Source organism: Streptomyces erythrochromogenes (genome assembly GCF_040684695.1).
Classification (GTDB): domain Bacteria; phylum Actinomycetota; class Actinomycetes; order Streptomycetales; family Streptomycetaceae; genus Streptomyces; species Streptomyces erythrochromogenes_C.
The window spans coordinates 1-56,348 of sequence record NZ_JBFBGM010000020.1 but is presented as its reverse complement, the minus strand read 5'-3'; the positions used below and the strand labels follow the sequence as shown (position 1 = coordinate 56,348).

The window sequence follows — 56,348 nt, the reverse complement described above, 5'->3', positions numbered from 1 at the left end:
CGACCCGGGGGAAACGTACCGGACGCGGCTGGAGGCCGGGCTGGCCGAGCTGCGGAAGATGGGCTGGGAGGATCCGCGGACGGCGGGCTCCGTGCCGGAGGGCGCGGAGATCACCGGAGCGATGCACCGGCTGCGCGGCAGGGACTACCACGCGCGGCGGGAGACGTACGTGCGGGACCGGCTGATCGAGCAGCGCAACTGGTACCGGCGTCGGGCGGAGGTGTCGCGGCGGGCGACGCACCTGTGGTCGTGGACGATCGTCCTGCTGACCTGTCTGGCCCTGCTGTTCGCCCTGCTGAGGGCGTTCGGTTCGGGCCCGGGAGCGGGCCTGACGGGGCTGCTGAGCACGGCGGCGGCGGCCGGTATCGCCTGGAACGAGGTGCGCCGCCACCATCCGCTGATCGAGGCGCACACCCTGATCGAGCAGGACCTGGCGGCGATGATGGTCGTGATGCAGACGACGATCACCGAGTCCCAGTGGCCCTCGTCGGTGTACGAGACCGAGCGGTACGTCTCGCCGCAGCACACGGACTGGCTGGCCCGGCACAGCAGTTGACGCGCCGGTGGTGGGAGGGCGTAGGCGGGTGCGCGCGGCTCAGTCCCGGGTCACGCCCTCGCACCACAGGACGGTGACGGGCTTGCCCAGGGCCCGGGCGTAGGCCACGATCTCGGCGGTGCCGCCGTGCCCGCGGGCCGGCCGGCCGTCCCAGACGGCGACGAGCCGGTCGCAGGAGTCCGCGATGTAGGTGCCCGCGGCGTAGTAGGCCTCGTCCGTGGAGCGGGCGAAGTCCATCCGGACCTCCTGGGCGGCCCGGAGCCTGAGGCGCCGGTAGCGGTCCAGCGCCTCGGCGCCGTCGAAGGCCTCTTCGTAGTCGTCGCTGGGGATCACCACGGTGAGGTCGGCGCCGCATTCGAGCGCGATGGAGGCGAACAGCTGGTCCGCTCCGTCGGCGAGGCTGGAGAGGGCTTCCAGCGGCCCTTCGTGGCCGCCCAGTACGGCCCGCAGGCCGCTCTCCACAGGGCCGAGCACCGCGTCCGGGAGGGCCCGGTGCCCGGTCACGCCGATGCGTTTCATGCAGGAACCTTCCCCCGTGGACACGGCCGCCCTGGACATCCTCCCAGAAGGCGGGAGGACGTCCAGGGTGCCGACAGGGGCGCGCGGGGCATGGGTCAGTAGACGCTGACCCCGTAGGCGTTGAGCGCTTCGACCACGGGCTGGAAGAAGGTCGTGCCGCCGGAGGAGCAGTTGCCGCTGCCGCCGGAGGTGAGGCCGACGGCGCGGGTGCCCGAGTAGAGCGGGCCGCCGCTGTCGCCGGGTTCGGCGCACACGTTGGTGCGGATCATGCCGTAGACGACGTCGCCGCCGCCGTAGTTGACGGTGGCGTTGAGGCCGGTGACCCGGCCGCTGTGGGTGCCGGTGGTGGAGCCGCGCCGGGTCACGGACATGTTGACGGTGGCGTTGACGGCGCTGGTGATGTCCTGGCTGCCGACGGTCCCGGGCGGCACGGGCGTATTGCTGGCGTACTTGATGAGCCCGTAGTCGTTGTTGGGGAAGCTCGACCCGGTGGTGGAGCCGAGGACGGTCGTGCGGGCGGAGTTGGTCCACCAGGTGCCCGCGCCGTCGGTGCAGTGTCCGGCGGTCAGGGCGTAGTAGTTGCTTCCGCTGCGGACGTTGAAGCCGAGCGAACAGCGCCAGCTGTTGGCGTAGATGGCGTCGCCGCCGGAGGCCAGCTTGGTGAGCTTGCCGGGGATGCGTTCGATGCGCAGCGCTCCCGCCTCGGTTCCGGCCTCGCGCTTGATTCTCGCGAGGGCGGCGGCGGAGACGGTGGAGTCGGCGGAGACCACGAGGGTTCCGGTGGCGGGGTCGGCGTGCCAGGCGGTGCCCGCTACGTCGGCCCGCAGGACGGAGGCGCCGGCGGAGGCGAGCCGGTCGGCGCTGAAACCGCCGTCCTGGGGGTCCGCGCTCGCCGCGGTGGGCGCGGCGAGCGCTGCGGCGGCGGCCAGGCCGGTGGCCACCGCGAGCAGCCTGTTACGGGTGGTGCGCTTGATCCTCACTTCTCGTCCTCCTGGAGAGGGTCGGGGGCCCGGCGGTCGTGGGGGTGCCGGAGCCCGTGAGGCGCAGCCGGGGGCATGGCCGGCGCATGAACTTTGGCCGTGCCCCTGACAAGCGCTGTCGGGAGTGTCCTGTCGTCGGATACCGGTCGCAAGAGCGGCTTTCGGCCTCCGCACGCCGCCTTTCACCGTGCGGTGCGGTCTGTTCCGAGGGGGTGCGGAAGGCCGGGAGCGGAGGTCGGCGAAGGCGCGTTCGGGTGGCGCTCAGGAGCCCGGTCGGGGCCCGCGGCGATCACGCCCCGCGCCTCGGATATGCCGGCCTGCGGGCGGCGGAGGGGGCGTCGGCCGCGCCGGGCGGGCGCGGCCGCGACGGGCGGCTTCCGGCCGGGGCCGGGGCGGCCTGCGTCCCCGCCGGACTCCGCCGCCTGACCGGCCCGCTCGTGCGCGTACGCGGGGGATCGCCCCGGCGCTGTGGGCAGCGGGGCGGCCGGGTCGGGTGCGGCGCCCTCGGCGCCGGGGCCGAAGGCGCGTGCCGCCCCGGGCCCTTCGGGCCGGATCGCGACGGCCCGGGCGGTCGCGGCCGGGAGCCGGGAGCGTGCGGACGGACGGGCGGCGGCCGGGAGGAGCAGGCCCGTCACGGGCCCGGGGCTCCGGCGCACGCGGCACTCGGCGGTGCCGGTCCGCGGCGCGGCGCCTGCGCCGGCGTACCCCGGAACGGCCGGAATTCGACCTTCCGGGTAGCCGGCCGGGCAGGGGCCGCCGCCCGGTGCGAGGGCACCGCAGGGGGCGGGCCCGGCGAACACGGCGGCCCCTGCCCCGCGCCCGCGCCGGGTCCGCCGGGCCGTGCGCGGATCGTCTGCGTCATCGCTCATCCCGCTCAGCCCTTCCACGCGCGTCCGGACGGGAATCCCCGCATACGCCGTCCGGGCGCGTGGAACTGACGCGGACTCAGTCGCAGCAGCAGCCGCAGTTGCAGTCGCAGCAGCCGCCGTCGCCACCGCCGCCGGACCCGCCCTCGGAACCGCCGGTCGACGAGGAGTGCGGGCAGCAGTTGCAGCACTCGCAGGCGTCGCACCACGGGTCCCGCTTCTTGCGCGACCAGGGGCCCTCGTGATCGGCGCAGCAGATCTGGCAGGTGCAGAAGAGCCCGATGGCCACCGCGCAGCCGGCCAGCAGGCCGCGGCGCGGACGCTGCGGGTGCCGGCCGCCGCCGCCTCCGCCGCCGAAGCCACCGCCGCCGAACCCGCCGCCTCCGCCGAAGCCGTCGCCGCCGCTGCCGTACCCGCCGGACCCTGCGGGCGGCGGGCCGCCCGGTACCTGGGGGCGGTTCGGGTCGTAGGGGTTCGCGCCGTACGGGGCGCCGGCGTAGGGGTTGCCCCCGCCGCCACCGTTCCCGCCGTACGGGTTCGAGCCGTACGGGTCCGCGCCCTGCCCGGCCGAGGCGGTGGCCGTGTGGCCGCAGCTCATGGTCCCGAAGGCCCGGTCCACCGAGGTGCGCAGCTCGTGCACGAGAAGCCGGTGGGCGAGCCCCGCGTCGGCGAACTCGACCTCGCCCAGCGCCAGCCTGATGCCGTGCAGGGCGTCGTCGCAGAGCCTGCGGGCCTCGGTGAGGGATGTCCCGGTGGCGGTGAGCGGGTTCCAGGCACCCGCCTCGGCGTCGGCGACCCGGTCCTCCACGGCGTCCAGCAGGTGCGCGAGCCGCCCGAAGTACCGGCCGGCCTCGGCCAGCGCGGGGGCGTTGCCCGGCCGTCCGGCCAGCTGTGCGGTATGCGCGAAGGCAGCGGCCGTCGCGGTCTCCGTGGGCTCGGTCACCACGAGCACGGGAGTGCCGGGGCCGGCCAGCGTCTCGATGCCCGCCTGCCGGTCCACCGCGTCCACGAGCACCGCGGTGTCGAAGCCGAGCGAGGCTCCGGTGCGCGCACCGGCCCGGTCCCAGCCGCGGGCCACCCTGCGGGCGGCGGCGGCGATCGGGGCGCGGGCCAACAGCCCGTCCCGGTCGGCCACGTGGTCGCGCACCTTGGCGGAGGCCAGGACCAGTGACACGGCGGCCGCGAGCCGGGCGCCCTCGCCCTTGGCGACGGCGGCCGTGCGCATCCCGCGCAGCGGGCAGGGGCCCGCGGTGCGCCGGGAGCCGGGTGCGGGACCGGACTGAGCCTCCGTCAGAACGGAGACGAGCAGCCCGTCATAGTTCGTGACGATCCGGGCGAACTGCCCGTGGTCCCCCCGAAGTGCCAGGCACAGCCCGCACAGATGGGCCATCCACTCCGCCTTGAACCGCTCCCCGAGCCGGTGCGTGCAAGGCCTGACTATGCCGAACAAGCTGCTTCCCCCGTGTGTCGTACGCGTGCTTGCCGGGCATCGTATCGACCCGCCTCTTTCACCCGTACGTCCCCGCCGCCCACCCGTACGGCGGTGCCGGTCGTATTTTCACTCAGTCAGCAGCGGTAGCGACCAGGATCCTTGACCGTGCAACGGATGTTCTGCACCAGTACCGTCACGAAACCCCTGCGCGGCGACTATCCACTTGGCGCGTTGTCAGCATCATGGACGAGCATAGGGGCAGCGGAGAGAAGACAGAATGACCGCGGTGAAAGGAGGCAGTCCATGGGTTCGGTGCGCAAGGCGAGTGCCTGGCTGGGTCTCGTGGAGGACAGCGACGACGAGCGCTACTACGACGACGACTACGCGGAGGCCGCCCACGGTTCCGTCGCGGGCCCCGGTGACCAGTGGGTGACCGACCCCCGCGTCAAGGTGGCCTCCGAGTCGGCCGTGGAGCACGGCCGCCGGATCGCGACCGTCACCCCGGACGGGTTCCGGGACGCGCGCGGCATCGGTGAGCTGTTCCGCGACGGGGTCCCGGTGATCGTGAACCTGTCGTCGATGGACCCGACCGACGCGAAGCGCGTCGTCGACTTCGCGGCCGGACTGACCTTCGGTCTGCGCGGTTCGATCGAGCGGGTGGCGACCAGGGTCTTCCTGCTGACCCCGGCCGACACCCAGATCGTGAGCGGCGAGCCCGGCGGCCGCTCGCGCGACTTCTTCAACCAGAGCTGAGCAGGGCTCTCACCGGAAGGCGTCCAGCCCGGTGAGCGCCTTGCCCAGCACCAACTGGTGCATCTCGACGGTGCCCTCGTAGGTGAGCACCGATTCGAGGTTGGTGGCGTGCCGCATGACGGGGTATTCGAGCGAGATCCCGTTGGCGCCGAGGACGGTCCGCGCGGTGCGGCAGATCTCGATGGCCTCGCGGACGTTGTTGAGCTTGCCGAAGCTGATCTGCTCCGGCCGCAGGGTGCCCGCGTCCATCCGCCGGCCCAGGTGGTGGGCGAGCAGGATGCCCTTGTGGAGTTCGAGGGCCATGTCCGCGAGCTTGGCCTGGGTGAGCTGGAAGCCGCCGATCGGCTTGCCGAACTGCTCGCGCGTCCTCGCGTAGTCGAGCGCGGCCTCGAAACTGGCCCGCGCCGCGCCCATGGACCCCCAGATGATCCCGTACCGCGCGTGGCTGAGACAGCCGAGCGGTCCCTTGAGCCCGTTGACGAGCGGCAGCACCGCGTCGGCGGGCAGCCGTACGTCGTCCATGACCAGCTCGCTGGTGACGCTGGCCCGCAGCGACCACTTGTGCTTGATCTCCGGCGCGGAGAAGCCGGGCGTGTCGGTGGGCACGGCGAAGCCGCGGATCCCGTCGTCGGTCTGCGCCCACACCACCGCCACCGCGGCGACGGAGCCGTTGGTGATCCACATCTTGCGGCCGTTCAGCACCCAGTCGGTGCCGTCGCGCTTGGCGTGGGTCCGCATCGCCGCCGGGTCGGAGCCCACGTCGGGCTCGGTCAGCCCGAAGCAACCGATCAGCTCGCCCGCGGCCATGCCGGGCAGCCAGCGCTGCTTCTGCTCCTCGGATCCGTACTTCCAGATCGCGTACATGGCCAGCGACCCCTGTACGGAGACCAGCGAGCGGATGCCGGAATCGGCGGCCTCCAGCTCCAGGCAGGCGAGGCCGTACTGCACGGCGCTGGCGCCGGCGCACCCGTAGCCCTCCAGGGACATCCCGAGCGCCCCGATCGCACCGAGCTCCCGGGCCAGCTCACGGATCTCGGGGAGCTCGCCGCTCTCGTACCACTGGGCGATGTGCGGCAGCACCCGGTCGGCGGCCCAGGTGCGGACGGTGTCCCGGACGGCGAGGTCCTCGGGCCCGAGGAGCTCGTCGAGCCCGAGCGGATCGGTGGGAACGAAGGACACGGGGCCTCCCGGCGGCCTGAGCGGAACCTGGCGGCGCAAGTTTTCGCGCCCACCCGAAGCTATTGGCCTGCGGCGGGCAAATCCAGCCCCACTTTCCGGCGCGGGGCCGGCGGGGCGGGACGCGCGCGGCCGGACGGCCCGCGCGGTCAGCCGGCTTGTTCGACCGGGGTCGGCCGCGGCTCGCCCTTCGCCTGCGCGGGCAGTCGCACCGGCTCGGCCTCCCCGGCCGCTCCGCAGTCCATCACCCGCGGCAGCTTCAGCGCCATCACGGCCCCCGCGAACAGCAGCCCCGCACTCACCAGCAGCGTCACGTGCAGCCCGTGCACGAAGGAGTGCCGGGCCGCCGCGTACAGGGCGGCTCCCGCCGGGCCGCCGAGGCCCGAGGCGATCTGGTACGCCTCGCCGAGGGAGTTCGCGGCGCCCGCCGACTCCGCCGCCGAGACCCCCGGCACCGAGGCGAGCCCCGGCCGGTAGGCCGCGTTCATCACGCTGCCCAGCAGCGCGATGCCGATGCCCGCGCCCAGCTGGTAGGAGGTCTCGCCGATCGAGGCCGCCCCGCCCGCGGTCTCGGCCGGGGCCTCGCTCAGCATCGACTCGTACGCGGCGAACAGCGTGGTCTGCAGCCCGAAGCCGAGCAGGATGAAGCCGACGGTCAGCAGCACCGGCCGGTCCTGCTGGCCCATCAGCGTCAGCAGGAGCACGGCGAAGGCCGTCAGCAGGAAGCCCAGCGACACCATGGTGCGCGGCCCGACCCGGGCCAGGGTGTACGAGCCGGTGGCGCCCGCGGCCATGGCGGCGAAGGTCAGCGGCAGCAGGCGCAGGCCGGTCTCCAGCGGGCTGAGGTGCAGCACCAGCTGGAGGTACTGGACGGCGATCAGCTCCAGCCCGACCAGCGCGAGCATGGCCAGCACGATGCAGGCGACCGAGGTGGAGAAGGCGGGCCGCGCGAACATCCGCATGTCGATGAGCGGGTGCTCGCGCCGCTTCTGGCGGCGTACGAAGAGCACGAGCAGCGTCGCGCCGATCAGCAGCGGGACCAGCGCCTCGGCGTCGAGGAGGTGCCGTTCGGCGCCGATCCGCTTGATCCCGAGCACCGATCCGAGCACGCCGGCGGCGGCCATGAGCGCACCGAGCACGTCCCAGGGCCCGTCCGCGGAGCCGCGCGACTCCGGCAGCAGCCAGCGGCCGAGCGGGAGGATCAGCGCCATCAGCGGGATGTTGATGAGGAAGACGGAGCCCCACCAGAAGTGCTCGATGAGAAAGCCGCCGAGGACGGGGCCGCTGGCCGCGCCGATCGCGGCGACGGCGGTCCAGATGCCGATGGCGAGGGCCCGCTCGCGCCGGTCGGGGAAGACCTGGCGCAGGATCGACAGGGTGGCCGGCATGATCATCGCGCCGCCGATGCCGAGCAGGGCGCGCGCGGCGATGAGGACCTGGGCGTTGTCGGCGAAGGCCGCTATCGCGGAGGCCACGCCGAAGAGCCCGTATCCGAGGAGGAGGATGCGGCGGCGGCCCACCCGGTCCCCGAGGGTGCCGAAGAGGATCAGCAGCGAGGCGCAGACCAGCGGGTAGGCGTCGACGACCCAGAGGAGCTCCATCGGGCCCGGCCGCAGGTCTTCGGTGACGGACGGGACCGCGACGTGCAGGATCGTCGCGTCGAGAGCGACGAGGACCAGGCTGACGCAGAGAACGGCCAGGACGACCCAGCGGTTGGCGCCGCCGGAGGCCGCTCCCAGCCGCTGCCAGGGCGAAGGGGTCCCGGCCGTGGCCGTGTGCGTCCCCGCCATGCATGTACCTCCCAGGTGATCCCTCGCGCTCGGTGGACCAGCGTCTGGCGGAGCCACGGGGGGGTGGTGCGCTGTGCGGCATCCAACGGGGTCCGGCATCGACACGCGAGTGAACGGTCAGCGTACGCGAGTTCGTGTGCCCGACACGTGGTCAAGCTCTCATACCGGCGGCGCCCCCCGTGTGGCGTGCGCCACTCCCCCGCCCCGGAGTGCTCCCCCGCGTACACGGCCGCTCACGTTCCGTGCTCCTCGGCGCCGGCCCCTGTCGGACGCCACCGATAATCATGCCTGTGGAAGATCTTGGATTTCGCCGGGCCGCGCCCGCACTGGCCGCCTTCGCCGCGGTCCGGCTGCTCGGGCTGACCGTGCTCGCGGTGTGGGGCGCGGTGGCGGGCAGCAGCCCGCACACGCTGCTGTCCGCCCGATGGGACTCGCTCTGGTACGCCCGCATCGCCGCCGAGGGGTACGGCTACGAGATCGCCCTGCCGAACGGGGACGTCCACTCGAACCTGGCGTTCTTCCCGCTGCTGCCGTGGCTGGAGCGGGGGGTGTCGGCGGTGACCGGGCTCTCGTACGGTTCGGCGGGCCTGGTGGTGTCGGTGCTCGCCGGGCTCGCCGCAGCCTGGGGGATCTTCGCGGTGGGAGACCTGCTCCACGGCCGCCGCACCGGGGTGTTCGCGGTCGCCGTCTGGGCGGCGCTGCCCGTGGGGATCGTGCAGTCCATGGCGTACAGCGAGTCGCTGTTCACCGCGCTGGCCGCGTGGGCGCTGTACGGGGCCCTGCGCGGCCGGTGGCTGACGGCGGGGCTGCTCGCCGCCGGGGCCGGGCTGACCCGCCCGGTCGGCGCGGCGGTCGTCGCCGCGGTGTGGGTGGCCGTCGTACTGGCGTGGCGCCGCGGGGAGCGGTCGTGGCGGATGGCGGCGGGGGCGCTGCTGGCTCCGGCGGGCGCGGCCGCGTACGTCCTGTGGGTGGGCGCGCGCACCGGGGGCGGCCTGCTCGGGTACCTGGACGTCCAGGCCGGCTGGGGCAACGGCTTCGACGGCGGCTGGGCCTTCGCCCGCTTCGTCGGGGCGAAGCTGGCCTCGTCCGCCTGGCCGGCCGGGCTGGGGCTGATCGTCGGTGTCGCCCTGGTGCTGTGGCTGTACGCGGCGTGCGTGCGGCAGCGGCAGCCGGCGCCGCTGCTCGTGTACTGCGGGATCGTGGTGGCGCTGGCGCTGTGCGCGTCGGGGTACTTCGGTTCGAAGCCGCGGCTGTTGCTGCCGGCCTTTCCGCTGATGCTGGTGCCGGCGGTGGCGCTGGCCCGGTGGCGGACCCGGCGGGCGGCCCTGGTGGTGGGCGCGGTCGCCCTGGCGTCGGCGGTGTACGGGGCGTTCTGGCTGAACGGCTCGGGCCCGCCCTGAGGGGTAATCGACCTGCGGCAATAAAGCCCGAATAAGCGGCCGAAACAATTTCCGGACACCGGATCGAGAAGGATCCAACCCCTGCCGGAATACGGGGAATTAAGGCCCGTGTGAGACCAACTCCACATCACATGGTCATCACAAAGCCCGCGATTCGCCCGGGCCGACCAGCGCCGGGCGGTAACGTCGATTGAGTGCGTACCGATCAAATCCTGACCCGTCTGGAGCGGGTCTTCGCCCGGCTGGACCGGGAACCAGAGCGACCGGCTCATCTGCAGACTCCGCAGATGAGCCGGCACCGCGTCGTGCTCCTGGGATCGACCCTCGCGTTCTACCTCGCCATCGTGGTGGCCGTGCTGACCACCTCCTGGCTGGTCCGCCTGGACTGGCAGATCATGTTCTTCCGGCCCTACGAGCAGTGGCCGCAGCTGCACGCCTTCCTCGACTACCTGGTCGTACTCGGCCAGCGCGGGCCCACCGCGGTCATGGTCGCCGCGTGGCTCGGCTGGCGCTCCTGGCGGCAGCACACCCTCCGCCCGCTGATCACCCTCGGCGTCGCGCTGCTGCTGCTCAACGTGACCGTCGGGTCCGTGAAGCTGGGCCTGGGCCGGCTCGGCCCGCACTACGCCACGGAGATCGGCTCGGCCGAACTCTTCGCGGGCGGCGATATATTCCCTTCCGGCCACACCGCCAACGCCGTCGTGACCTGGGGAATCCTGGCCTACCTGGCTTCCACCGTGGTCACCCGGCGGGTGCTGTCCGTGGTGTCCGCGGTCGTCTCGCTGAGCGTCGGGGCCACCACCGTGTACCTCGGCACGCACTGGGTCAGCGACGTCCTGCTGGGCTGGTCCGCGGGTCTGCTGATCCTGCTCGCGCTGCCCTGGTTCGAGCCGCTCATCGCGCGGACCGAGGCCTACGTCTTCGATCTGCGCGAGCTGCTGCGCCGCCGGGCCGAGACCGGACGGATGCCCGCACCGGTGGTCTCCGCGCTCACCCCGCTGCTCTCCGCGGGCGGCAAGTGGCGGCTGAAGCCCGTCGCCGAGACCGCCGGCGAGCCGGCCCCGGCGCCCGCCGCGGCGACGCCGGCCGGCAGCGCGGCGGGGCACTCCCCGGCGCACCGTTCGGCCGTGCACCCGGCCAACCGGCCGCACCTGATCCGCTCCGAGCGGACCCCGGTGACCCCGGTCGGCAGCCGCCGCCCGGCCCACCCCGCGCACCCCGAGCGGGCCGGAACCCGGGGCACCGCGGCCCGTCCGGTCGCCGGCGGCTGACGGCCGCGACGGGGGCGGTACGCACCCTCCACCCCCGTGACACGAAGGCGGGCCGGGTCATCGACCCGGCCCGCCTTCGGCGTTCGTCAGCGCCACGCCCGGACGTTCGTCCGTCCCGGGTCACGCTTGTGTCACAGAATATCTACAGTCGCCAATTGCTTTCCGGACCGCGACACGCCCGGGCTGCGGACGTATTCGAATTTCCGTCGAGAACCACGAAATTGCGGCTGTCCATTTCCATCGATCCCTTGGACCGGACCAGCTGAATCCCCCTCAGGTCCACTACATTTCCTTCACTTCCCCGGCCCGACGGCCCGCCCCAGGAGATCTCTGAGGTCCCTCATCCGATCCGTGAGACCGGACGGCTCGACCACTTCGAACTCACAACCGAGCAGCAGGATGTGAATCACCAGAACGTCCAGGTTCACGGCCCCGGTGCGCAGCAGGCAGGTGTGCGCGTCGACCGGTTCCAGGACCCCGTCGCTCGGCCCGATGATCTGCGCCGCCTCCTCTTCCGGCACCTTCAGCCGCACCACCGCGCGGGCGGCGTAGACCCGCTGCGAGACGCCTTCGGAGACGAAGGCGGCGAGGTCCTCGGCCGGTGGCGGGCGCGGGGTGAAGCGCGGCCCGTGGGGCGGTCTGGGCTCGATCCGGTCCGCACGGAAGGTGCGCCACGCCTCGCGGTCCAGGTCCCAGGCGACCAGGTACCAGCGGCGCTCCGTGCAGACGAGCCGGTGCGGTTCGACGGTGCGGCGGGTGAGACTGCCCCCGTGGTCCCGGTACTCAAAGCGAAGGCGCTCGGCGTCCCTGCAGACCGAGGCCAGTTCGGTCAGCACCGAGGCGTCCACGGTGGAGCGCTGGGCCCCGCGCAGCATCGGCACCGTGAACGCGTTGAGGGCGGACACCCTCCGGCGCAGCCGCGACGGCAGGACCTGCTCCAGCTTCGCGAGGGCCCGCACGGAGGCCTCCCCGATCCCCTCGACCCCGTGGCCCGCGGCGGTCCGCAGCCCGACGGCGACGGCCACGGCCTCGTCGTCGTCCAGGAGCAGCGGCGGCAGCTCGGCGCCCGCCCCCAGCTGGTAACCGCCGCCGGTCCCGGGAGTGGCGTTCACCGGATACCCGAGCTCCCGCAGCCGGTCCACGTCGCGCCGCACCGTCCGGGCGGTGACGCCCAGCCGGTCCGCGAGGTCGGCGCCGGTCCACTCGCGGTGGGCCTGGAGCAGGGAGAGCAGGCGCAGCAGCCGCGCGGAGGTCTCGAGCATCCCCCGAGTCTGCCAGTGGCGCCGCCGCGCGCGGCCCGTGATCGCCCTGCCGCCCCCGCCCGGGAAACGGGGCCCGCCCCGGCCGGACGCACCACGTTCGGCTCCGCCGCAGGCGCGGGCTAAGGCCGGGGGCCCGCCTGGCCTACGGGGTTCGGCTTCGCCGCAGGCGCAGGGACCGGTACGCCCGCAGGCGCCGGACTCGGCTTCGCCCCCGGCACGGGAACGGGCGCAGGGGTCGGCTTCGCCGCGGGCGGCGGGGGCGGGTCCGGGAGGAGCAGGAGGGTGCCCACCTCGATCGCCGCCGGCTTCGGCCCGATCGTCTGCCGGTTGGCCTCGTACAGCGCCTGCCATCCGCCCTTCACCCGCCGCTCACGGGCGATCGTGACCAGTGTGTCCCCGCCCCGGACCGTGTGCATCCGCCCGGCGAGTCCGTAGCGCTTGGAGCAGACCGGCCACGCGTTCCACCCCTGCGCCGCCAGGACCTCCTGTGCCACCCGGATCTGCTGCGCGCGCTGCGCCAGGTCGGCCCGGGGCGCGTACGCCAGGCCGCCGTACTCCTCCCACGTCGGCTGCCAGAACTGCAGCCCGCCGTAGAAGCCGTTGCCGGTGTTGACCGCCCACCGCCCGCCGCTCTCGCAGTCGGCCACGCAGTCCCAGGGCCACTCCCCGCCGGGCCCGCAGTCCCCCGGTCCGCTCCCGATCACGCCCGGCGAGCCCGGGTGCGCGGCCCCGGCCGGACCCGGCGCGGGCGGCGGCGGTGCCGCGTCCGCCGCCCCCTGGAGCGGTACGAGCACCAGCACGGCGGCGGCCGCGGCGGCGCGGACGGCCCGGGGGATGCGGAGGTTGGGCATCGGATCACGCTACGCAGCGCCCCGCGGCGCCCCACGGCCCGCCACGCGGCGGGTCACGCCACCCCACCCGGTCGGCCGACCGCACCCGTCCGCCGAAACGGCCACACCCGGCCACCAACTGCGCACGAGTAGAAACCAGTTGGCACAAAAACGAAGCCCTGGGCGCACGGTTCACCCTTCCGGGCGCCCGGTTCGAATCCGTTCCCTCAAATGGCGTGACCCCGGCCACCGCTCCTGCGTTGTGCCCGGCGAGCCGGGAGCCTCCCGGACCCGCACCTATGCCGAGGAGCCACCCCGTGCCGCGCATGCTCGACGTCAGTGATGAGGTACGTGCCGAGATCGGTGACGAAGAAGCCGACAGGCTGCTCGTCGGCGACGACGCGCCGCGCAGTTACGACTGCACCTCCTGCCGCACTCCGGGCGACCCCGAGAACGACCGCACCAGCACGGTGCTGTTCGTCGGCGAGGAGACCGCCGTCCTCGCGTTCGCCCACGCCACCTGCATCCCCTCGCAGGTCGTCTCCGTCTCCGAGGAGCAGCTCCAGGGCGCGGTCCGCAGCATCACCGGCGACAGCCCGGCCTCCGCGTCGGACACGGGCGCGCCCGCTCCGCAGAACGTGCCCGGCGGACAGGCCGTCCTCGGCATCACCAGCGGCCTCGTGCTCATCGGCGGCGAGCTGCACCCGGCCCTGGTCGTCGAGCCGACCGCGCCGATCGCCCGCCCGGGCAGCGACGGCCCCGGCGACGACTTCCTGCCGCTCCTGATCGAGCAGGGCTTCATCCCGGTGACCGACACGTCCGAGCTCCCCACCCTCCTCGGCGGATGGTCGGTCCTGCTCGCGGCCGGGCAGCTGCACGCCGTGCTCCAGCCGGGCGCCGAGGGCGGCGGCCAGGTCGCCTGGTGGCAGGCGCACCAGGCGCTGTCGGTCACCGACGGCTGGCGGACCGCCGTCCAGAAGACCCAGCGCGTGCTCATCTACGCCGCCCCGGTCGGCTCCATCGGCCAGCAGCCCCGTGAGGACCTGCTGCGCGACGCGCTGGACAAGGCCGCCGCCGCGGGCAAGCTCGTGGCCGCCGCGATGCCGCTGGCGGGCACGCCCGGCGCCTGATCCGGCGGGTACCCGAAGACGGCCGCCCGGTCCCCGTGGAGGGGGCCGGGCGGCGTGCGCCGGGGGTGTGCGGTCCGTCCCGCACACCCCCGGCGATCTGTGTTTCCCGCCCCTTCACCCCGCATCCGCAGCGCGCCGGTTTCGTTGGCTGATACGTGCATCCATACGACTCCTCCCGCGCCCCGTCCTATCCGAGCGCCGTCCCCGCCATGCGTCCCGTACGCGACCGGGACAGCTCTCCGGCCGTCTCGCACACCCCGATCTACGACGCGCTGTACTCGGAGTACCTGCGCGCCTTCCGGGCCCTGCCGGGCGACCGCACGGGCGAGGAGGACCTCGGGTTCACGGCCTTCTCCTACGGGGGCGGCTACACCGGCACGTACGGCGGCGGCTGGAGCGGTTCGGGCTGGCAGCGGGCCGAGTGGCAGCCCTCCTACGGCTCGCAGGCCCCGTCCCAGACGCCCTCCCCCGCACAGCAGCAGCCCCAGCCGCAGACCCAGCCCGCCTACTCGTACGCGGGCAGCCCCGGATACGCCGACGGGCGGCAGCACCAGACCGGGATGACGCACATCCCGGCGGCCCTGCCGCCCGCTCCGCGCCGGGGCTACTGACCCCGGACCGCCGCTACTTCTTCTTCTTGTACTGGGCGCCGCGCTTCTCGCGCACCCGCACCGAGATGTGGATCGGGGTGCCCTCGAAGCCGAACTCCTCGCGCAGGCGGCGCTCGATGAAGCGCCGGTAGCCGTGCTCCAGGAAGCCGGAGGCGAACAGGACGAACCGCGGCGGCTTGCTCCCCGCCTGGGTACCGAACAGGATGCGGGGCTGCTTGCCGCCGCGGATCGGGTGCGGGTGGGCGGCGACGACCTCACCGAGGAAGGCGTTCAGCCGGCCGGTGGGGACGCGCGTCTCCCAGCCCGCGAGCGCGGTCTCGATCGCCGGGACCAGCTTCTCCATGTGCCGGCCGGTGAGCGCCGAGACGTTCACCCTGGGCGCCCAGGAGACCTGCTGCATCTCGGTCTCGATCTCGCGCTCGAGGTAGTAGCGGCGCTCCTCGTCGAGCTCGTCCCACTTGTTGTAGGCGATGACGATGGCACGGCCGGCCTCGACGGCCATGGTGATGATGCGCTGGTCCTGGACGCTGATGGTCTCGGTGGTGTCGATCAGGATGACCGCCACCTCCGCCTTCTCGACGGCCGCGGCGGTGCGCAGCGAGGCGTAGTAGTCGGCGCCCTGCTGGAGGTGGACCTTCTTGCGGATACCGGCGGTGTCGACGAACTTCCAGGTGACGCCGCCGAGCTCGATCAGCTCGTCGACCGGGTCGCGGGTGGTGCCGGCGAGCTCGTTGACGACGACCCGGTTCTCCTTCGCGACCTTGTTCAGCAGCGAGGACTTGCCGACGTTCGGGCGGCCGATCAGCGCGATGCGGCGCGGGCCGCCGGGGGCGGCGCCGCCGAAGGTCTGCTCGGGGGCCTCGGGCAGGACGTCGAGGACGGCGTCGAGCATGTCGCCGGTACCGCGGCCGTGCAGCGAGGAGACCGGGTGGGGCATGCCGAGGCCCAGGGACCACAGCGAGGCGGCGTCGGACTCGCCGCTCTGGCCGTCGACCTTGTTGGCACACAGGACGACGGGCTTCTTCGCCTTGCGGAGCAGCCGGACGACGGCCTCGTCGCTGTCGGTGGCGCCGACCTTGGCGTCCACGACGAAGACGACCGCGTCGGCGGTCTCGATGGCGTACTCGGCCTGGGCGGCGACGGCCGCGTCGATGCCGAGGACGTCCTGCTCCCAGCCGCCGGTGTCGACGACCTTGAAGCGCCGGCCGGCCCACTCGGCCTCGTAGGTGACGCGGTCGCGGGTGACGCCGGGCTTGTCCTCGACGACCGCCTCGCGGCGGCCGATGATGCGGTTCACCAGCGTCGACTTGCCGACGTTGGGGCGGCCCACGACGGCGAGGACCGGCAGCGGGCCGTGGCCCGCCTCCTCGATGGCGCCTTCGACGTCCTCGAGGTCGAAACCCTCTTCCGCGGCGAGCTCCATGAACTCCGCGTACTCGGCGTCGCCAAGTGCTCCGTGGTCGTGCTGGTCGTTCATGAAGTCCGTTCCTCGTCGTTCGTGGTGATCGGTGGTGCCCGCGCAGCGCGGTTCCACTACTGGTTTCAAGTCTCGCTCAGCGCCCGGTCAGGCGCTTGGCGTCGGCCAGGTGGGCGGTCAGCCGGTCCTGGATGCGTACGGTGGCCTGGTCCAGCGCGGTACGGGTACGGCGGCCACTGCCGTCCCCGGCGTCGAAGGCCGAGCCGAAGACGACGTCGACCCGGCTCTTGAAGGGCGGCAGGCCCGGGACCAGCCTGCCGCGGCCCGCGGAGCTGCCGAGGACGGCGACGGGCACGATGGGCGCGCCGCTGCGGACCGCGAAGTACGCCAGTCCCGCGCGCAGCGAGGCGAAGTCGCCCTCGCCCCTGCTGCCCTCGGGGAATATCCCGAGGGCCCCGCCCTGGTCGAGCACGGCGAGGGCGCGGCCTATCGCGGCCCGGTCGGCGCCGGAGCGGTCGACCTTGACCTGTCCGATGCCGTCCAGGAGGGGGCCGAGCGGGCCCACGTACGCTTCCTTCTTGATCAGGAAGTGCAGGGGGCGGGGTGCGGTGCCCATGACCATGGGGCCGTCTATGTTGTGCGTGTGGTTCACGGCGAGGATGACGGGGCCCGAGGCGGGCACCTTCCAGGCGCCCAGTACGCGCGGCTTCCACAGCCCGTACATGAGGCCGATGCCGATGCGCCTGCCGACCGCCGCACCCTTGAGGGAGGGCGTTCGGCTCACTTGCGGCCCGCCCGCTTCTCCTCGACGAGCGTCACGACGCACTCGATGACCTGGTCGAGCGTGAGCTCGGTGGTGTCCACCTCGACCGCGTCGCCGGCCTTGGCCAGCGGGGAGGTCTTGCGGCCGGAGTCCGCGGCGTCGCGCTTGATCAGCGCCGCCTTGGTGGCCGCGAGGTCGGCGGCCTCCTTGCCGCGCAGTTCTCCGCTGCGCCGGGCGGCGCGCGCCTCGGCGGAGGCGGTCAGGAAGACCTTGAGGTCGGCGTCGGGGAGGACGGTGGTGCCGATGTCCCGGCCCTCGACGACGATCCCGTCCGCCTCCCGGGCCGCCTCGGCGGCGATGGAGCGCTGCAGCTCGGTGATGAGCGTGCGCACCTCGGGGACCGCGCTGACGGCGCTGACCCGCGAGGTGACCTCCTGGGTCCGGATGGGACCGGCGGCGTCGAGGCCGTCCACCGTGATGGTGGGGGCGGCCGGGTCGGTGCCGGACACGATGGTGGGCTTGCCGGCGGCGACCGCCACGGCCTGCGCGTCGTCGGTGTCGACCCCGTTGGAGATCATCCACCAGGTGATGGCCCGGTACTGGGCACCGGTGTCCAGGTAGCGCAGCCCGAGCTTGGCGGCCACGGCCTTGGAGGTGCTGGACTTGCCCGTGCCGGAGGGACCGTCGATGGCGACGATCACGGCGGACGGAGCTGCGGTTTCCACGGTGCGGGCACCTTCCTGGTTGCGCGTGCGTGTCAGGGCGCGGCAAAACGCCCCCCTGCAAGGTTACCGGGCCCCGGGGGGTGTCTCGCCGGTCAGGCCGGGCTTTCCGGCCCGCGGGCTACTGCTTGCGCAGGGCCCAGCCCCGTTCCCGCAGCTCCGCGGTCAGGCCGGCCACGGAACGCGGCTCCACCATGAGCTGGACGAGACCGGCCTGCTGGCCCGTCGCGTGCTCGATCCGCACGTCCTCGATGTTGACCCCGGCGCGGCCGGCGTCGGCGAAGATCCGGGCCAGCTCGCCCGGCTGGTCGCTGATGAGCACGGCCACCGTCTCATAGGCCGCGGGTGCCGCTCCGTGCTTGCCCGGGACCCGTACCCGGCCCGCGTTGCCGCGGCGCAGCACGTCCTCGATGCCGGCGGCTCCGCCGCGGCGCTTCTCCACGTCGGCGGACTGCAGGCTGCGCAGGGCGTCCACGGTCTCCTCCAGGTCGGCCGCGATCCCGGCGAGGACGTCGGCGACGGGTCCCGGGTTGGCCGACAGGATCTCCACCCACATCCGCGGGTCGGAGGCCGCGATCCGGGTCACGTCCCGGATGCCCTGCCCGCACAGGCGTACGGCCGTCTCGTCGGCCTCCTCCAGCCGGGCCGCGACCATGCTGGAGACGAGCTGGGGGGTGTGGGAGACGAGCGCGACGGCCCGGTCGTGGGCGTCCGCGTCCATCACCACCGGTACGGCCCGGGAGAGGGCGACCAGCTCCAGCGCGAGGTTGAGGACCTCGTGGTCGGTGTCCCGGGTCGGGGTGAGCACCCAGGGGCGGCCCTCGAAGAGGTCCGCGGTCGCGGCGAGCGGCCCGGACTGCTCCTTGCCCGCCATCGGGTGGGTGCCGATGTAGGCGGTGGCGTCCACGCCGAGCGCGGCCAGTTCCCGCCGGGGTCCGCCCTTGACGCTGGCCACGTCCACGTACGCGCGCGCCGCGCCGCGCCCTATGAGGTCGGCCAGGGTCGCGGCCACGTGGGCCGGGGGTACGGCGACGATCGCGAGGTCGACCTGCTCCTGCGGGGGTTCGTCGGTGCCGGCCCCGAGGGCGGCCGCCGTGCGGGCCCGGTCCGGGTCGTGGTCGGCGAGGTGCACGGTGATCCCGCGGGCGGTCAGCGCGAGCGCCGCGGAAGTGCCGATCAGTCCGGTTCCGATGACGACGGCGGTTCTCACGGGGCGCTCCACGGGTGCTGTGACGACAGGTTCTGACTCAGGGTAGCCAGACGTCACGCCGCGAGGGCCCGGCTGCCCGCCCTGTGGGACGGCGCCGGGCCCTCGTGGGGCGGGGCCGTCAGAACTTCTGCTGCCGGAGGATGTCCTCGAGCGAACCGGAGGGGATCTCTCCGGCCGGTGTCAGCTTGTCGACGGCCTGCGGCAGGCTCTGGGCGATCTGGTCCGCCGCCTGTTCCGGCGAGACCCCGGCCTGGGCCGCGACCTTCTGGAGGGTTTCGTCCGGCAGGGCCTCGCTGATCTGCGCGCCGCTGACCTGCTTGTTCTCGCCGGTGCCGATCCAGGACTGGGCCTGGTCGGCCAGGCCGGACTTGGTCAGCATGTCCATGAGGCCGCCGAGCGGGTTGTTGTTCGCGCCGCCGGCGGCCTGGCCGCCACCGCCGGCGCCACCGCCCATGAGCGCGCCGAGGAGGGCGCCGAGGATGTCGCCTCCCCCGCCGCCGCTCCCGCCCTTGCCGCCGCCGAGGAGGCCGCCGAGAAGCGAACCGAGGTCGTTACCTGCCATCGTCATGCCTTTCGCAGGAGGGCCGGGCCGCGCGGACAGCGCCGTACCCGGCATCGAGACACGGACAATGTCGCCCGAACCGGACCACGTCGCCACCCGGCACCCGGGCCGGCCGCCACTGCGGTAGAACGATCGGCATGATCTTCCACATCGTCCCGCTCGCCGACTGGACCGCCGCGCCCGAGCTCCCGTACGCCCCGCCCTCGCTGGACTCCGAGGGGTTCGTGCACTGTTCGGCCGACCGGGCGACGGTGCTGGACATCGCCGAGACGCACTACCGGGCGCTGCCGGGGACCCTGCTGGCGGTCGAGCTCGACGAGGACGCCCTGACGGCGGAGGTCCGCCGGGAGGGTGATTCCGCCGGCCGTTTCCCACATGTTTTCGGTCCGCTGAACCGGGACGCCGTGGTCCGCGTGTGGGAGGTCGTACGCACACCTGGCACACCTGCCTCACTGGCACCATGGCAGCAGGGCTCGTGAAACGGCGCGGCAGGCTTCACCTGAGGCCCGCCGCAGGCCAGGATGCTGCACGCCGATCCGGCCACACAGCGAGGAGAGACTGATGAGCGACCCCACGCAAACCGCCCGGCGCACGGTACTGGTGATCGGAGCGGCCACCCTGGCGGGCGGCGCCCTGACCGCCTGCGGCAGCGGCGCCGACGGCGCGGACACCGGGTCCGGTGAACCGAACGGCGCCGCCAGCCCGCCGCCCGGCGACGCCCCCGCCGCCACCCCTTCGGCCGGCGGCGCGCCCGCGGGGAAGGCCATCGCCAAGGCGACGGACGTGCCCGTGGGCGGCGGCAAGGTCCTCAAGGAGCAGAAGGTCGTCGTCACCCAGCCCACCGCGGGGTCCTTCCGCTGCTTCACGGCGGTCTGCCCCCACCAGGGCTGCCTGGTGACCAAGGTGGAGGACAACGCCATCAACTGCGCCTGCCACAACAGTGAGTTCAAGGCCACCGACGGCGCGGTGATCAAGGGCCCGGCCACGAAGGGGCTGGCCGAGAAGAAGATCACGGTCTCCGCGGACGGCAACATCACGCTGGCGTAGCGGGCGCTCGCAGCCCTGCCGGCCTGCGGAAAAGGCCCGGCAGGGCGGGTGCGCCCCGGCGTAGGCTCCCCGGATGGACGATCTGACGCTGGTACGGGACCACACGGTCTACCGGTGCGTGATGGGCTCCCGGGCGTTCGGGCTGGCCACGGAGACCAGCGACACCGACCGGCGCGGCGTCTACCTCGCGCCGACCCCGCTGTTCTGGCGGTTCGACAAGCCCCCCGCGCACGTGGAGGGCCCCCGGGACGAGGAGTTCTCCTGGGAGCTGGAACGCTTCTGCGAACTCGCCCTGCGGGCCAATCCGAACATCCTGGAGTGCCTGCACTCGCCCCTGGTGGAACACGTCGGCCCGGTCGGCGTGGAACTGCTCTCCCTGCGCGGGGCCTTCCTCTCCCGCCGGGCCCACACCAGCTTCGGCCGGTACGCGGCCTCCCAGCACGGCAAGCTCGTCGCGGACGTCCGCGTCCACGGCGCGCCGCGCTGGAAGCACGCCATGCACCTGCTGCGCCTGCTGCTGTCCTGCCGCGACCTCCTGCGCACCGGCCTCCTGAGCATCGATGCGGGCCCCCACCGCGACCGCCTGCTCGCCGTCCGCCGCGGGGAGCTCACCTGGGACGAGGTCGACGCCTGGATGACCCGCCTGCAGGAGGAGACGGAGAAGGCCCTGGCCGGCACTCCCCTGCCCCAGGAGCCGGACCGCGCCCGGGTGGAGGACTTCCTCGTCCGCACCCGGCGCGCGTCAGCCCTCCAGTGACCGCCGCCGGCGGACGACGTAGGCGTCCAGCGCGTCGAACGCCGAGCCGTGCTCGGGCAGCGCGGTAGCCGCCTGCGCCGCGTCCAGCACCGCGTGCAGCGCCTCGAAGTCCTGCCGTACCTCGGCGAGCGGCGGGCCCTCGTAGCCGCCGTGCTCGGCGGCGACCTTGGCCTCGATCAGGGCGGCGAGGTACGGCGGTGCCTCCGGCACCTCGGCGAGCAGCGTCGGCAGGTGGGCCTGCACCTCGGCGGACCGCATCAGGTGGATGCCGGTGAGCAGCGCCCGGAAGGCGTAGAGCAGCGGCTTGAGTTCGGCGGCCCTGCCGAAGAGCCGCCACTGGGTGTTCGCGAACCCCCGGTAGTGGTGGGCGTGGTGGGAGGTCAGGACGCCGGGGGCCAGGGCGACCAGCTCCTCGTGCGCCGCCGTCGTGTGGACCACGAGCGGGGAGAGCAGCTGCTCCAGCACGTAGCCGTTGCGGTTGAGCATGAGCCGGACGAACTTGCGCAGGTCATGGGTGACGAGGTCCATCTCCACGTCGTCGCGGTCCCACATGCGGGTGCGGGTCTCCTCGGGCTCGCGCAGGCCCAGGAGGTCCTCCGCCGGGAGCAGGTGCGCCCCGCGCAGGTCGATGTCGGAGTCCCGCGACGGGAAGCCGTACAGGTGTGCGCCCGAGACCGTGGCGAAGAGCAGCGGGTCGGGCTGCTCCGCCACGACGGGGGTCAGGTCGATACTCAGCGCGTCCAGCATGGATCACGCGTCCCAGAGGGTGCCGAAGGCCAGGAGTTCGTCCCGGTACTCGATGCGGCCCTCCCATTCGCGCGGCCAGACGTCCGCCCCGAGGTGGGCCCCGGCGAAGGCGCCGGCGAGGCAGGCGAGGGAGTCGGAGTCGCCCTTGGTGCAGGCGGCGCGGCGCAGGGCCGTCAGGGGCTCGTCCGGGAAGAGCAGGAAGCACTGCAGGGCGGTGGCGAGGGCCTCCTCGGCGATCCAGCCCTCGCCGGTGGTCAGGCAGGGGTCCGTCTCGGGGGACGGGGAGCGCAGGGCGGCCGCGAGCCGGTCCAGCACCTCCAGGCACTCGTCCCAGCCGCGCGCGATGAAGGACTCCGGGGTGGCGTCGCTGGCGGTCCGCATCCACAGGTCGCCGAGCCAGCGCTCGTGGTAGCGGGTGCGGTTCTCCAGGGCGTACGAGCGCAACCGCCCGACGAGGCCGGTGACCTCGGTTCCGGTGGCCAGCAGGTGCACCGTCAGCGCCGTCAGGTCGGAGGCGGCGAGCGCCGTGGGGTGGCCGTGGGTGAGGGCGGACTGGAGCTGGGCCGCGCCGGCCCGTTCCTCGTCGGTCCAGCCGGGCACCAGTCCGACGGGGGCCACCCGCATGTTCGCCCCGCAGCCCTTGGAGCCGGTCTGGCTGGCGTCGCGCCAGTCGCGCTGCGGATCGTTGAGCAGGTGGCAGGCCCGCAGGCAGGTGTTGCCGGGCGCCCGGTTGTTCTCCGGCGAGTGGTACCAGTCGACGAACTCCTCGCGGACCGGGCGGGTCAGGCGCAGCGGGCCTATGCGTCCGCGGTCCGTCGCGGTCCGGATGCCGCGCGCCAGGGCGAGGGTCATCTGGGTGTCGTCCGTGACGATCGCCGGGCGGGGCAGGCGCATCTCGCGCCACGGGCCGGTCTTGGCGAGGATGGCGGGGACGTCGTTGAACTCGGTCGGGAAGCCCAGGGCGTCGCCGAGGGCCAGGCCGACCAGCGCGCCGGTAGCGGCTCGCTTCGTCATCGGGTGGGTCCTTCCGGTCGGAGCAGTGGTGGGTGCAGGGCGGTCGCCGGTCCGGCCCGGTAGAGGGCGGCCGGTTTGCCGCGGCCCCCGGTGAGCCGGGCGGCGCCCGGTACGGGCTCGACGAACCCGGGGGTCGTCAGGACCTTGCGGCGGAAGTTGGGCCGGTCGAGGACGGTGTCCCAGACGGTCTCGTACACGGACAGCAGCTCCCCGAGCGTGAACTCGGGCGGGCAGAAGGCGGTGGCCAGGCAGGTGTACTCCAGCTTCGAGCGGATCCGTATCCGCGCGTCGGCCAGGATCTCCGCGTGGTCGAAGGCGAGGTCGGGGGCCTGCCCCAGGGGCAGCCAGCGGGCCTGCGCCGCGTCCCCGCCGCCCTCGGCGGCCGGCTCGGGCAGGTCCGGGACGAGGGCCGTGAAGGCCACCGAGACGACCCGCATCCGGGGGTCGCGGTCCGGCTCGCTGTAGGTGCGCAGCTGCTCCAGGTGCAGGGCGGCCACGACCTGCTCGGGCAGGCCGGTCTCCTCGGCGAGTTCGCGGCGGGCGGCCGTCTCGGCGGATTCCCGCGGCAGGACGAAGCCGCCGGGCAGGGCCCAGGATCCGGCGTACGGTTCCTGGCCGCGCCGGATCAGCAGCACGTGCAGGGCGCCGCCGCGCACGGTGAACACGGCGAGGTCGACGGTCACCGCGAACGGCTCGAAGGCGTACGGGTCATAGCCCGGCTCCGCCGCCCCGCTCACCGGTTCTCCGGGAGGGGGTCGGCGAACCGCCAGCCTTCGGCGAGCAGTTCGTCCACGGCCGCCACGGCCGCGGCCAGCCGCTCCTGCCGGTCGCCGCGCAGGGACAGGAAGCGCCGTCCGGTGCTCTCCAGCTCCTCGCGGAACCGCCGGGTCATCCAGGGTCTGAGCTCGGGGCCGTCGCGCAGTCCGTCGTCCTCGAAGGGGACGTCGGCGTCCTCGGTCAGCAGGTACAGGTCCCGGTGGGTGAGGGCGGCGATCCGCTCGACCTCCGGGTTGCGGCCGCCCATGTACCGCTCGTGCCAGATGCCGGTGGCGAAGGAGTCGGTGTCGCAGACCAGCACCGGTGATCCGGCGCGTGCGGCCCGTTCCTCGGCCTCGTCCTGCCGGCGGGCGATCACGGGGAACTCCTCCGAGGTGAAGGAGACGTCCTCCCAGCCGGCCGACGGGTCGGCGGCGCGGGCCGCGGCGAGCTTCTCCTCGCTGTAGCGGCGTCCGTACTCCTCGACCCAGCCGGTGGCCGCCCAGACGCCGCCGCGCGCCCGCAGGTGCGCGGCCAGGTCACGGGACAGCGTGGTCGTCCCGGTGGACTCGGCGCCCAGGACGACGACGCGGCGTGCGAGGCGGGCCCGTACGGCCGGGCCGAGGAAGTCCCAGCAGCCGGCCGGGTCGGCCCGTACGGCGGTCCCGGAGACCGGGAAGAGGGTCCGGGCGGGGTCCACGCAGACCTCCTCGGCGCCGAACCTGCGGGCGAGCTCGGTGCCGTACTCCTCGGAGGTGAAGACGGCGTCGACGGGTCGGCCGACGGCGGCCCGGAAGATCGCCATGTGGGCCTCCCAGATCTCCGGGTCGTGCAGGTCGACGGGGATGTCGTCGACGGCCCCGACGACGTCGGCCTCCGGGTGCGCCTCGCGCATCCAGGCGACGCGGTCGGCGAGCGGCACCGACTCCACGGAGGCGGCGCAGACCAGGACGGTCAGCCGCTCGCAACGGTCCTGGGCGGTGCGCACCAGGTGGTGGTGGCCGGCGTGCGGCGGGTAGAACTTGCCGAGCACCAGCCCGTGGCCGAAGCGCCTCATGCCGTCGCCTCCAGGGCCGTGCGGGCGCCGCGCTCGGTGAGCGTGCGCCGCCAGCCGAGCAGGCCGGCGACGCACAGGGCGAGGAAGCCGACGTAGAGCAGGGCGGTGAGGTGGAGCCCCTTGTGGACGTACAGGGGGATGTAGACGAGGTCGGCGGCGATCCACAGCCACCAGGACTCGACCAGCTTGCGGCACTGGCCGTAGGTCGCCGCGAGGGAGAGCGCCGTCGTGACCGCGTCCCAGAAGGGGACGGTCGAGTCGGTGGCGTGGTCGAGCAGCAGGGTCAGGCCGAGGGTCCCCGCCGCCCCCGCCGCGGCCAGCCAGGCCCATTCGGTGCGCGTGGTGCGGCGCACCGGCAGGGCCCCGGCGGTTCCTGGTCCACCCCCGTGGGTCCAGGACCACCAGCCGTACGCGGCGAGGGCGATGAAGACGATCTGGAGTCCGGCGTCGGCATAGAGGCCGGCCTGGGTGAAGAGCACGATGAAGAAGACGTTGTTGGCGATGCCGATCGGCCAGTTGGCGATGTGCTGACGGGCCACCAGCCACACGCACACGGCGCCCGTGGCGAAGCCGAGCACCTCGGTCCAGCTCAAGGTCCAGTTCATCCCGGCCCCCACTTCCTTTAATAGTCACTGTGACTATAAACAGGGTCGGAGGGTCTGGGCAAGGGAAAAGCCCGCAGTGCCGGGGCACTGCGGGCTTCTCATGGAGCGGTGGAGCGGGTGGAGTGGGTGGAGCGGTGGGCCGGGGGCCTACAGACCGACCTCGCGCATCAGCATGCCGACCTCGGTGTTGGTCAGGCGGCGCAGCCAGCCGGACTTCTGGTCGCCCAGCTCGATGGGACCGAAGGAGGTCCGCACCAGCTTGTCGACGGGGAAGCCCGCCTCGGACAGCATGCGGCGGACGATGTGCTTGCGGCCCTCGTGGAGGGTCACCTCGACCATGTAGTTCTTGCCGACCTGGTCCAGGACGCGGAAGTTGTCGGCGCGGGCCCAGCCGTCCTCGAGCTCGATGCCGTCCTTGAGCCGCTTGCCGATGTCGCGCGGCAGGTTGCCGGTGATCGCGGCGACGTAGGTCTTCTTCACGCCGTACTTCGGGTGCGTGAGGCGGTGGGCCAGCTCACCGTGGTTGGTGAGCAGGATGATGCCCTCGGTCTCGGTGTCCAGCCGGCCGACGTGGAACAGCCGCGTCTCGCGGTTGTTGACGTAGTCGCCCAGGCACTGGCGGCCGTCCGGGTCCTCCATGGTGGAGACGACGCCGGCCGGCTTGTTCAGCGCGAAGAACAGGTAGGACTGGGTGGCGACGGTCAGACCGTCCACCTTGATCTCGTCCTTCGGCTGGACGCGCTTGCCCTGCTCGGTGACGATCTCGCCGTTGACCTCGACGCGGGCCTGCTCGATGAGCTCCTCGCAGGCGCGGCGCGAACCCATGCCGGCGCGGGCGAGGACCTTCTGCAGGCGCTCGCCCTCCTGCTCGGCGCCCGGGAAGGTCTTCGGGGTCTTGATCACGGGCTTGTCGGCGTACCGGTCGCGCACGCGCTCCTCGATGCGCGCGTCCAGCTCGCGCGGGCGGGACTGCCCGCTGCGGCTGCCCGGACCGCGGCGCGGGCCGCCGGCGCCGCCGATGCCGGGGGTCCTGGGCGTACGGGGGCCGCCCTTGGCGCCGCCGCGCGCCGCGTCGCCGCGGGCACCGCCGCGGCTGCGCTCGCCCTCGGGGCCCACGTCGTAGCGGCGCTCCTCCGGACGGGGGTTGCGGGGACGCTGGGGAGCCTGGTCGCGGTCACGGTCGCGCGAACCGCCCTGGCCGCCCTGGCCGCCGCGGTAGCCGCCGCCACCGCTGCCCGAGCCGCCGCCGGAGCCGCCCCGGTAGCCACCGCCACCGCCGGAGCCGGAGCCGCCGCGGTAGCCGCCACCGCTGCCCGAGCCGCCGCCGGAGCCGCCGCGGTAGCCACCGCCGCCGCCGGAGCCGCCGCCACGGGCGCTACCGCGCCCGCCGCCGCCACCGCCGCCGCTGTTCCTGTTGCCACCGTTGCCGTTGCCGCTGCTTCGCATCAAAGTTCCGTCGTCTTGTCGTCTTCATCGGTGTCCGGTGCGTCCGGATCGAACGACGGCACACCTTCTTGCGTCTCGGCTTCGATCGCGTCCACCTCGGGGAGGAAGGGCGCGAGCTCCGGGAGCTCGTCCAGGCCGCGCAGGCCCATCCGCTCCAGAAAGTAGTTCGTCGTCCTGTATAGGATCGCACCTGTTTCGGGTTCCGTCCCCGCCTCCTCCACCAGACCGCGCTGCAGGAGGGTCCGCATGACCCCGTCGCAGTTGACTCCGCGCACGGCGGAGACCCGCGACCGGCTCACCGGCTGGCGGTACGCGACGACCGCCAGGGTCTCCAGCGCCGCCTGGGTCAGCCGGGCCTGCTGGCCGTCCAGCACGAAGCCCTCCACGGCCGGGGCGTACTCCGCCCGGGTGTAGAAACGCCACCCGCCCGCGACGAGCCGCAGCTCGAAGCCCCTGCGTGCGGCCGTGTACTCGTCGGCGAGCTCCCGCAGCGCGTCCGCGACCTCACGCGGAGTGCGCTCCAGCACCTTGGCGAGGTGCGCCTCGGTCGCGGGCTCGTCCACGACCATGAGGACGGCCTCCAGGGCGGGCTTCAGTTCCAGCGCGGCCACCGCGCCGGCGTCGCTGTTCAATCCTTCGCCTCCACGATCCGGTCGAACTCGTCGGTCACGGTCGGCATGCCGTCGCCGTCCCCGCCGCTCCAGCGCACGGTGAGGGTCCGCAGGGCCTCCTCCTGGTCGAGGGCGACCGCCTTCTCCCGGTAGAGCTCCAGGAGGGCCAGGAAGCGCGCCACGACGGTGAGGGTGTCCTCGGCGTCCTCGGTGAGCTCCTGGAAGGTGGCCTCGCCGCGCACCTTCAGCATCCGCACCACGACGCCGGCCTGCTCGCGCACGCTGACCAGGGGCGCGTGGATGTGGTCCACGTAGACCTGGGGCTTGGCCTTGGGCTGCATGGCCTTGACGGCGAGCCGGGCGAACCCGTCCGCGCCGATGCTGATGACGACGTCGGGCAGCAGGTCGGCGTGGTGCGGCTCCAGACCCACCGTGCGGGGGTAGCGCCGGCCCTCGCTCTCCGCCCGCCGCTCGAAGATCTCGGCGATCTGCTTGTACGCGCGGTACTGGAGCAGGCGCGCGAAGAGCAGGTCCCGGGCCTCCAGGAGGGCGAGGTCGGCCTCGTCCTCGACCTCGGCCACCGGCAGCAGCCGGGCGGCCTTCAGGTCGAGCAGGGTGGCGGCCACGACGAGGAACTCGGTGGTCTGGTCGAGGTCCCAGTCGGGCCCCATGGCCCGGATGTACGTCATGAACTCGTCGGTGACCCTGGACAGCGCGACCTCGGTGACGTCGAGCTTGTGCCGGGAGATCAGCTGGAGCAGCAGGTCGAAGGGCCCCTCGAAGTTGTCGAGCCGCAGCGTGAACCGCCCGTCGCCTGCTGCGGGTGCGGGCTCCGCGGCGCTCTTCTGCACTCCCGGGTCCGCCCCTGCGGCGGTCGCTGCCGCGTCCGGGGTCCCGGCGGTGTCGGCCGGCCCGGCCGGATCGCCGGTCCCGGCGCGCTCCGCCGCGACCGGGCCCGTGGCGGGGGCCTCGGGCGCCGCCGGGTCGGACACCGGGGCCTCGGCGGTGGCACCCGGCCCGCGCCCCAGGCTCCGGCGGGCCGGGCGGGCTGCGTGGTGATCGGGGGGCATGGCGGTCCAGGTGGGTACGGAAGAAACGGCAGGTGGGCCACGAAAAGCCTAGGCCCTGCCCGAACGTTTTCCCGCCCCCGCGGGCAGCGCGGCGGGGCGTCCCGGCGGGCGCTTGCGGGCCGGCAGTCGGCAGTCGGCAGTCGGCAGTCCGGGAAGCGCACGGCAGGTCGAGCGGCGGGGCCGGCGGGAAGCGGAGAGGCCGCCGACGGCGGGTCGGCGGCCTCTCGGCAGGACATCGGGCGCGTCACGGTCCGGCCGGGCGGCGCCGCTGGGGCCCGCAGGGGCCTAGCGGCCGCGGAGGCGGCGGACCAGGATGCTGGCGTCCCCGCGGGACTCCAGGTCGGCGAGGACGACCGCCACGGCCTCGCGGACGATGCGGCCGCGGTCGACGGCCAGGCCGTGCTCCCCGCGCAGCACCAGCCGCGCGTGTTCGAGGTCCATCAGTTCCTCGGCGGAGACGTAGACCGTGATCTTCTCGTCGTGCCGCTCGCGGCCGCTGGGCCGCCGGTTCGCACCGCGGCCCTGGCCCTTGCCCCGCCGGGTCGCCCCGGCCGGGGCGGCAGGCGCCCCGGCGGCCGGCCCGGCCGGGCTGACAGAACCTTCCTGCGGTCGCCGCGGCTGGCCCACCACGGGCCCGCCCGTCTCCGCAGCGGCCTCAGCCTCCCGGCTGCGGCCCTCTCCCGCCGTTCCCCCGGCCGGAGCGGCCGAGTGTTCCGCGGCGGGTGCCTCCTCGGCCCCGCGGCGCGGCGAGGACGACTGCAGCGCCATCCCCCCGGTCGTACGGAACAGTTCGTCGGCGCCGGGCAGACTCACTCGGCGTGACACCGGGCGAGCACCTCCCTGGCCAGCTGGCGATAGGCGGCGGCGCCGACGGAGTTGGACGCGTACGTCGTGATCGGCTCACCGGCGACCGTGGTCTCCGGGAAGCGCACCGTCCGGCCGATGACCGTGTGGTAGACGTGGTCGTCGAAGGCCTCGACGACGCGCGCCAGCACCTCGCGGCTGTGCACCGTGCGGGAGTCGTACATGGTGGCGAGGATGCCGTCGAGCTCCAGCTCGGGGTTGAGCCGCTCCTGCACCTTCTCGATGGTCTCGGTCAGCAGCGCCACGCCGCGCAGCGCGAAGAACTCGCACTCCAGCGGGACGATGACCTTGTGAGCCGCCGTCAGGGCGTTCACGGTCAGCAGGCCGAGCGAGGGCTGACAGTCGATCACGATGTAGTCGTAGTCGGCCATCAGGGGCTTCAGGGCCCGCTGCAGGGTGGACTCGCGCGCGACCTCGCTGACCAACTGCACTTCCGCAGCGGACAGGTCGATGTTGCTCGGCAGCAGGTCCATGTTGGGGACCGCCGTCTTGAGCAGCACCTCGTCGGCCGACATGCCCCGCTCCATGAGCAGGTTGTAGACCGTCAGGTCGAGTTCCATCGGGTTCACGCCGAGGCCCACGGACAGCGCGCCCTGCGGGTCGAAGTCGACGAGCAGCACGCGGCGCCCGTACTCGGCGAGCGCGGCACCCAGGTTGATGGTCGACGTGGTCTTGCCCACGCCGCCCTTCTGGTTGCACATCGCGATGATCTTCGCCGGACCGTGGTCGGTCAGCGGACCCGGGATCGGGAAGTACGGGAGCGGGCGTCCGGTCGGGCCGATCCGCTCACGGCGCTGGCGGGCAGCGTCGGGGGCGAGGGTGGCCGCGTACTCGGGGTCCGGTTCGTACTCCGCGTCGGGGTCGTAGAAGTGCCCCTCGGGCACATTGTCGTAGTCGGCGAATCCCGTGGGCGTATCGCCGCTCAGGTCGCCGGCCCTGGAGTTCACGTCTAGGCCGTCCATGCTCTTTTGGGGCGTCGTCATGTGCTGGTGGTTTGCGAAGGTGCGTACTGCGACGGAGCCGACAGCTTCGAGCCCGGCAGGACTCTGGCCCCGCTCAGGGACGCCTGCTCCACCACCCCCAGGAGTAAATGTCGACTTATTCACAAGTCGTCTTACCTCCTCGGACGCGACCAGGACACTTATCGATAGGTCAGCGTGGCACCATGCCGACGGTTGGCGACTCTATGGCGTGTCACCACTCAGCGGCAACACAATCCGCCGGACCCGGCACGATGTGTCGGCAACCGAACACCACTCTGTCAAGGGCGTCCACGCCGTCGCTGCGAAGTTTCGCGGGTGCGCGAAAGGGTTAAAGGGTTACGTTCGAGGCGAGTTGAGCGCGATCTCGGGGTCGCGGGCAAACGCCTCCGGCCGGACCTTGCGGGCAAGGTCCGGCCGGATACGTGAGATTGACGTCAGTCGTTGACGGGTCAGCCGAGCAGCGTGTTGAGCTCGAGGGTCTCGAGACCGTGGGCCTCGGCGACCGGACCGTAAACGACCTGGCCGTCATGGGTGTTGAGGCCCAGCGCGAGCGCGGGGTCACGGCGCAGCGCCTCGACCCAGCCGAGGTTCGCGAGCTGCACGATGTAGGGCAGCGTGGCGTTGGTCAGCGCGTAGGTGGAGGTGTTCGGCACCGCGCCCGGCATGTTGGCGACGCAGTAGAAGACCGAGTTGTGGACCTGGAAGGTCGGCTCGGCGTGGGTGGTCGGACGGGAGTCCTCGAAGCAGCCGCCCTGGTCGATGGCGATGTCGACAAGTACACTTCCGGGCTTCATCTTGGCGACGAGCTCGTTGGTGACCAGCTTCGGGGCCTTCGCACCCGGGATCAGGACGGCGCCGATGACGAGGTCGGCCTCGACGACGGCCTTCTCCAGCTCGTAGGCGTTGGAGACGATCGTCTTGATCTTCGTGCCGAAGATCTTGTCGGCCTCGCGGAGCTTGTTGATGTCGCGGTCGAGCAGGGTCACGTGGAAGCCCATGCCGATGGCGATCTGCGCGGCGTTCCAGCCGGAGACGCCGCCGCCGATGACGACGCACTCGCCGGCGTGGGTGCCGGGGACTCCGCCCGGGAGGACGCCGCGGCCGCCGGCCGAGCGCATCAGGTGGTAGGCGCCGACCTGCGGGGCCAGGCGGCCCGCGACCTCGGACATCGGGGCGAGCAGCGGGAGCGCGCGGTTGGCGAGCTCGACCGTCTCGTAGGCGATGGCGGTGGTGCCGGACTCCAGCAGCGCGTCCGTGCACTCGCGGGAGGCCGCGAGGTGCAGGTAGGTGAAGAGCGTCTGGTCCTTGCGGAGGCGGTGGTACTCCTCGGCGATGGGCTCCTTGACCTTGAGCAGCAGGTCGGCGGTGGCCCACACCTCGTCGGCGGTGCCGAGGATCTCCGCGCCGGCCGCGACGTACTCGGCGTCCGTGATCGAGGAGCCGACGCCGGCGTTCTGCTCGATGAAGACCTGGTGGCCGCCTCGGACCAGCTCATGCACGCCGGCGGGCGTGATGGCGACCCGGAACTCGTTGTTCTTGACCTCGCGGGGGATGCCGACCTTCATCGTCGATCACGGTCCTTGACTCGGGGGGATTTAACGGGTCACTTCCATACATACCCGCCCACAAGTACGCGCAACGGGATGCACCACGAGATGACGTGGTGAAGCCAGTTTAATGAAGGACGACGCGCTGTCTAGCCTTGCAAACCAATAATCTCAGTCGGATCCACTGCGGATTTCGCAGGCAGCGGGGTCATCTCCCAGCAATCTGTCGGCCGCGGAGCGGTGCAGTCTCGCGGCCGCGGGGTCCCCGAGCCGGTCCAGCGTGTCGGCCAGCCGGACCTGCAGCGCGGCCTGAAGCCGCTGGTCCCCGGCCCGGCGCGCCAGCTCCACCGCCTCGCGGCAGGTGTGCAGGGACTCCTCGGGCCGGCCCGCGTACTCCTGGATCCGGGCCATCTCGCTCAACGCCTTGGCCTGGCCCGGGACGTCGGCCAGCTTCCGGTAGCCCGCGGCGGCCGCCCGCCAGCTGCGCAGCGCGTCCCCGTACCGGCCCGCGTACGTGTGCACGTTGCCGAGCCGCCCGTACAGCCGGGCCTCGTCCGCCCGCTCCCCGCGCGAGAGTGCCTGGGCGAGCGCCCGGCCGAACCAGTCGGAGGCGCGGTGCCAGTCCGCCAGCTCCTGGTAGGCACCGCCTACGGATTCCATCGCGCGGCCCGTCGCGTACGGGTCGTTCGCGGCCCGTCCGGCGTCCAGGGCGGCCCGGTAGCGCTCCAGGGCCTCCTGGGTGCGGCCGGTCTCGGCGTCCAGGTCGGCCAGGTTCAGCAGCGCCGCGGCCTGCTCCCGGTGCAGGCCGCGGCGCTCGGCCACGTCCAGGACCAGGCGGTGCAGCCCGTAGAGCTCGGGGGCGGCCTCCGCGGTGCCCCGGTGGTCCGCCAGGGCCCGGACGAGGGCCGCGACCAGCCGACGGGCCAGGGTGTCCAGCTCTCCGTCGGCCACCGCCAGGGAGGCGGCCGCCGAGAGGGCCGGGAGCCGGGTGTCCAGCCAGACGGCGGCGGCCCGGCGGTCGGGGAAGCGCAGGGCGCGCGGGAGTCCGTCCAGCAGTTCCTGGAGCTCGGGATCGGGGTCGTCGCCGTCGGCGGCGGCCATGGCGCGGCAGGAGTGCAGCAGCCGGACGGTCCGCTCCAGCATCCGGGCGCGGGCCAGCTGGACCTCGGCGGGCCGCTCCTTGGCCTCCAGCAGCGCCTGGAGCAGCGGCGCGAGACAGCCGGGCAGCAGGAACAGGCCGTCGGGGGCGTGCCGGACGAGTCCCAGCCCGGCGAAGTCGTCCAGGGTGGACTGGGCGGCGGCGACCGAGCAGCCGGCCAGCGCGGAGGCGGTGTGCGAGTCGACGAGGCCGGCGGGGGCGAGCGGCAGCAGGCGCAGGGTCCGCTGGGCGGGCTGCGGCAGCGAGTCGTACACGAGCCGGAAGGCGCGGCCGAGCGCCCCGCCGGCGCCGCCGGGCATGTCGTGGAGCTGCTTGGCCACGTCGGCGACGGCGGCCTTGGGACGGGCCGCGAGCCAGCCGCCGACGAGTTCGAGGGCGGCGGGCTGCCCCCCGCAGGCCTCGGCGAGCGATTCGGCGGCCCGCGGGTCGGTGGTGACGCGGGTGTCGCCGATGCGGCGGGCGAGCATCCCGACCGCGGAGACGGTGTCCAGGCCGCCGAGGGTGCAGGGGCGCACGTCGGGGATGCCGGTGAGCGGGCCCTCGGCGGTGACCACGACGAGGCATTCGGGGGTGTCCGGGAGCAGGGCGTCGACCTGGTGCGGATCGGCCGCGTCGTCGATCAGGACGATCGCCCGCCGCTCCTTGAGCGCGGTGCGCAGGACGGAGCTGAGCTCGTCCTCGCCGGCGCCGGGCGGGGTGCGCTGTCCCAGTTCCGCCAGCAGGCCGCGCAGGGCGCGCTCGGTCGCCACGGTCTCCCCGCCGGGGGCGGTGAGCCGGGTCCGCAGCACGCCGTCGGGGTACTGGTCGGCGACCTCGCGCACGAACGTCTCCGCGAGGGTGCTCCGGCCGGATCCCGGGCGCCCGGCGACGAGCAGCACCCGCGCCCGGGGAGCCTTGGCCTTGCGGCCGGAGAGGGTGTCGAGCCCGGTCCGCGCGATGTCCTCGCGCAGCTCCTTGAGCTCACGCCGCCGCCCGACGAAATCCGTCACGGATCCGCTCCTCTCCCTGCCTTCGGATGGCGAGCGTAGTTCACGCAGAGCGACGGTCCGTGTGGAGCGCGGCGGGTAAATCCCCCAATCGGATCAGCGGATGGTCGGCTTTTTCCCGTGCGGTGGCCCGCAGCGCGGGCGGGCCGCCCCGGACGAGCCCCTGCCGCGGCCCCGGCGGGGGTCCTCCCCCGCGCGGGGCCCGCCGCCGTCCGCCGCTGTCCCGTACCCGGGGTTCTGCCCCGGACCTCGCGTCCCCATCCCGGCGCGGCCGGAAATCTCCGGCGCGCGGGCCGGATTCGCCCGCCTACGCCTCGTAGGGCCGGGCCGGCCACGGGGCTTCGGCCGGGCGCAGGGCGTCGACGCCGCCCTCGCCGGCCAGGGCGGCGGACAGCGCCAGCACCCCGGTGACCAGCCCGGGGTTGCCGAGCTCGCCCGCCAGGACGCCCCGTACCAGCTCCGCCAGCGGGACCCAGGTCACCTCCATGTCCGCCTCCTCCGAGCCGGACTCGGAGTAGCGCTCGCCGTCCGCCTCGGAGACGCCCCGCGCCAGGAAGACCCGGATCGCCTCGTCCGACCCGCCCGGCGAGGCGTAGAAGTCGACCAGCACCCGCCAGTCCTCCGCCTTGGCGTGCGCCTCCTCGTAGAGCTCGCGCTGCGCGCCGAGCAGCGGGTTCTCGCCGGGGACGTCCAGCAGTCCGGCCGGCAGCTCCCACAGCCGGCGCCGCACCGGGTGCCGGTACTGGCTCAGGACGAGGACCCGCCCCTCCTCGTCGAGCGCGAGCACGCACACCGAGCCGGGGTGCACCTGGTAGTCGCGGCGGGCGGTCGAGCCGTCCGGCATCCGGACCTCGTCGGAGTCCACCGCCGTCTTCGCGCCCTGGAAGGGGCGCCGGCTCGACAGCGTCTCCCAGGATTCCGACGTGTCCTTGATGTTCATGCCCCGAAGCCCTCCACAACGCGCGACAGCCGGGGTACGGATCTTCCGTACCCCGGCCGTCTACGTTATGCGGTCAGGCGCTCACTTGGCGGACTGCTGCCGCTCCACGGCCGCCTTGACCAGGCCCGCGAACAGCGGGTGCGGGCGCGTCGGGCGCGAGCGCAGCTCCGGGTGGGCCTGGGTGGCCACCAGGTAGGGGTGGACCTCGCGCGGGTACTCGACGTACTCGACGAGCTTGTTGTCCGGGGAGGTGCCGGAGAAAACCAGGCCGGCCTTCTTCTCCAGCTCGCCGCGGTAGGCGTTGTTGACCTCGTAGCGGTGGCGGTGGCGCTCGTCCACGTACGCCTCGTCGCCGTAGACCTCGCGCACGATCGAGCCCTCGGCGAGCTTCGCCGGGTACATGCCCAGGCGCATGGTGCCGCCCAGGTCGCCCGCGCCCTCGACGAAGGCCAGCTGCTCCTCCATGGTCGAGATGACCGGGTGCGGGGTGGAGGCGTCGAACTCGGTGGAGTTGGCGTCCTCGATGCCCGCGAGGTTGCGCGCGGCCTCGATGACCACGCACTGCAGGCCCAGGCACAGGCCGAGCAGCGGGATCCGGTTCTCGCGGGCGTAGGTGATCGCGCCGACCTTGCCGTTCACACCGCGGTCGCCGAATCCGCCGGGCACGCAGATCGCGTCCACGTCGGAGAGCTGGGCCGCGGCGCCCGCGGGGGTCTTGCAGTCGTCGGAGGTGACCCACTTGATCTGGACGCGGGCCTTGTTGGCGAAGCCGCCGGCGCGCAGCGCCTCGGTCACCGACAGGTAGGCGTCGGGCAGGTCGATGTACTTGCCGACGAGCGCGACCTTGACCTCGTGGTCGGGGTTGTGGACGCGGTCGAGGAGGTCCTCCCAGACGGTCCAGTCGACGTCGCGGAAGGGCAGGTCGAGCTTGCGCACGACGTACGCGTCCAGGCCCTCGGTGTGCAGGACCTTGGGGATGTCGTAGATCGACTTGGCGTCGATGGCCGCGACCACGGCCGCCTCGTCCACGTCGCACATCAGCGAGATCTTGCGCTTGATGCTGGTGGGGACGTCGCGGTCGGCGCGCAGCACGATGGCGTCGGGCTGGATGCCGATGTTGCGCAGGGCGGCGACGGAGTGCTGGGTGGGCTTGGTCTTCAGCTCGCCGGAGGGGCCGATGTAGGGCAGCAGCGAGATGTGCACGACGAAGACGTTGTCGCGGCCGACCTCGTGGCGGACCTGGCGGACGGTCTCCAGGAACGGCAGCGACTCGATGTCGCCGACGGTGCCGCCGACCTCGGTGATGACGACGTCGACGTCGTCGGTCGCCATGCGGCGGATGCGGTGCTTGATCTCGTTGGTGATGTGCGGGATGACCTGCACGGTGTCACCGAGGTACTCGCCGCGGCGCTCCTTGGCGATGACGGTGTTGTAGACCTGGCCGGTGGTGACGTTGGCCGAGCCGTCGAGGTCGACGTCGAGGAAGCGCTCGTAGTGGCCGATGTCCAGGTCGGTCTCGGCGCCGTCGTTGGTGACGAACACCTCGCCGTGCTGGAAGGGGTTCATCGTGCCGGGGTCGACGTTCAGGTACGGGTCGAGCTTCTGCATCGTGACCCGCAGGCCGCGCGCCTTCAGGAGCGCACCCAGGCTGGAGGCCGTCAGGCCCTTGCCGAGGGAGGAAGCGACACCCCCGGTGACGAAGATGTGCTTGGTCGTCATGGATTTGGGCGGCATCGCCAAGAGGGGGCTCCCGTGGTCGCGAGGTGAGGTGCGTCCGGCGCCGGCCACCGTCGATCCGGAAGGGTCTCAGGGGGCGCCGAAGCTGCGGTTTCGGGGCCCCTGATTCGCACAGGCAGACCACCGGTCCACGGGGTACCAGCCTATCAGCGCCCGGGCCGGTCCGCCTCCGGCCACGCGCCGTCGACGGCTCGTAGCAGAGCGCCGAAGTGCGCCGGGGCGCAGTTCCCGCGGCTCACCCGTTCGGCCCAGCGGCATTGTCCGCGGCCTGGCGAAGATCACTAGGGTGCCGTCATATCCTGCTCGGATATTGCGCACATCACCGCCGGGCAGTCCGTCGGACGGCCTAACCGGGCCGATATACGGAATCATGGGCTCACGCGGAGATCCTGCACACAGGAGATCGCGCAAACGCGCATTGCAAGCGCCCTTCGGGGCGGACGTGGCCGTTCGACTGGAGATGCACGTGTCCGGGCGCATCGAGGATTACGCACTGATCGGTGACATGCAGACCGCGGCGCTGGTCTGCCGGGACGGGGCGGTGGACTGGCTGTGCCTGCCCCGCTTCGACTCCCATGCCGTGTTCGCGAGCATTCTCGGCACGGAGGACCACGGGTTCTGGCGGATCGGGCCGGCGTTCCCGGCGGGTGCCGAGGCCCCGCGCGCCACCCGCCGCCGCTACCGCGGCGACTCGCTGGTGCTGGAGTCCGAGTGGGACACCCCGCGGGGCAACGTCCGCGTGATCGACTTCATGCCTCCCCGCGAGGACCACGCCCCGCAGCTGATCCGCATCGTCGAGGGCGTCAGCGGACGCGTTCCGATGCGCTCGACGCTGCGGATGCGCTTCAGCTACGGCCGGGTCGTGCCGTGGGTGCACAAGGTCGACGGCCGCACCGTCGCCGTCGCCGGCCCCGACTCGGTCTGGCTGGACACCGACGCGCAGACCTACGGCAAGGACCTGACGACGTACTCCGACTTCACCGTCGGACCCGGCGACCGGGTGGCCTTCAGCATCAGCTGGCAGCCCTCGCACCGCGGCGCGCCCGAGGCCCCGGACGCCGAGGCGGCCCTGGACTCGACTGCGGAGTTCTGGCGCGAGTGGGTCGACCAGTGCACCTACCACGGGCCCTACCGGGAGGCCGTGGTCCGCTCCCTGATCACCCTCAAGGCCCTCACGTACGCCCCCACGGGCGGGATCGTCGCCGCGCCGACCACCTCCCTCCCGGAGGAGATCGGCGGGGTCCGCAACTGGGACTACCGCTACACCTGGCTGCGCGACGCCGCCATCACCCTCTCCTCGCTGCTGCGCACCGGCTACCGGGAGGAGGCCCGCGCCTGGCGCGAGTGGCTGCTGCGCGCGGTGGCCGGCGACCCGGAGAACCTGCAGATCATGTACGGGATCGCGGGCGAACGGGAACTCGGCGAGACCGAGCTGGACTGGCTCCCCGGCTACGAGGGCTCCCGCCCGGTCCGCGTCGGCAACGGCGCCGCCGGCCAGCTGCAGCTCGACGTCTACGGCGAGGTCACCGAGGCCCTGCACCTGGGCCACATGACGGGCCTGGCCCGCAGCGACTACGCCTCCCTGCTCCAGCTCAAGCTGATCCGCTACCTGGAGACGCACTGGTCGGAGCCGGACGAGGGCATCTGGGAGGTGCGCGGCCCGCGCCGGCACTTCGTGCACTCCAAGGTGATGGCCTGGGTGGCCGTGGACCGCACGATCAAGCTGATCGAGAGCGGGGACGCGGACGGCCCGCTGGAGCGCTGGCGCGAGCTGCGCGACGAGATCCACCAGGACGTGTGCGAGAAGGGCTACGACAAGGAACGCAACACCTTCACCCAGTCGTACGGGTCGAAGGAGCTGGACGCCTCGCTGCTGCTGATCCCGCAGATGGGCTTCCTGCCGCCGGACGACAAGCGCGTCATCGGCACCATCGAGGCGATCCAGCGCGAGCTGTCCACGCCCGACGGCTTCATCCTGCGCTACCCGACGGCGGGCGACGAGGCCGGTGTGGACGGCCTGGAGGGCGACGAGGGAGCCTTCCTCGCCTGCTCGTTCTGGATGGCCGACGACCTGGCGATGATCGGCCGGGTGGACGAGGCACGGCGGCTGTTCGAGCGGCTGCTGGCCCTGCGCAACGACCTGGGCCTGCTGGCGGAGGAGTGGGATCCGCGGCTCCAGCGGCAGGTGGGGAACTTCCCGCAGGCGTTCAGCCACGTTCCGCTGATCGACACGGCGCTGCGGCTGACCGCGAGCGGCGCGTACGGGGGCTGAGCGGCGCGTACGGGGCCGGGGCCCGGCCCCTGCCGCCCGAACGGCCGTCGGGGCGGGGCGCGGTGTTCGCCGCGCCCCGGTGATCCTCCGGGCCTAGGCTGGAAGGGTCTTATGCCCTCCGTCCGTTGGAAGGGGGCAGCCATGGCTCCCCTCTCGAAGGCGGGCGCGGCCCTGACCGCGCTCCGCGAGGATCTCTCCGGTGAGGTGTTCGCCCCGGAGGATCCGGGCTACGACGAGGCCCGGACCGTCTTCAACGCGATGATCGACCGCAGGCCCGCCGTGATCGCCCAGTGCGAGAGCGCGGAGGACGTGGTCACCGCCGTGCGCTTCGCGAGGGACCTGGACCTGAAGATCGCCGTGCGGGGCGGCGGGCACAGCGTCGCCGGCTCCGCCCTCGGCGACGCCGCCCTGGTGATCGACCTCCGCCGGATGCACGGGGTCACCGTCCACCCGGGGGCCCGCGCGGTCCGGGTCGAGGGCGGGGCGACGATGAGCCACCTGGACCGGGCGTGCGCCCCGTACGGGCTCGCCACCACCGGCGGCCGGGCCTCCACCACCGGCGTCGGCGGCTTCGTCCTGGGCGGCGGCAGCGGCTGGCTGGACCGCAAGTGCGGGCTGGCCGTGGACAACCTGCTGGGCGTGGAACTGGTGACGGCCGACGGAGCGGTCGTGGAGACCACCTCCGAGGAGCACCCCGAGCTGTTCTGGGCCCTGCACGGCGGCGGCGGGAACTTCGGCGTGGCCACCGCGATCACCCTGCGGCTGCACGAACTGCCCGCCATGGCGATCGCCTTCGTCCTCTACCTGCCGGAGAACGGCCCCGAGGTGGTGCGGACCTACCGGGACCTCCTGGAGGGCGCTCCCGCGGAGGCGAGCGGGGGCGTGATCTACCTGACCGGCCCCCCGGACGACGACTTCGTGCCCCCGCACCTGGCCGGGAGGCTGGTGTGCGCGGCGCTGCTCACCTACGCGGGCCCCGAGGAGCGGCTGCGGGCGCTCGCCGGGCCGCTGCTGGCCCTGCCGCACGAGGCGGCGATGGTCACCGCCATCCCGTACGCCGATCTCCAGTGCATGATCGACGACCCGCCGGGGCTGCGGAACTACTGGTCGGCGGAGTACCTGACCTCCGCACCGGACGCGTTCGTCGACGCGTTCTGCTCCCGGGCCGCGTCGATGCCGGTGCCGACCGGGACCCAGCACATCCTCTTCCCGCAGGGCGGCGCGATCGCCTCCGGTCCGGCCGACTACCCGGTGCCGTACCGGGACTCCCCCTGGGTGGTGCACCCGTTCGGCATCTGGGAGGACCCGGCCGACGACGAACGCTGCCGGCAGTGGGTCAAGGACGTCCGCGCGGACGTGCGGCCGTGGAGCACCGGGGCGGTGTACCTGAACTTCACCGGGGACGAGGGCTCGGACCGGGTGGTCTCGGGGCTCGGCGCGGACAACATGCGGCGGCTGGGCGAGGTGAAGCGGCGCTACGACCCGGACAACGTCTTCCGCTTCAACCACAACATCCGGCCGGCCTGACCCCTGATAGCGTCCCGCGACATGGACAACCAGGGCGGGATCACGGTTCAGCGGGCGCTGGAGCTGCCGGGGCTGCGCAGCGGCCTGCCGGAGGTGGTGGCCTGCGCCGACCGCCTGGGCCGTACCGTCCGCTGGGTGCACGCGGGCGAGGTCCCGAACATCGCCTCCCTGCTCAAGGGCGGCGAGCTGCTGCTGACCACGGGGCTGGGCCTGGGCACCCGGCCCGCCGAACAGCGGGCCTTCGTACGCCGCCTGGCGGACCGGGGCATCGCCGCGCTGGTGGTGGAGCTGGGCCCGCGGTTCACGCGGCTGCCCGCGACGCTGGTGGAGACGGCGCGCGCGGCGGGGCTGCCGCTGGTGCAGCTCCACCGGGAGGTTCCCTTCGTCGCGGTCACCGAGGAGGTCCACACCGAGATCGTCAACGGCCACTACGCCCTGCTCCAGCGGGCCGAGGAGGTGCACCGGCGCTGTACGGAGGCCCTGTTGGGCGGCGGGGGCATCCCGCAGGTGCTGCGCATCCTGGCCGACTTCACGGCGAACCCGGTCTTCCTGGAGACCCCGGACGGGCAGTTGCTGTACGCGGCCGCCAGTTCGGCCGGGGATGCGGGCGCGGACCCGCTGCAGGTCTGGGAGGGGCTGCGCGGCCAGCGCGAGGCCGAACCGTCGGCGAACACCGTGGTGGTCGACGTACCGGGCGGCGGACCCGGTACCGGTTCGGTGCGGGCCAGGGTGGTCCTGGTCGGGGTCTCGGCCCCGCTGCTGCCGGTGCACCGGATGGCGGCGGAGCGGACGGCGGGCGTGCTGGCCGTGGTCCTCATGCAGGCGCGGCAGGAGGAGGAGCTGGCGGCGCGCGGCCGCGGCGACTTCCTGACGGACCTCGCGGAGGGCCGCATCTCGGCGGAGGACGCGCCGGGCCAGGCCCGCGTGCTGGGTTTCAAGCCGGGCGCCGGGCCGCTGCTGCCGGTGGTCATGCGGCTGTCCGACCTCGGCCCGTCCGGCAACTGGGCCGTCCTGGCCCGGGCGGTGCTGGAGGAGCTGTCCTCGGTCGGGGTCCCGGTCCTGCTGGGGGTCCGGCCGGTCGAAGGCCGGGTGCCGCTGCTGGTGTCGCTGCGGGCGGAGTCGGAGCGCACGGCGGTCGCCGACCGGGTCGCGGCGGCGCTGCGGGCGGGCGTCGAACGGGCGGGACTGGAGCGGGCCACCGCACCGCCGGCCGTGGTGGTCGGCGTCGCGGGCGGCTGGACGGCGGCCTCGTCGGGGCTGCGGCACGCCGCGGAGACCGCCACCGCGGCGCACGGCCTGCCGGCCCGGCCCTGGTACGACGCCCGGCGCCTCGACATCGACCTGCTGCTGTGGCGGCTGCGCGAACACCCGGACCTGGCGGCCTTCGTGGACCGCGCGATCGGCCCGCTGCGCGCGCACGACGCCGCCTCGCGGCCGCCGCTGCTGCCCACCCTGGAGACGTACCTGGCCCATGCGGGCCGCAAGGCGGAGACGGCCCGTGAGCTCCACCTGAACCGGCAGACCCTCTACAACCGGCTGGCCCGCATCTCGGAGCTGCTGGGCACGGACCTGGACGACCCGGAGACGGTCCTCTCCCTGAGCCTCGCCCTCCGCGCCCGCCGCCACGCCGGCCCGTCCTGACGCACCCGCGCGCCCCGCTTCAGCCCCGCCGGCGCTTGAGGCCCGGGGTCCGGGCAGGGTCCCGCCCTTTCAGCCTCGCCGGCGTTTGAGGCGCGGGGTCCGGGCAGGGTCCCGCCCTTTCAGCCCCGCCAGGGGGCACCTCCCGGCGGTAGCTGGGGGAGTTTGAGGCGCGGGGTCCGGGGCGGAGCCCCGCAGCAGCGGCGCGCCCGGCGGCGGTGGGGTGGCCCTGCGGGGCTGTCCCCTACCCGCCCTTCCACCGTTCCCCGGGCTCCGCCCGGACCCGCGCATCGATCGCCGGCGAAGCTGAAATGCCGGGCCTCGGCCCCGGAACCCGTGGCGCGCCGGTGGGCGGAATCAGCCCCGCCGGGAGCTATCGGCGGCGTTCCGTCAGTTCGTCGTAGACGGACAGGACCTGGGCCACGGTGTCGTCCTCCGAGGGCCATGTCGCGGCCTGGATGCGCCCGGCGGCGGCCAGGTCGGCCCGGCGGGCCGGATCGGCCAGGAGGCCGGTCACGGCCGCGGCGAGGGCCCCGGCCTCCCCCGGCGGGACGAGCACCGCGCCCCGGCCCACCAGCTCCGGCACGCCGCCCACCGCCGTGGCCACCAGGGGTACGCCCGCCCTCAGGGCCTCCTGGGCCAGCAGCGCCCGCGCCTCCCACCGGCTCGGCAGGACCGCCAGGTCGGCGGCCGCCAGCAGCTGCGCCGCGTCGCGGCGGCGTCCGAGCAGCCGGACCGGGAGCCCCTCCGTCTCGATCCGCCGGGCCAGTTCGGCCCGGAGCGGCCCCTCGCCCGCGATCACCAGCAGCGGTGCCGGTTCCAGGGCCCGCCACTCGCGCGCCGCGTCGAGCAGGACGGAGTATCCGCGGTGCGCCACCAGGCTGCCGACCGCGATGAGCAACGGCCTTTCCACGACGCCGAGTTCCGCCCGCACCTTGCCCGGGTCCGACACCCCCTCCCGGGCCGCCGGGAAGGCCACGGGCGCCAGCCGCGCGTCCCTGGCGCCCCGCTGCCGGGCCAGGTCCACGAGGTCCGAGGAGGCGCCGAGCACCACCGCGGCGGCCCGCGCCACGCGCCGTTCCAGCATCCGGCTCAGCCGCCCGAGCGCGCCGGGCACCGTCGGGCCCTCGCCGTGCCAGGTCACCACCAGCGGCACCCGGCGCCCGCGCAGGGCCAGCGCGGCCCGCAGGCCCGCCTTCACGCCGTGCGCGTGGACGACGTCCGCGCCGGCGCAGGCGGCCCGCAGCACGCTCACCGCGTCGGGCGCGAACTCCGCCCCGGCGCCGGTGAAGTCGTACTCCCCCTCCGCCCGGACGGGAGCGCACACGGTGACCCGTACTCCGCGCGCGGCGAGCCCGGTGGCCAGCGATCGGACGTGGGTGCAACTGCCCGCGCCCGCACCGTCGCCGAGCACGTGGACGGTGCGCAGCGGGCGCCCGTAGGGCTGTGCCGCGGCGGAGGTGGAGACCGGGGAGCTGCTCACTGGACGAAGCTCCAGGGTGAGGGAAGAGTCAGAGACCTCGCCAAGGATGCCAGTCCGCACGCGCGTTCCGGGACCATACGGGTGCGGATCCTGTGCGAGATACGGCCGGAGTCCTTCCGACCTCACCCACACGGCGTAAGTGGAATCCGGAGAGTGACGTGCCGATCGGTCAGTTTCGGGCCCGAACCGGTCTTTCACGGACAAGCGGAAGGCCCGGAACGCCGTGCGTCCCGGGCCCTCCCGCTGGTGTACGGGCTTACGCGTCGGCGCGCGCCGCCGCCAGCAGTTCCTCGGCGTGCGCCCGCGCGGAGACGGAGTCCTCGTGCCCCGCGAGCATGCGGGACAGTTCGCGGATCCGGTCCTCGCCCTCCAGGACGGTCACCCCGCTCCGGGTGACCGAGCCGTCGTTGGTCTTCTCCACCAGCAGTTGCCGGTCGGCGAAGGCCGCCACCTGCGGCAGGTGCGTGACGACCACGACCTGCGCCGTCCTGGCGAGCTTCGCCAGGCGCCGGCCGATCTCGACCGCGGCCTTGCCGCCGACGCCTGCGTCGACCTCGTCGAAGAGGTACGTGGGCACCGGGTCGGTGCCCGCGAAGACGACCTCGACCGCGAGCATCACGCGGGACAGCTCACCGCCCGAGGCGCCCTTGGCGATCGGCCGCGGCTGGGCGCCCGGGTGCGGGGCCAGCAGCAGTTCGACCTCGTCGGCGCCGGAGGGTCCGTAGGCGACCGGGCGGCCGTCCACATCCACTCCTTCGGGGTCCTCCGCCTGCCGGATGTCGATCGTCACCCGGGCGTGCGGCATCGCCAGCGAGGCCAGCTCGGCCGTCACCGCGGAGGCGAAGCGCGTCGCCGCCTCCACCCGGGCGTCGGTCAGCGTCTGCGCCAGCAGGGACAGTTCGGAGCGCAGCCCGTCCCGTTCGGCGGTCAGCTCGGTGATCCGCTCGTCGTCGCCGTCCAGTTCCAGCAGCCGCGCGGCGCCCTGTTCGGCCCACTCCAGCACCGCGTCCACGGTGCCCCCGGTGCCGTACTTGCGCGTCAGCTGCGTCAGGGCGGCCCGGCGCTCCTCCACCGCGGCCAGCCGCAGCGGATCGGCGTCGAGGTCGTCGGCGTAGCCGGCCAGTTCGCCGGCCACGTCGGCGAGCAGGATGCCCAGCTCGCCGATCCGCTCGGCGAGGGCGCCGAGCGCCGGGTCGTGCGACCGTACGGATTCCAGGGCCCGGTGGGCCCCGCCGACGAGCAGGTTCGCGTCGATGGCCTCGGGGTCCTCGGGGTTGCCCGCGAGCGCGGCGTGCGCCGCCTGGGCGGCCGAAGCCAGGGCTTCGGCGTGTCCGAGCCGCTCCGCCTCGGCCGCCAGTTCGACGTCCTCGCCGGCCACGGGCTCCACGGCCGCGATCTCGTCGAGGCCGAATCGGAGCAGGTCGGCCTCCTGGGCCCGCTCCCGGGCCCGGGCGGTGATCTCCTCCAGCTCCACGGCGGCCGCGCGGAGCCTGCGGTACGCCGAGCCGTACTTCTCCAGGGGGACGGCGACGGCGTCCCCGGCGTACCGGTCGAGCGCCTGCCGCTGCCGGGCCGGCCGGAGCAGGCCCTGCTGGTCGGTCTGTCCGTGCACGGCGACGAGGTCGTCGGCGAGTTCGCCGAGCAGGCCGACGGGCACGGAGCGGCCGCCGACGTGGGCGCGCGAACGCCCCTCGGCGGACACGGTCCGGCTGATCAGCAGGGCGCCGTCGTCGAGCTCGGCGCCCGCCTCCTCGGCGCGTACCGCGGCGGGGGCGTCCGGGCGCATGACGATGCGGCCCTCGACCACCGCTGCCTTGGCCCCGATACGTACCAGGGCCGGGTCGGCACGCCCGCCGAGCAGCAGCCCGAGGCTGGTGACGACCATCGTCTTGCCCGCGCCGGTCTCGCCGGTCACCGCGGTGAAACCGGGCGACAGCTCGACCACCGCGTCGTCGATGACCCCGAGCGACCGTATCCGCATCTCCTCAAGCACGGGACGACGATACCGAGGTTTCCCGGGTGCCATGTGACGTCACCCGCCCCGAGTTCTCCGAACGAGTGTGCTATTAAAGCTCTCGCTGCCGGCCCCGGACAACAACACCCGCAATCCCGGCCGGGCTTGCGGCGACGGGGCCGTCAGTGGGGCGCGCCCCGCCATCCCGACACCGGCAGCGCGAACTTCGCGACGAGCCGGTCCGTGAACGACGCGTGGTGCAGCCGGGCGAGCCGTACGGGCACCGCACCCCGCCGGACCTCCACCCGCGCCCCGGCGGGCAGCTCCAGCGTGCGCCTGCCGTCGCACCACAGGACCCCGTGCGGGGTGCCGTTCTGCACCTCGACGGCCAGGACCGAGTGGGGCGAGGTCACCAGCGGCTTCGCGAACAGCGCGTGCGCGCTGATCGGCACCATCAGCAGCGCCTCCACCTCGGGCCAGACCACCGGCCCGCCCGCGGAGAAGGCGTAGGCCGTCGAGCCCGTCGGGGTGGCGCAGACGATCCCGTCGCAGCCGAAGCCGGTCACCGGGCGCCCGTCGATCTCCAGGACGACCTCCAGCATCCGCTCGGGCGACACCTTCTGGACCGCGGCCTCGTTCAGCGCCCAGTCCCGGTGGACGACGTCGCCGTTCGTCCGCACGATCACGTCGAGGGTCATCCGCTCCTCGACCTCGTACGAGCGCGTCACCACCCGGTCCACGACCTTGTCCAGGTCGTCGCGCTCGGCCTCGGCGAGGAAGCCGACCCGGCCCAGGTTGACGCCCAGCATCGGTACGCCCGAGGCCCGCGCGAACTCGGCGCCGCGCAGCAGCGTGCCGTCACCGCCGAGCACCACCAGCAGCTCGCACCCGTCGAGCACCCCCGGCGTGGACTCGGTGACGAGCTCCACCTCCGGCGGCAGCGGCAGGTCCACCGCCTCGTGGTCGAAGACCCGGACGCCCAGCCCGCAGCGCAGCAGGCCCTTGACGACCAGCTCGGCGCTGCGGATGGCCGCGGGCCGTCCGGTGTGCGCGAGCAGGAATACGGTGCGTTCCCCCGAAGAATCTGTCACTGCGGCCCCTCCGCCACTGCACGGTCAACATCCGCCGGGTCGAGTGCCGGTGCCCCCGCCCTCAGCCACAGAAAGTACTCGACGTTCCCCGACGGCCCCGGCAGCGGACTGGCGGTGACCCCGAGGACGCCCAGCCCGAGCGCCGCGGCGCTGGCCGCCACCTCGCGCACGGCCTCGGCCCGCAGCTCGGGGCTGCGCACCACGCCGCCGCTGCCCAGCCGGTCCTTGCCGACCTCGAACTGGGGCTTGACCATCAGCACCAGGTCCGCGTCCGGCGCGCAGCAGCGCACCAGCGCGGGCAGCACCAGGCCGATCGAGATGAACGACAGGTCGCCGACGACGAGGTCCACCGGGATGCCGTCGATCTGCTCGACCGTCAGCTCGCGCACGTTCGTGCGGTCCTTCACGGTGACCCGCTCGTCGCTCTGCAGCGACCAGGCGAGCTGCCCGTAGCCGACGTCGACCGCCATCACGTGGGCCACGCCCGCGCGCAGCAGCACGTCGGTGAAGCCTCCGGTGGACGCTCCGGCGTCCAGCGCCCGGCGGCCCTCGACGGCCAGCCCCTGCGGCTGGAAGGCCGCGAGCGCGCCCGCGAGCTTGTGCCCGCCGCGCGAGACGTAGTCGGGGTCGGCGTCGTCCTTGAGGACCACGAGGGCCGCGCTGGTCTCGACCTGGGTGGCGGCCTTGGTCGCGGTGGTGCCGCCCACGGTCACCCGGCCCGCGGCGATCAGCTGCGCGGCGTGCTCGCGCGAGCGGGCCATGCTGCGGCGTACCAGTTCGGCGTCCAGGCGGCGGCGTGCCACTCCTGCCACGTTCGGTTCAGCTCCTGTTTTCGTACGGTCCGGGGACGGGCGGTGCGTCCAGCGCGGTCAGCGCTTCACGCAGCCCCCGGTGGACATCCTCGTACACCTCGACGTGTCCGTCCGCCGCGAGGTGGTCCGCGTCCGCCAGCCGCGCCAGGTGCGCGTCCACCCCGGCGTGGCCGGTGGGGGTGCGTACGACGCCCAGCGCCGCGGGCCCGGCGGGCTCCACCGGCTCGGCGGGGGCCTGCGCCGCCGCCCCGGCTCCGCCCTCGCCCGGGGCCTCGCTCGGGGCCTCGGCCCGGGTGTCGGCTGCTTCGTCGCTCATGCCACGACGCTACCCCGAAGCGCCCCCGCGGTGACGCGCGGCTCTGCGGTACGGTCGTGATCACGATGGCTACGATCCAGCAGTGCCGTGACGCACTCGACCGACTCTCCGACAACCTCGCGCGGGCCGAGGACGGCGTGCGCGGCGCGGCCGCCTTCGACCGCTCCCTCAGCTGCCACATCACGGACCTGGACCAGACGTTCACGGGCCGCCTCGACGCGGGCCGGATCCGGGTCGACGCGGTCGCGCCGGGCCCGCCGGCCCGGAAGGCGGAGATCCGCCTCGCGATGACCGGCGACGACCTCCTCGCGCTGGTCGCGGGCGAGCTGAAGTTCGCGAAGGCCTGGGCCTCCGGCCGGGTCAGGCTGGAGGCCGGCTTCCGCGACCTGCTGCGGCTGAAGAGCCTCCTCTAGGGGGCACCGGCCGCCCGGGGCCTACACCTCGGCGGCGGCCTGGGCGCGGGTACGGCGCGCCGCCGGGATCACCAGCGGCGTCCCCGTCTCCGGGTCGTCGATGACCTGGCAGCGCAGCCCGAACACCTTCTCCACGAGCTCCGCGGTGACCACCTCCTGCGGCGGCCCCTCGGCGACGACCGTCCCGCCGCGCATCGCGATCAGGTGCGTGGCGTAGCGGGCGGCGTGGTTGAGGTCGTGCAGCACGGCGACGAGGGTGCGCCCCTGGGTCTCGTGCAGTTCGGCGCACAGGTCCAGCACGTCGATCTGGTGCTGGATGTCGAGGTAGGTCGTCGGCTCGTCGAGGAGCAGCAGCGGGGTCTGCTGGGCCAGCGCCATCGCGATCCACACGCGCTGCCGCTGCCCGCCCGACAGCTCGTCCACGGCCCGGTCGGCGAGCTCGGCGACCCCGGTCGAGGCCATCGACTCGGTCACGATCCGCTCGTCCTCGGGCGACCACTGCCGCAGCAGGCCCTGGTGCGGGTACCGGCCGCGCGAGACCAGGTCGGCGACGGTGATCCCGTCGGGCGCGATCGAGGACTGCGGGAGCAGGCCCAGGGTCTTGGCGACCTTCTTCGCGGGCATGGAGCCGATGGCCTGCCCGTCGAGCAGCACCCGCCCCTCGGAGGGCTTCAGCATCCGCGACAGGGCCCGCAGCAGCGTGGACTTGCCGCAGGCGTTGGGGCCGACGATCACCGTGAAGGAGTTGTCGGGGATCTCCACCGACAGGTTCTCGGCGATGACCCGCCGGTCGTAGCCGAGGGTCACGTTCTCCGCGGTCAACCGCTGCACTTGCGCACTCCTGAGGTTCATATACGTCCTGCCTTGCGCTCGGTGACGAGCAGCCAGAGCAGATAGACACCGCCGACCAGCCCGGTCACCACGCCCACCGGCAGCTGGTCCGCGCCGAAGGCCCGCTGCGAGGCCCAGTCCGAGAGCAGCAGCACCACCGAGCCCATCAGGGCGGCGGTCAGCAGGTTGGCGCCGGGCGAGCGGGTCAGCCGCCGTGCCAGCTGCGGCGCGGCCAGCGCGACGAAGCTGATCGGCCCCGCCGCGGCGCTCGCCGCCGTGGTGAGCAGGATCGCGGCCAGCATCAGCAGCAGCCGGGTGCGCTCCACCCGCACCCCCACCGCGTACGCCGCGTCGTCGCCCATCTCGATCATCCGCAGGGCCCGGCTCTGCCCCAGCACCAGGGGGAACAGCACCGCGCAGGTCACCAGCAGCGGCCACACCTGCGCCCAGTCCCGGCCGGCCAGCGAACCGGTCAGCCAGACCATCGCCCGCGAGGCCTCCACGAGCTGGGCCTTGGTGATCAGGTACTGGATGACGGCCACCAGCATCGCGGAGGCGCCGATGCCCACCAGGACCAGCCGGTAGCCGTGGATGCCCCGCTTGTACGCCAGCAGGTAGACGGCGGCGCCGGCCAGCAGTCCGCCGAGCAGCGCGCCGACGGCGACCTCGGTCGCCGAGCCCTTCAGCAGGATGATCACGACGAGGGCGCCGACCGCGGACCCGTAGGAGAAGCCGAGCAGGTCGGGCGAGCCGAGCGGATTGCGGGTCACCGACTGGAAGACGGCTCCGGCCATCCCGAGGGCGGCGCCGACCAGCAGGGCGACCAGCACGCGGGGCAGCCGCAGGTCGTTGACGATGAAGTCGTTGGCAGGGGTGCCGTTGCCGAACAGGGTCTGTACGACGTCCCACGGCGCGATGTCGAAGTCGCCGGTGCCGATCAGCAGGACGGCCATGACGAACGCGGCGAGGACGAGCAGGGCCCCGACGCCCAGGGCGCGCCGCTCGATCCGCAGCGACATCCCGCCCGGGAGCCGCACGGGACGGGCTTTGGCGGTCACGGTCACAGCTGGGCCATCCTCTTGCGCCGGACGAGGTAGATGAAGACGGGCCCGCCGATGAGCGCGGTGACGATGCCGACCTGGAGCTCGGCGGGCCGGGTGACGACCCTGCCGACGACGTCCGCGCCGAGCAGCAGGACCGGCGACAGGACGGCCGAGTACGCCAGCACCCAGCGCATGTCCGGTCCGGTGAACACCCGCACGAGGTGCGGGATCATCAGGCCGATGAAGACGATGGGCCCGCAGGCGGCGGTCGCCGCACCGCAGAGCAGGGTGATGGCGAGCATCGCGCCGACCCGGGTCCTCGTCAGGTTCGCGCCGAGCGCCCTGGCCGAGTCGTCACCCAGGGCCATCGCGTTGAGGGGCCGGCCGAGCGACAGCGCGAGCACCGCGCCGACCAGCAGGAACGGGGCGACCTGCCGGACGGTGTCCATGTTGGCCGAGGCCAGCGACCCCACCGTCCAGAAGCGCAGCTTGTCCAGCGCCTTGCTGTCCATCAGCTGCACGGCGTTGATGTAGCCGACGAGGGCCGCGCTGGCCGCCGTACCGGCGAGCGCGAGGCGTACCGGTGTGGCGCTGCGGCTGCCGCCCAGCACGTACACGACGACCGAGACCACGGCGGCCCCGAGGAAGGCCCACCACACGAACTCGCTCAGCGAGCTCGCGCCGAAGAAGCTGATCGCGGAGACGACGGCCGCGGCGGCGCCGGCGTTGACGCCGAGGATGCCGGGCTCGGCCAGCGGGTTGCGGGTCAGCGCCTGCATCACCGCCCCGGACAGGCCGAGGCCGAGGCCGACCATCAGCCCGAGGAGGGTGCGCGGGATCCGGAGGTCCCGCACGACCACGTCCGAGGTGGTCCCCGAGTAGTGGAAGAGGCCGTGCCAGACCTCGTCCAGGGGCATCTGCTTGGCGCCCACGGCGATGCTCAGCACCGCGATCAGGGCAAGCACCACGAAGGCGCCCACCAGGCCCGCGGCACGCGCGGCATGGCGTGGGCGGGCGACGGCGTCCGGCGGGGGCGCCGCGCTCGGCCCGGATTCTGGGGGACTCTCAACCAACACGCAGGTTAGGTTAGCCTAGCCTCCGCCTCGAACGGCCCCCGGAGGGTCCTCCACGGGTCCTCCGCGGATCCTCAAAGACCCAGCCTGGCCAGCGCCTTCGCCGCGTCCAGGGTGCACACGTCCTCGGCGGCGGCCGTCCAGGCCGCGGCGCACAGCGCCCGCAGACCGTCCAGCGGGTCCGCACCCGACCCGCCGTCCACGACCCCGTCGCCGCCCTCGCGGCCGTCGCCGCCCTCGCCGTCCGCCTCGTCGTCCCGGCGCAGGTCCAGCACGCCGTTGTTCAGCGCGACCGCGGTCCAGCCGCCGCAGCGGAACCCCTCCGCGGCCGGCACCACCTCCGGCTGTCCGGCCAGCAGCCCGCGCAGGTCCCGGTCCACGTAGGTCGGCCGGTGCCGGGGCTCGGCCCGCAGCAGCTGCTCCGCGTCGGTCACCCCGGTCAGCACCAGCAGCGAGTCCACCTCGCCGTTGAAGGCGCCCTCGATGTCGGTGTCCAGCCGGTCGCCGACGACCAGCGGCCGCTTCGCCCCGGTCCGCAGCACCGTCTCCCGGTGCATCGGGGGCAGCGGCTTGCCCGCCACCTGCGGCTCCGCGCCCGTCGCGATCCGTACGACCTCCACCGCGGCGCCGTTGCCCGGCGCGATGCCCCGCGCCCCGGGGATCGTCAGGTCGGTGTTCGACGCGTACCACGGCACGCCCCGGTTGATCGCGTACGAGGCCTCCGCGAACCGGCCCCACGCCAGGTCCGGGCCCCCGTAGCCCTGTACGACGGCCGCCAGCCCCTCCTCGTCGGCGGACTCGACCGGCACCAGGCCGCGTTCGCGCAGCGCGACCCGCAGCCCCTCCCCGCCGATCACCAGCACCTTGGACCCCGGCTCCACCTGCTCCGCGATCAGCCGGGCCACGGCCTGCGCGGAGGTGATCACCTCGGCCGCGTCCGTCGGGATGCCCAGCTCGCCCAGGTGCTCCGCGACCGCTTCGGGGGTCCGCAGCGCGTTGTTCGTCACGTACGCGAGGTGCATGCCGTCGGCGCGGGCCGCCGCGAGGGACTCCACGGCGTGGCCGATGGCCCGCCCGCCCGCGTACACCACGCCGTCCAGGTCCAGGAGAGCGGTGTCGTACGCCTGGTGCAGACTCTGGTCACACGCCGCAGGACTGGTCCTGATCTGCCGGGTCATTCTGGCCGCTCCCTGTGAGATCGATCTTGTCCGATTCCGTACTGCCCCGATCATCCCGCATGGCGAGACGCGATTTACCATGCACCAATGACCACTTCTGGCACCGCGGACCACGGGCTGCGCCTCATCCCGTTCCATGGCCTGCGCTACGTCCCCGAGCGTGTCGGCAGCCTCGCCGCCGTCACCTCGCCGCCGTACGACGTGGTCGTGCGCCCCGACGGAGTCGACCACCTCGAATCCGCCGACCCGCACAACATCGTCCGCCTCATCCTCCCGCAGGCCGGCACCCCGGCCGCGCGCAACGAGCAGGCCGCGCGCACCCTGCGGGACTGGCTCGCCGGCGGCATCCTGTCCGCCGACCCCGAGCCCGCGCTGTACGTGTACGAGCAGCGCCGGGCCGGGCTGCTGCAGCGCGGCATCATCGGCGCGCTGGCCCTGTCCACCGCCGACGCCGGCATCGTCCTGCCGCACGAGGACGTCATGCCGGACGTGGTGACCGACCGGGCGGGCCTGATGCGGGCCACCTCCGCGAACCTCGAACCGCTCCTGCTCACCTACCGCGGCGACGACCCCGGCGCAGGCGCGGCGGCGGTCGTCGAGCGGACCGCCCAGCGCGAGCCGCTGCTGTCGACCACCACCGAGGACGGCTTCCAGCACCGTCTCTGGGCCATCACGGACCCGGCCGAACTGGCCACGGTCACGGCGGATCTCAGCCACCGCCAGGCCCTCATCGCCGACGGCCACCACCGCTGGGCGACGTACCTGCGCCTCCAGGAGGAGCACGCCTCCCCCACGGCGTGGGACTTCGGCCTGGTGCTCCTCGTGGACACCGCCCGCTACCCGCTCCAGGTCCGCGCCATCCACCGGATGCTGCGCCGCCTCCCGGTCGCCGACGCACTGGCCGCCGTCGCCGGTCACTTCCGGGTCCGCCCGGTGGACGGGCCGCTCCCGCTGGCCCTGGACGCCCTCTCGGACGCGGCGGAACGCGGCAACGCCTTCCTGCTCGCCGGCGACGGCTCCTTCCACCTGGTCACCGATCCCGACCTGGCCCTCCTCGACCGCACGGTCCGCCACGACCGCCCCGAGGCCTGGCGCCGGCTGGACGCGACCGTGCTGCACGCGACGCTGCTCGACGCCCTCTGGCACGTCCCGGACGCCCCCGACCAGATCACGTACATCCATGACGCCGCGTCCACGGTAGCCATGGCCGAACGGCACGGGGGCACGGCCGTCCTGCTGCATCCCGTACGCGAGGAGGTCGTGCGCGACCTGGCCCGCCAAGGGGTCACCATGCCCCGCAAGTCGACGTCCTTCGGGCCGAAGCCGGCCACCGGCCTGGTCCTGCGCGGACTGGGCTGAGCGGCTTCCGGACGCGGGCCGGACACGGAGAAGGGCGGTACCCCGTTCGGGGTACCGCCCTTCTCCTCTACGTCAACGCGGCTCAGGCCTTGTCGCCCCGGACGTCGGCGTCGTCCGCGGACTGCTCCAGCGGCTCGTACTCCTCGTCGTCCTCGTCGTAGTACTCGGTGACGTCGGTCGCGCGCTCGGCCGCGGCCACCTCGGCCGGGTCCTCGTCGTCGTCCTCGTCGTCCTCGTCCTGGTCGTCCTGGGCGAGGTCCTCGTTCTCGATCTCGTCGTCGTCGGACAGGTCGACCGCGGCGTCGACGAACTCCACGCCGTCGAGCTCGGCGAGGCGGTCGGAGGCGTCGGTGGCCCCGTCCTTGTCCGCCTCGAGGGCCTTGCCGAACCACTCGCGGGCCTCGTCCTCACGACCGGCCGCCAGCAGGGCGTCGGCGTAGGCGTACCGCAGACGGGCGGTCCACGGCTGGACGGCGCTGGAGGCCAGCTCGGGGCTCTGGAGGGTCACGATGGCCGCTTCGAGCTGCCCCTGGTCCCGGCGGGCGCCGGCGGCGACCAGACGCATCTCGACCTGGCCGGCCTTGTCGAGCTTCTGCACCTCGGGCTCGCCGGCCATGGCCAGTGCCCGCTCGGGGCGGCCGAGGCCGCGCTCGCAGTCGGCCATCACGGGCCACAGCTCGACGGAGCCGGTCATGCGCTTGGCGGCACGGAACTCCGCGAGTGCCTCGCTGTACTTCTGCGTGGCGTAGGCGGCGAAGCCGGCGGCCTCGCGGACGGCGGCGACGCGGGAGGCCAGACGCAGGGCGATGCGGGAGTACGCGTACGCCTGCTCCGGGTCCTCGTCGATCAGCCGGGCGACCATGACCAGGTTCTTGGAGACCTCTTCGGCCAGGCCCTTGGGCAGGCTCAGCAGCTCCTGGCGCACATCGGCGTCGATCTCGAGGCCGGTGACGTCCTCGTCGATCGGAAGCCGCTTGACCGGGTCACGGTCGCGGTCCGCGCGGTAGCCACGGTCGCCGCCGCGGTCATCGCGACCCCGGTAGCCACCGCGGTCGTCACGGCCGCCGCGGAACCCACCGCGGTCGCCACCCCGGTCGTCACGACGGGGGTAGGACGGGCGGTCGCCACCGCGGTCGTCACGACGCGGGTAGGAGGGGCGGTCGCCGCCACGGTCGTCACGGCCGCCACGGAAGCCACCGCGGTCGTCGTCGCGACGCGGGTACGAGGGACGCTCGCCCCGGTCGTCACGGCGCGGGTAGGACGGACGGTCCCCACCGCGGTCGTCACGACCGCCACGGAACCCACCGCGGTCGTCGTCACGACGGGGGTACGAGGGACGGTCGCCACCACGGTCGTCGCGACGGGGGTAGGAAGGACGGTCGTCACGGCGCGGGTACGAAGGACGGTCGCCCCGGTCGTCACGACGGGGGTACGAGGGGCGGTCGCCACCGCGGTCGTCGCGGCGCGGGTAGGAGGGGCGGTCCCCGCCACGGTCGTCACGGCCGCCACGGAACCCACCGCGGTCGTCGTCACGGCGCGGGTACGAGGGACGCTCACCGCGGTCGTCACGACGCGGGTAGGACGGACGGTCCCCACCACGGTCGTCACGACGGGGGTAGGAGGGACGGTCGCCACCGCGGTCGTCACGCCCGCCACGGAACCCACCGCGGTCGTCGTCACGGCGCGGGTACGACGGACGCTCACCGCGGTCGTCACGACGCGGGTAGGACGGACGGTCCCCACCACGGTCATCGCGACGGGGGTAGGACGGACGCTCGCCCCGGTCATCACGACGGAAGGAGGGGCGGTCGCCACCGCGGTCGTCGCGGCGCGGGTAGGAGGGGCGGTCGCCGCCACGGTCGTCACGGCCGCCACGGAACCCACCGCGGTCGTCATCGCGACGCGGGTACGACGGACGGTCCCCACCGCGGTCGTCACGACGGGGGTACGAGGGGCGGTCGCCGCCACGGTCGTCACGGCCGCCACGGAACCCACCGCGGTCGTCGTCACGGCGCGGGTACGACGGACGGTCACCCCGGTCGTCACGGCGGAAGGAGGGACGGTCGCCACCACGGTCGTCGCGACGCGGGTAGGACGGACGGTCCCCACCACGGTCGTCACGACGGAAGCCGCCGCCACCACCGCCACCGCCGGCAGGACGTCCACCGCGGTCGTCGCGGCGGTAGCCACCGCCACCGCTGCCACCGGCCGGCCGGCCGCCGCGGTCGTCACGACGGAACGGAGGGCGGTCGCCACCACGGTCGTCACGGCCCCCGCGGTAGCCGCCCCTGTCACCGCCGTCGTTGCGACGAGGCTCGCGCTCCGGACGATCGTCGGGAGAGTTGGACATGGGTGTGACTCCTGTCTTCGGGGTACCGCTAGTCATTCTCGCGCAACCAACCCATGGCCGCGCTTCGGCGTAAAGATGGTGAAAAACAAAAAAGGACCCTTGGTCCAGCGTTGAACGCTGGACCAAGGGTCCTTTGAAAGATTGTTCGGCGGCGTCCTACTCTCCCACAGGGTCCCCCCTGCAGTACCATCGGCGCTGAAAGGCTTAGCTTCCGGGTTCGGAATGTAACCGGGCGTTTCCCTAACGCTATGACCACCGAAACCCTATCGGTTTCGAGCGAACAAGCACACTCTGTAGTTATGTGTTCCAGCTCTAGAAACCAGCAACTGTTCGTTGCTTCAGAACTAACACAGTGGACGCGAGCAACTGAGGACAAGCCCTCGGCCTATTAGTACCAGTCAGCTTCACCCGTTACCGGGCTTCCACATCTGG

General features: G+C 73.4%; 51 protein-coding genes, 1 rRNA gene and 1 pseudogene (1 of these 53 running past the window's edge). 14 read left to right on the top strand and 39 right to left on the bottom strand.

The features are described from left to right. Positions 1-556, top strand: partial view of a DUF4231 domain-containing protein gene (locus AB0O53_RS26370; protein WP_365198702.1) — the 3' portion only. 353 nt of this gene lie to the left of the window's left edge; only the last 556 of its 909 coding nucleotides appear in the window; the start codon falls outside the window, past its left edge; the stop codon is at positions 554-556. Between the two features lie 39 nt (positions 557-595). Here the strand turns inward: AB0O53_RS26370 and AB0O53_RS26365 are convergent, their stop codons facing one another. The 4 genes from AB0O53_RS26365 to AB0O53_RS26350 all read right to left on the bottom strand — a co-directional run bounded on the left by AB0O53_RS26365 (position 596) and on the right by AB0O53_RS26350 (position 4,371). Next, the gene (locus AB0O53_RS26365) at positions 596-1,075 is read right to left on the bottom strand and encodes a hypothetical protein (protein ID WP_351001448.1); all 480 of its coding nucleotides are present in this window, start codon (positions 1,073-1,075) and stop codon (positions 596-598) included. Between the two features lie 95 nt (positions 1,076-1,170). After that, positions 1,171-2,055, bottom strand: coding sequence for a S1 family peptidase (locus AB0O53_RS26360; protein WP_351001451.1), 885 nt, complete (start codon positions 2,053-2,055; stop codon positions 1,171-1,173). Positions 2,056-2,237: 182 nt separating this feature from the next. Then, on the bottom strand, positions 2,238-2,690 hold the full coding sequence (locus AB0O53_RS26355; protein WP_365198699.1) for a hypothetical protein: 453 nt from the start codon (positions 2,688-2,690) through the stop codon (positions 2,238-2,240). A 310-nt stretch (positions 2,691-3,000) separates the two neighbouring features. Beyond that, the gene (locus AB0O53_RS26350) at positions 3,001-4,371 is read right to left on the bottom strand and encodes a DUF5685 family protein (protein WP_351001457.1); all 1,371 of its coding nucleotides are present in this window, start codon (positions 4,369-4,371) and stop codon (positions 3,001-3,003) included. Positions 4,372-4,656: 285 nt separating this feature from the next. Here AB0O53_RS26350 and AB0O53_RS26345 point away from each other — a divergent pair, with 285 nt between their 5' ends. Beyond that, a complete protein-coding gene (locus tag AB0O53_RS26345; protein WP_030030440.1) occupies positions 4,657-5,106 on the top strand; it encodes a cell division protein SepF in 450 nt (149 codons plus the stop codon). Between the two features lie 9 nt (positions 5,107-5,115). On the opposite strand, the gene AB0O53_RS26340 is transcribed toward AB0O53_RS26345, so the two are convergent. Together AB0O53_RS26340 and AB0O53_RS26335 are read right to left on the bottom strand one after the other, a co-directional pair. Next, the gene (locus AB0O53_RS26340; RefSeq protein WP_351001460.1) at positions 5,116-6,285 is read right to left on the bottom strand and encodes an acyl-CoA dehydrogenase family protein; all 1,170 of its coding nucleotides are present in this window, start codon (positions 6,283-6,285) and stop codon (positions 5,116-5,118) included. 146 nt (positions 6,286-6,431) lie between these two features. After that, positions 6,432-8,072, bottom strand: a complete 1,641-nt coding sequence (locus AB0O53_RS26335) for an MFS transporter (protein ID WP_351001461.1) — start codon at positions 8,070-8,072, stop codon at positions 6,432-6,434. A 284-nt stretch (positions 8,073-8,356) separates the two neighbouring features. On the opposite strand from AB0O53_RS26335, the gene AB0O53_RS26330 reads away from it, so the two are divergent. Both AB0O53_RS26330 and AB0O53_RS26325 read left to right on the top strand, forming a co-directional pair. Then, positions 8,357-9,472, top strand: coding sequence for a putative hexosyltransferase (locus tag AB0O53_RS26330; RefSeq protein ID WP_351001463.1), 1,116 nt, complete (start codon positions 8,357-8,359; stop codon positions 9,470-9,472). Between the two features lie 194 nt (positions 9,473-9,666). Then, positions 9,667-10,743, top strand: coding sequence for a phosphatase PAP2 family protein (locus AB0O53_RS26325; RefSeq protein WP_351001465.1), 1,077 nt, complete (start codon positions 9,667-9,669; stop codon positions 10,741-10,743). Positions 10,744-11,036: 293 nt separating this feature from the next. Here the strand turns inward: AB0O53_RS26325 and AB0O53_RS26320 are convergent, their stop codons facing one another. Both AB0O53_RS26320 and AB0O53_RS26315 read right to left on the bottom strand, forming a co-directional pair. Beyond that, entirely contained in the window at positions 11,037-12,005 is a 969-nt protein-coding gene (locus AB0O53_RS26320; RefSeq protein ID WP_351001467.1) for a helix-turn-helix transcriptional regulator, read from the bottom strand. Between the two features lie 119 nt (positions 12,006-12,124). Next, positions 12,125-12,856, bottom strand: a complete 732-nt coding sequence (locus tag AB0O53_RS26315) for a LysM peptidoglycan-binding domain-containing protein (protein WP_351001469.1) — start codon at positions 12,854-12,856, stop codon at positions 12,125-12,127. A gap of 296 nt (positions 12,857-13,152) precedes the next feature. On the opposite strand from AB0O53_RS26315, the gene AB0O53_RS26310 reads away from it, so the two are divergent. After that, complete coding sequence (locus tag AB0O53_RS26310) at positions 13,153-13,965, top strand: DUF8842 C-terminal domain-containing protein (protein WP_351001471.1); 813 nt, start codon at positions 13,153-13,155, stop codon at positions 13,963-13,965. 209 nt (positions 13,966-14,174) lie between these two features. Continuing rightward, positions 14,175-14,576, top strand: coding sequence for a hypothetical protein (locus AB0O53_RS26305; protein ID WP_365198691.1), 402 nt, complete (start codon positions 14,175-14,177; stop codon positions 14,574-14,576). A gap of 13 nt (positions 14,577-14,589) precedes the next feature. Here the strand turns inward: AB0O53_RS26305 and der are convergent, their stop codons facing one another. From der to AB0O53_RS26280, 5 genes are all read right to left on the bottom strand, one after another. After that, positions 14,590-16,053, bottom strand: coding sequence for a ribosome biogenesis GTPase Der (der, locus tag AB0O53_RS26300; protein WP_030855303.1), 1,464 nt, complete (start codon positions 16,051-16,053; stop codon positions 14,590-14,592). Between the two features lie 76 nt (positions 16,054-16,129). Beyond that, positions 16,130-16,819, bottom strand: a complete 690-nt coding sequence (locus AB0O53_RS26295; RefSeq protein WP_365198688.1) for a lysophospholipid acyltransferase family protein — start codon at positions 16,817-16,819, stop codon at positions 16,130-16,132. Continuing rightward, positions 16,774-17,481 (bottom strand): (d)CMP kinase, encoded by a 708-nt coding sequence (gene cmk / locus AB0O53_RS26290; RefSeq protein ID WP_351001477.1) that lies wholly within the window; start codon positions 17,479-17,481, stop codon positions 16,774-16,776. The genes AB0O53_RS26295 and cmk overlap by 46 nt, the downstream gene beginning before the upstream one ends. 118 nt (positions 17,482-17,599) lie before the next feature. Next, entirely contained in the window at positions 17,600-18,688 is a 1,089-nt protein-coding gene (locus AB0O53_RS26285; protein WP_351001479.1) for a prephenate dehydrogenase, read from the bottom strand. 118 nt (positions 18,689-18,806) lie between these two features. Further along, complete coding sequence (locus tag AB0O53_RS26280) at positions 18,807-19,250, bottom strand: YidB family protein (protein ID WP_351001481.1); 444 nt, start codon at positions 19,248-19,250, stop codon at positions 18,807-18,809. A 137-nt stretch (positions 19,251-19,387) separates the two neighbouring features. Between AB0O53_RS26280 and AB0O53_RS26275 the strand changes: the two genes are divergently transcribed. From AB0O53_RS26275 to AB0O53_RS26265, 3 genes are all read left to right on the top strand, one after another. Then, positions 19,388-19,729 carry a DUF952 domain-containing protein gene (locus AB0O53_RS26275; protein ID WP_351001483.1) on the top strand — a complete coding sequence of 114 codons (342 nt, stop codon included), beginning with the start codon at positions 19,388-19,390 and terminating at the stop codon, positions 19,727-19,729. Positions 19,730-19,811: 82 nt separating this feature from the next. Next, positions 19,812-20,297: a Rieske (2Fe-2S) protein gene (locus tag AB0O53_RS26270; RefSeq protein WP_351001485.1), complete on the top strand. Its 486-nt coding sequence runs from the start codon at positions 19,812-19,814 to the stop codon at positions 20,295-20,297. A gap of 73 nt (positions 20,298-20,370) precedes the next feature. Continuing rightward, positions 20,371-21,054, top strand: a complete 684-nt coding sequence (locus AB0O53_RS26265; protein WP_365198683.1) for a nucleotidyltransferase domain-containing protein — start codon at positions 20,371-20,373, stop codon at positions 21,052-21,054. Here AB0O53_RS26265 and AB0O53_RS26260 read toward each other — a convergent pair. The 14 genes from AB0O53_RS26260 to pyrG form a co-directional block, all read right to left on the bottom strand. After that, positions 21,040-21,801: a nucleotidyltransferase domain-containing protein gene (locus AB0O53_RS26260; RefSeq protein WP_351001489.1), complete on the bottom strand. Its 762-nt coding sequence runs from the start codon at positions 21,799-21,801 to the stop codon at positions 21,040-21,042. The genes AB0O53_RS26265 and AB0O53_RS26260 overlap by 15 nt on opposite strands. A gap of 3 nt (positions 21,802-21,804) precedes the next feature. Beyond that, positions 21,805-22,815 carry an ADP-ribosylglycohydrolase family protein gene (locus tag AB0O53_RS26255; RefSeq protein ID WP_351001491.1) on the bottom strand — a complete coding sequence of 337 codons (1,011 nt, stop codon included), beginning with the start codon at positions 22,813-22,815 and terminating at the stop codon, positions 21,805-21,807. Further along, positions 22,812-23,552 carry an NUDIX hydrolase gene (locus AB0O53_RS26250; RefSeq protein ID WP_365198679.1) on the bottom strand — a complete coding sequence of 247 codons (741 nt, stop codon included), beginning with the start codon at positions 23,550-23,552 and terminating at the stop codon, positions 22,812-22,814. Before AB0O53_RS26250 ends, AB0O53_RS26255 begins: the two co-directional genes overlap by 4 nt. Then, positions 23,549-24,628 (bottom strand): AAA family ATPase, encoded by a 1,080-nt coding sequence (locus AB0O53_RS26245; protein ID WP_351001495.1) that lies wholly within the window; start codon positions 24,626-24,628, stop codon positions 23,549-23,551. The genes AB0O53_RS26250 and AB0O53_RS26245 overlap by 4 nt, the downstream gene beginning before the upstream one ends. Beyond that, complete coding sequence (pnuC, locus tag AB0O53_RS26240) at positions 24,625-25,233, bottom strand: nicotinamide riboside transporter PnuC (RefSeq protein ID WP_351001497.1); 609 nt, start codon at positions 25,231-25,233, stop codon at positions 24,625-24,627. Before pnuC ends, AB0O53_RS26245 begins: the two co-directional genes overlap by 4 nt. Positions 25,234-25,380: 147 nt before the next feature. Further along, a complete protein-coding gene (locus AB0O53_RS26235; protein WP_365198675.1) occupies positions 25,381-26,679 on the bottom strand; it encodes a pseudouridine synthase in 1,299 nt (432 codons plus the stop codon). After that, positions 26,679-27,311 carry an SMC-Scp complex subunit ScpB gene (gene scpB, locus AB0O53_RS26230; RefSeq protein WP_365198672.1) on the bottom strand — a complete coding sequence of 211 codons (633 nt, stop codon included), beginning with the start codon at positions 27,309-27,311 and terminating at the stop codon, positions 26,679-26,681. Before scpB ends, AB0O53_RS26235 begins: the two co-directional genes overlap by 1 nt. Next, the gene (locus AB0O53_RS26225) at positions 27,308-28,360 is read right to left on the bottom strand and encodes a segregation and condensation protein A (RefSeq protein ID WP_365198669.1); all 1,053 of its coding nucleotides are present in this window, start codon (positions 28,358-28,360) and stop codon (positions 27,308-27,310) included. Before AB0O53_RS26225 ends, scpB begins: the two co-directional genes overlap by 4 nt. 285 nt (positions 28,361-28,645) lie before the next feature. Next, positions 28,646-29,128, bottom strand: coding sequence for a hypothetical protein (locus tag AB0O53_RS26220; RefSeq protein WP_435886673.1), 483 nt, complete (start codon positions 29,126-29,128; stop codon positions 28,646-28,648). A gap of 41 nt (positions 29,129-29,169) precedes the next feature. After that, positions 29,170-30,207, bottom strand: a complete 1,038-nt coding sequence (locus AB0O53_RS26215) for a ParA family protein (protein WP_225884681.1) — start codon at positions 30,205-30,207, stop codon at positions 29,170-29,172. A gap of 449 nt (positions 30,208-30,656) precedes the next feature. Then, positions 30,657-31,772, bottom strand: coding sequence for an alanine dehydrogenase (gene ald, locus AB0O53_RS26210; RefSeq protein ID WP_351001507.1), 1,116 nt, complete (start codon positions 31,770-31,772; stop codon positions 30,657-30,659). A gap of 153 nt (positions 31,773-31,925) precedes the next feature. Then, on the bottom strand, positions 31,926-33,902 hold the full coding sequence (locus AB0O53_RS26205) for a tetratricopeptide repeat protein (RefSeq protein WP_365198666.1): 1,977 nt from the start codon (positions 33,900-33,902) through the stop codon (positions 31,926-31,928). 304 nt (positions 33,903-34,206) lie between these two features. After that, positions 34,207-34,839 (bottom strand): NUDIX domain-containing protein, encoded by a 633-nt coding sequence (locus AB0O53_RS26200; RefSeq protein ID WP_351001511.1) that lies wholly within the window; start codon positions 34,837-34,839, stop codon positions 34,207-34,209. Positions 34,840-34,920: 81 nt separating this feature from the next. Beyond that, positions 34,921-36,573 carry a CTP synthase gene (gene pyrG / locus AB0O53_RS26195; RefSeq protein ID WP_351001513.1) on the bottom strand — a complete coding sequence of 551 codons (1,653 nt, stop codon included), beginning with the start codon at positions 36,571-36,573 and terminating at the stop codon, positions 34,921-34,923. Between the two features lie 445 nt (positions 36,574-37,018). Between pyrG and AB0O53_RS26190 the strand changes: the two genes are divergently transcribed. From AB0O53_RS26190 to AB0O53_RS26180, 3 genes are all read left to right on the top strand, one after another. Then, positions 37,019-38,848, top strand: coding sequence for a glycoside hydrolase family 15 protein (locus AB0O53_RS26190; RefSeq protein WP_351001515.1), 1,830 nt, complete (start codon positions 37,019-37,021; stop codon positions 38,846-38,848). A gap of 141 nt (positions 38,849-38,989) precedes the next feature. Beyond that, on the top strand, positions 38,990-40,375 hold the full coding sequence (locus AB0O53_RS26185; protein WP_365198662.1) for an FAD-binding oxidoreductase: 1,386 nt from the start codon (positions 38,990-38,992) through the stop codon (positions 40,373-40,375). A gap of 21 nt (positions 40,376-40,396) precedes the next feature. Next, positions 40,397-42,016, top strand: coding sequence for a PucR family transcriptional regulator (locus AB0O53_RS26180; RefSeq protein WP_351001519.1), 1,620 nt, complete (start codon positions 40,397-40,399; stop codon positions 42,014-42,016). Positions 42,017-42,386: 370 nt separating this feature from the next. Here the strand turns inward: AB0O53_RS26180 and AB0O53_RS26175 are convergent, their stop codons facing one another. The 5 genes from AB0O53_RS26175 to AB0O53_RS26155 all read right to left on the bottom strand — a co-directional run bounded on the left by AB0O53_RS26175 (position 42,387) and on the right by AB0O53_RS26155 (position 47,669). Continuing rightward, positions 42,387-43,496, bottom strand: a complete 1,110-nt coding sequence (locus AB0O53_RS26175; RefSeq protein WP_365198660.1) for a glycosyltransferase family 4 protein — start codon at positions 43,494-43,496, stop codon at positions 42,387-42,389. Between the two features lie 256 nt (positions 43,497-43,752). After that, positions 43,753-45,477, bottom strand: coding sequence for a DNA repair protein RecN (recN, locus tag AB0O53_RS26170; protein ID WP_365198827.1), 1,725 nt, complete (start codon positions 45,475-45,477; stop codon positions 43,753-43,755). 155 nt (positions 45,478-45,632) lie between these two features. After that, positions 45,633-46,541 (bottom strand): NAD kinase, encoded by a 909-nt coding sequence (locus tag AB0O53_RS26165; RefSeq protein ID WP_351001523.1) that lies wholly within the window; start codon positions 46,539-46,541, stop codon positions 45,633-45,635. Next, positions 46,538-47,353, bottom strand: a complete 816-nt coding sequence (locus AB0O53_RS26160; protein ID WP_351001525.1) for a TlyA family RNA methyltransferase — start codon at positions 47,351-47,353, stop codon at positions 46,538-46,540. Before AB0O53_RS26160 ends, AB0O53_RS26165 begins: the two co-directional genes overlap by 4 nt. Positions 47,354-47,360: 7 nt before the next feature. Then, positions 47,361-47,669, bottom strand: coding sequence for a hypothetical protein (locus AB0O53_RS26155; protein ID WP_351001527.1), 309 nt, complete (start codon positions 47,667-47,669; stop codon positions 47,361-47,363). Between the two features lie 65 nt (positions 47,670-47,734). Between AB0O53_RS26155 and AB0O53_RS26150 the strand changes: the two genes are divergently transcribed. Next, positions 47,735-48,082 (top strand): SCP2 sterol-binding domain-containing protein, encoded by a 348-nt coding sequence (locus tag AB0O53_RS26150; protein ID WP_351001529.1) that lies wholly within the window; start codon positions 47,735-47,737, stop codon positions 48,080-48,082. 21 nt (positions 48,083-48,103) lie between these two features. Here AB0O53_RS26150 and AB0O53_RS26145 read toward each other — a convergent pair whose 3' ends face one another. The 4 genes from AB0O53_RS26145 to AB0O53_RS26130 form a co-directional block, all read right to left on the bottom strand. Then, complete coding sequence (locus tag AB0O53_RS26145) at positions 48,104-48,934, bottom strand: ABC transporter ATP-binding protein (RefSeq protein WP_351001531.1); 831 nt, start codon at positions 48,932-48,934, stop codon at positions 48,104-48,106. Further along, positions 48,931-49,932, bottom strand: coding sequence for a FecCD family ABC transporter permease (locus tag AB0O53_RS26140; RefSeq protein ID WP_351001544.1), 1,002 nt, complete (start codon positions 49,930-49,932; stop codon positions 48,931-48,933). Before AB0O53_RS26140 ends, AB0O53_RS26145 begins: the two co-directional genes overlap by 4 nt. Before the next feature lie 41 nt (positions 49,933-49,973). Beyond that, entirely contained in the window at positions 49,974-51,032 is a 1,059-nt protein-coding gene (locus AB0O53_RS26135; protein ID WP_351001533.1) for a FecCD family ABC transporter permease, read from the bottom strand. Positions 51,033-51,103: 71 nt separating this feature from the next. Then, positions 51,104-52,207, bottom strand: coding sequence for an HAD-IIA family hydrolase (locus tag AB0O53_RS26130; protein ID WP_351001534.1), 1,104 nt, complete (start codon positions 52,205-52,207; stop codon positions 51,104-51,106). A gap of 87 nt (positions 52,208-52,294) precedes the next feature. Here AB0O53_RS26130 and AB0O53_RS26125 point away from each other — a divergent pair, with 87 nt between their 5' ends. Next, positions 52,295-53,566, top strand: coding sequence for a DUF1015 family protein (locus AB0O53_RS26125; RefSeq protein WP_351001536.1), 1,272 nt, complete (start codon positions 52,295-52,297; stop codon positions 53,564-53,566). A gap of 82 nt (positions 53,567-53,648) precedes the next feature. Here AB0O53_RS26125 and AB0O53_RS26120 read toward each other — a convergent pair whose 3' ends face one another. From AB0O53_RS26120 to rrf, 3 genes and pseudogenes are all read right to left on the bottom strand, one after another. After that, positions 53,649-54,491 (bottom strand): tetratricopeptide repeat protein, encoded by an 843-nt coding sequence (locus AB0O53_RS26120; RefSeq protein ID WP_365198823.1) that lies wholly within the window; start codon positions 54,489-54,491, stop codon positions 53,649-53,651. A 144-nt stretch (positions 54,492-54,635) separates the two neighbouring features. Further along, positions 54,636-55,748 (bottom strand): annotated as a pseudogene (locus AB0O53_RS26115) (hypothetical protein); the annotation flags it as partial. 311 nt (positions 55,749-56,059) lie between these two features. Then, a 5S ribosomal RNA gene (gene rrf, locus AB0O53_RS26110) occupies positions 56,060-56,176 on the bottom strand. Positions 56,177-56,348: the final 172 nt, after the last annotated feature.

What these genes read in the sequence shown, in the direction of transcription:
- AB0O53_RS26365 (WP_351001448.1), bottom strand. Translation starts at nt 1,075, where the DNA reads ATGAAACGCATCGGCGTGACCGGGCACCGGGCCCTCCCGGACGCGGTG.
- pnuC (WP_351001497.1), bottom strand. Translation starts at nt 25,233, where the DNA reads ATGAACTGGACCTTGAGCTGGACCGAGGTGCTCGGCTTCGCCACGGGC.
- der (WP_030855303.1), bottom strand. Translation starts at nt 16,053, where the DNA reads ATGAACGACCAGCACGACCACGGAGCACTTGGCGACGCCGAGTACGCG.
- AB0O53_RS26345 (WP_030030440.1), top strand. Translation starts at nt 4,657, where the DNA reads ATGGGTTCGGTGCGCAAGGCGAGTGCCTGGCTGGGTCTCGTGGAGGAC.
- AB0O53_RS26180 (WP_351001519.1), top strand. Translation starts at nt 40,397, where the DNA reads ATGGACAACCAGGGCGGGATCACGGTTCAGCGGGCGCTGGAGCTGCCG.
- AB0O53_RS26320 (WP_351001467.1), bottom strand. Translation starts at nt 12,005, where the DNA reads ATGCTCGAGACCTCCGCGCGGCTGCTGCGCCTGCTCTCCCTGCTCCAG.
- AB0O53_RS26200 (WP_351001511.1), bottom strand. Translation starts at nt 34,839, where the DNA reads ATGAACATCAAGGACACGTCGGAATCCTGGGAGACGCTGTCGAGCCGG.
- AB0O53_RS26270 (WP_351001485.1), top strand. Translation starts at nt 19,812, where the DNA reads ATGAGCGACCCCACGCAAACCGCCCGGCGCACGGTACTGGTGATCGGA.
- AB0O53_RS26225 (WP_365198669.1), bottom strand. Translation starts at nt 28,360, where the DNA reads ATGCCCCCCGATCACCACGCAGCCCGCCCGGCCCGCCGGAGCCTGGGG.
- AB0O53_RS26280 (WP_351001481.1), bottom strand. Translation starts at nt 19,250, where the DNA reads ATGGCAGGTAACGACCTCGGTTCGCTTCTCGGCGGCCTCCTCGGCGGC.
- AB0O53_RS26215 (WP_225884681.1), bottom strand. Translation starts at nt 30,207, where the DNA reads ATGACGACGCCCCAAAAGAGCATGGACGGCCTAGACGTGAACTCCAGG.
- AB0O53_RS26260 (WP_351001489.1), bottom strand. Translation starts at nt 21,801, where the DNA reads ATGCTGGACGCGCTGAGTATCGACCTGACCCCCGTCGTGGCGGAGCAG.
- pyrG (WP_351001513.1), bottom strand. Translation starts at nt 36,573, where the DNA reads ATGCCGCCCAAATCCATGACGACCAAGCACATCTTCGTCACCGGGGGT.
- ald (WP_351001507.1), bottom strand. Translation starts at nt 31,772, where the DNA reads ATGAAGGTCGGCATCCCCCGCGAGGTCAAGAACAACGAGTTCCGGGTC.
- AB0O53_RS26145 (WP_351001531.1), bottom strand. Translation starts at nt 48,934, where the DNA reads ATGAACCTCAGGAGTGCGCAAGTGCAGCGGTTGACCGCGGAGAACGTG.
- AB0O53_RS26330 (WP_351001463.1), top strand. Translation starts at nt 8,357, where the DNA reads ATGCCTGTGGAAGATCTTGGATTTCGCCGGGCCGCGCCCGCACTGGCC.
- AB0O53_RS26265 (WP_365198683.1), top strand. Translation starts at nt 20,371, where the DNA reads ATGGACGATCTGACGCTGGTACGGGACCACACGGTCTACCGGTGCGTG.
- AB0O53_RS26315 (WP_351001469.1), bottom strand. Translation starts at nt 12,856, where the DNA reads ATGCCCAACCTCCGCATCCCCCGGGCCGTCCGCGCCGCCGCGGCCGCC.
- AB0O53_RS26185 (WP_365198662.1), top strand. Translation starts at nt 38,990, where the DNA reads ATGGCTCCCCTCTCGAAGGCGGGCGCGGCCCTGACCGCGCTCCGCGAG.
- AB0O53_RS26125 (WP_351001536.1), top strand. Translation starts at nt 52,295, where the DNA reads ATGACCACTTCTGGCACCGCGGACCACGGGCTGCGCCTCATCCCGTTC.
- AB0O53_RS26235 (WP_365198675.1), bottom strand. Translation starts at nt 26,679, where the DNA reads ATGCGAAGCAGCGGCAACGGCAACGGTGGCAACAGGAACAGCGGCGGC.
- AB0O53_RS26245 (WP_351001495.1), bottom strand. Translation starts at nt 24,628, where the DNA reads ATGAGGCGCTTCGGCCACGGGCTGGTGCTCGGCAAGTTCTACCCGCCG.
- AB0O53_RS26220 (WP_435886673.1), bottom strand. Translation starts at nt 29,128, where the DNA reads ATGGCGCTGCAGTCGTCCTCGCCGCGCCGCGGGGCCGAGGAGGCACCC.
- AB0O53_RS26305 (WP_365198691.1), top strand. Translation starts at nt 14,175, where the DNA reads ATGCGTCCCGTACGCGACCGGGACAGCTCTCCGGCCGTCTCGCACACC.
- AB0O53_RS26150 (WP_351001529.1), top strand. Translation starts at nt 47,735, where the DNA reads ATGGCTACGATCCAGCAGTGCCGTGACGCACTCGACCGACTCTCCGAC.
- AB0O53_RS26275 (WP_351001483.1), top strand. Translation starts at nt 19,388, where the DNA reads ATGATCTTCCACATCGTCCCGCTCGCCGACTGGACCGCCGCGCCCGAG.
- AB0O53_RS26140 (WP_351001544.1), bottom strand. Translation starts at nt 49,932, where the DNA reads ATGTCGCTGCGGATCGAGCGGCGCGCCCTGGGCGTCGGGGCCCTGCTC.
- recN (WP_365198827.1), bottom strand. Translation starts at nt 45,477, where the DNA reads ATGCGGATACGGTCGCTCGGGGTCATCGACGACGCGGTGGTCGAGCTG.
- AB0O53_RS26255 (WP_351001491.1), bottom strand. Translation starts at nt 22,815, where the DNA reads ATGACGAAGCGAGCCGCTACCGGCGCGCTGGTCGGCCTGGCCCTCGGC.
- AB0O53_RS26335 (WP_351001461.1), bottom strand. Translation starts at nt 8,072, where the DNA reads ATGGCGGGGACGCACACGGCCACGGCCGGGACCCCTTCGCCCTGGCAG.
- AB0O53_RS26130 (WP_351001534.1), bottom strand. Translation starts at nt 52,207, where the DNA reads ATGACCCGGCAGATCAGGACCAGTCCTGCGGCGTGTGACCAGAGTCTG.
- AB0O53_RS26155 (WP_351001527.1), bottom strand. Translation starts at nt 47,669, where the DNA reads ATGAGCGACGAAGCAGCCGACACCCGGGCCGAGGCCCCGAGCGAGGCC.